Origin of the sequence: Micromonospora palythoicola, assembly GCF_036689795.1 — a bacterium.
In the GTDB taxonomy this organism is placed as follows: Bacteria; Actinomycetota; Actinomycetes; order Mycobacteriales; family Micromonosporaceae; genus Micromonospora; species Micromonospora palythoicola.
The window spans coordinates 1-41,395 of sequence record NZ_JBAGKI010000054.1 but is presented as its reverse complement, the minus strand read 5'-3'; the positions used below and the strand labels follow the sequence as shown (position 1 = coordinate 41,395).

Genomic DNA, 41,395 nt, shown 5'->3' with positions numbered 1-41,395 from the left:
GCCGCCGAGCAGTGTCACACCGCGCCGCGCCGGGGGCCCCGGCGCCCGCCCGGGCGGCTGCCCTAGGCACCCCCCGCGCGCCGCGGGCAGCCGCCCGGCGAGGTCTCCGGCGGCGACGAGCGTCCCGGGATGTCCCGCACGCCGGAGAAGCTCGGCGGAGGCCCGGTCACGCACCCCGATGAAGTTGATCCGGCGGAGCACCTCCAGTAGACGCCGTTCGGCCGAGGCTGAGAGGAACGGCCCAACGGAGACGCCCACGGCCGCCATCGGATGCCCGGAGAGGCGGGAGAAGAGGGAGAACAAGCGCTTCTCGCTGAACGGCCCCATGTCCCGGAAGACCGAACCACCGCCGAAGACGACCATCGAGGAGTCACGCAGCAGCGTCGCTTTGTTGAGCACCCAACCCATCCGGTCCGGGATGCTGCGGGACCGGTACCAGCGCGGGTTCATCCCGGTGCTCTCGGGCGGCAGGTCGACCATGGGCGGGGCCGCGAACACGGGGCGCTCACTTCCCCAGTACGTGCGACTCGCCCAATCGGTCACCAGGCAAAAGGCGTTGTCGCCGACGTTCTCCATGCCGTAGTAGCCGACGACGAGCGGCCGGCGAGCGGCGGGATCGGCTTCAGGACGCACTCGGACTTCCCCTCGTCAGACGTCGGCGCAGATCGTGCCACGACGGCAGGTCCCCGTCGCGCACCACGTGGCGCCGGGCCGTGACCCAGAACAGCACACAGAGCACGCCTTCGGCCACCACAGTGGCGGAAGCTGTACCCCGCACCCCCCACATGGGAGTGGCGACCGCGAGGGCGGCAAGCAGCATCAGGGCGCCGATTCCCTGGTGGACCACCTTGCGGCGGAGCAGCCCGCCGCTGGTCAGCAGCGCGGCTGCGGCCGCTCCGCCGAACCGGAAGGGTACGGCGAGAGCCAGCACGGCCAGTACGGCAGCGGTCTCCCCGTACCCGGGTCCGAGCAGAACCGGCAGCAGTTGACCGCCGAGCGCGACCGGCCCCGCGACCAGGATCCCGAGCACGACCATTCCCGACGTCCCGAACCGGTACGCCAGCAGCACCGCGTCCCGGTCGCCGTGCGCCCACCGGTGCAGCTTGGCCAGAAAGTACTGCTGATAGACGACGCGCGGGACCAGGTACGCCGCGGTGATCACCGCCATTGGTACGGCCAGCAGAGCCGCGGCCTCGGGACCCAGCACCTCGGCTGCGACGATGGTGCCGAGATAGATGCCCATCAGATAGAACACGTTGCCCAGGACGAACGGGGTGGCGGCCGTGACCACCCGACTCACCGGCACGTCGGTGGTCGAAGCGGCTGCGTTGTCCCGATGCCCCTCCAGCGGCATCGTGCCGGCGACGAAGGGTCGCATCACCGCGATGCAGGCGACCACGGTGAGCAGCGCGACGACAGCGTAACCAACTGCGACGGCCACCACAGACAGTCCGACGGCCCAGCTGGCGAGCACCACGAGCACTCGTCCGACGTGCGGTGCGACCTGAAGCACCGACAGCCCACGGTAGTCGCCGCGCAGTTGTTGCGCCGAAGCCACAAGGGTCAGCCCGACCTGGGCGACAATCACGCTGGTGAGCAGCGCGCGGACCGACGTGGCGGCAGGGTCGGACTTCCCGACGAGGCTCCACACGAGCGCCGCGGCGAGCACCCCGACGCAGAGGCCCGCGACGAGCCGCAGCGAAGGTCGTACCCACCGTCTGGCTGCGTGGCCCTCCAGACCGAACCGTTGCAACCACAGCTCGGAGACGCCGAAGACCACAAGCGGCGCGGCCAGCGCCATGACGGCCAGGGCCGCGCTGAACGTGCCGAAAGCGCTCTGCGGAAGGGCGCGAGCCAGCAAGATCTGCGTGCAGAAGGCGGCAACGGTGACGCCGATCTGACTCAGACCGAGCATGCCCAGGTGTCCGAGGATCCGGACGAGCCGGTTCGGGGCGGCACCCGACCGTGGTGGGTCACCGGTCAGTCGATCAACGGCCGAGGGTGACAAGCCACTTGCCCGTCTCGCTCAAAGTCCGCAGCGCCTTGATGGCCAGCCCCACCCCGGGCCACCGCACCGGCCGGTACATCTCGATCAGGCGGAACCAGAAGACCAGACCTGCGAGTCTGCCCCGGGTCACGTTGCCGTCGTGCCTGTGGAACCGGACGATGGGATGGGCCAGGTGACAGGGGTGCACCCCGGACTTCAAGGCTCGCAGCATCAGCTCGATGTCCTCGAAGAGCCGGAAGCTCTCGTCGTACCCACCGATCCGGTCCAGCAGGCGACGATCGATTGTCGTACCTGAGTGCTTGAACGGCAGCCGAGGCCGCGTCAGGACACCGATCAGCATCCGCCGCGCCGAGGCGTACTCGGGTAGCCGGATCAGCCGGCCGGAACCACGGCTGACCTCGGTGTAGTCGGCGTAGACCCAGCTCCCGTCGGTCTCGGCGAGCAGCCGGTGCAGTTGGGCCAGTGCATCAGGGGTCAACTCGTCGTCGGAGTCGAGGACGGTGAGGTACCGTCCCGTCGCGGTGCGCAGACCCAGGTTACGTGCCTCGGCGATGCCGGTGGGGGGCTGCGTCACCACCCGCACCCGGTGGTCCCCGGCGACTTTCGCCTCCGCCAGCACCGTAGTCACCGGGATCCGCGAGCCATCGTCGACGACCACCAGCTCGAAGTCTGCGAAGGTGTTCGCCAGCACGCTGCGTACCGCATTGACAAGCAACACTGCGCGGTCGCGCACCACGATGCAGACCGTGAAGGTGGGTTGCACCACAGCTGCGCCTCGGCTGTCCGGGTCGTCACGTTCCGCCGTCTCGTGCACAACGTCGCGGAGCTGCTGGTCCTGACTGTGCCCGCGCACCTCGGCGGGCGGTGGCGGCCTCACGCCGCCGTCGGCTCGGTCACGGGCGAGGCCTCCCCGGCGTCGTCCTGCTCAACGGGGGCGAGTGCGAGTATCACCATCTGTCCGAAGAAGAAGAGCCACAGGAAGTACGGGTACGCCAGCGGTTTCTGGGTCAGACCGAAGATGACCAGAGCCCCGAACAGCACCATCAGCGCCACCCGGTGCGAGCGGTCCGAGCGGGCACGCACGACGCGGTACACCGTCACGAGGATCGCCACGGTCACGATCACGCCGACGAGTCCCCAGACCACCATCAGTCGCAGCAGGTCGTTGTGCATGTCCCAGGGCTCGTAGCCGAACCCGAACAGCCACACGTCGACCGGGGCGCGGCCGAGAATCTCCATCACGTCGTTCCAGATCGCTCCCCGACCGTGCATGAAGGTGTCGGAACGCACGTCGAGGGAACCGACCTCGGTGACGACGACCTCGGCCCGTCGCCAGATCGCGTCTCCCCAGAGCATGCCGGCCAAGGCGGCGACGGCAGCGAGTCCCCCGCCGACGAACAGCACACCCCGCCGGGTCAGGTCGCCGCGGCGACGCGCCGTGACCAGCGCGCGCACGCGCTGCAGCTCGAACGCCGCGACGATCAGCACGAGGCAGAGAATGGTGAAGCGGTGCAGCGACACGACCCCGGTGGCGACGAAAAGCCCGATCAGTCCGTACCGCACGGTGGCGGGCACGCCCATCCGCTCGCCCAGAACGTAGATCAGGAAGACCGAGAACATCAACAGCCGCCCGAGCGACATCGGGTGGAAGTAGCCACCGGAGGCCCGGCCGATCTTCTGCCATCCGGCCAGCTCGAAGTGGAAGGAGTAGGGAATCACCTCGGCGACCTGCAACCACGCCAGAACGGAGTGCACAAGCGCACCGATCACCACGACTCCCGCGACGATCGCCAGACGGCGTACCGGAAACCAGTCCCGGCGCAGCAACATCAGGCCGATGAGAGCGAGCGGGGCGAACCCGACAAGCAGTCGGACCGCCTCGGCGGGTATCGCAGCCGTCGGCTCCTGGGGCGGCCCGTAGATCGAGTATCGCCGGACGTCGAAGGCCGCCAGCAGATCAGCTCGGGCGTCCACGGCCAGGTAGCTCACCGCCGAGAGGACGAGCAGCAGTCCGATCCCCGCGGCCATGAGCAGCAGCGGTCGGGGGGGCAGCCGCCGGGAGCCGAGTGCGAACACGCCGAGAGCGGCCACCATCAGCACGGCTCCCAGGGCGGTGAGCAGCGCACCGAGGTCGAGGCCGTCTCCCCGGCCCTCGCCGATGTCGAGTAGGGGCTTCACCGCCACGAGCACCAGCGCGGCGGTCGTCAGGTTACGTGCCAGCCGCAGATGCGCGGGTGCCGAACCGTCCTGGCCCGGCTGCCGGGACCAGGGCCTACGGGCCGGAGCGGTCAAGCTTCCCATGCGGGTGCGTCTCCCATCAGTATCCGCCGCGGTGACGACGGGGGACTGGGAGCTCGACATCGACGCCCACTGTGGTCGGCCCCCGCCCGGCCCCGGAAAACACGAGGACGATACCAGCGGGCCAACCGTCCACGGTGTCCCGCAGATTCATCCGGACGGCTGTGATTGGCAGCACAGTCAGGACGCACTCCGGGCAAGACGGATTCACACGGGCAAACCGTCCTACGGCAACGCCCAATGGGGACCTGTCCCGCCGGGACCTGCTTGCGGCGTGACGATCGGCTCCGGCAAGCTTGACGGCCGTGCGTGCCGGCAGGTGACCGGGCACACTGCCACCAAAGGTGATCCACCGACCAATGTGGCCGGTATTCCTGCGTCGACGGTGAGGCTGCTGTGACAAGCCATGAGCGACCCATGATCAGCGTGGTGATCGCCGCGCACAACGAGGCCGCGGTGATCGGCGGTTGTCTGGACGCGTTGCTGGCCGATGCCGTGCCCGACGAGTTGGACATCGTGGTGGTGGCCAACGGCTGCACCGACGACACGGCCGAGATGGCGGCGGCGCGCCCGGGCGTACGTGTGATTGAGGTCGCCGAGCCCGGCAAGGCCAACGCCCTCAACATGGGCGATGCCGCAGCCCGCGGGTTTCCCCGGGTGTACCTCGACGCGGACGTGGTCCTCTCCCGTGGCGCGCTCCGCGCGATGGCGGCGGAGCTCTCCGCCGGTGAGCGGCCACCGTTGGCCGTGACGCCCCGCCGGGCCATGGTGACCGAGGATCGACCGCTCGCGGTGCGGGCCTACTACGCGATCAGCACCCGTCTCCCGATCTTCGCCGACGCGCTCTTCGGCAGGGGTGCGATGGCGGTCTCAGCCGCCGGACGGCAACGCTTCGAACGCTTTCCGGAGCAGATCGCGGACGATCTTTACCTCGACTCGCAGTTCAGCTCGGCGGAGAAACGGGAGGTCAGCGCCGCGACGAGTTTCGTTCAGGCACCCCGGCGCACGGGCGACCTGGTCCGCACCCTCGCGCGGGTCCGTGCCGGCAACACCATGCTGCGCGCCAGCCACGACGGGATCCGAGCCTCCGTGCCGTCATCGTGGCTGCGGGATGTCGTGCTTCCCCGACCGTGGCTCGCGCCCGCGTCGATGGTGTACGTGACGATCACTCTGCTGGCCGCGCTGCGCGCCCGTCGGCACCCGCGGGACGCCTGGGGACGGGACAACTCCACCCGCTGACGATCTCTGGTCGCGACTGCCGCTCAGTACGTGGATCTTCGGCGCATCACCAGTACCGCTGCGCCGCCCAGTCCGACCACCAGAGCACCGCCGAGCCCGGCCAGCAGGATCGGTAACAGGTTGGATGACTCGGACGAATCCCGCTCAAGCCGGCTCCTGTCGATCGCGTTCTGTCGGTACGCCTGGGCGACGAGATTCGCCGGTGACGCCTCGGCCACCGCGTTGAACTGTGCGACCGCATCGTCACTCCGGCCGGCGAAGAAGGCGTCAAGCCCGCTACGGTAGGCCCGGTCGGCATCGGCGAGCTCGTTCCGGACATCCGTCTCGTCGAGCAGCCCGGCAACGGCGGACACCGGTACCAGTGCCCGGTTGGCGCCACCGTTGGCAGCTCGATCGTTGTCGATGACACCGACGACCCGCCCCTGGGTGTCGATGGCGATGCCGCCGTGCGAGTAGATGCCGAGGTCGTCGTTGACCCTCGCCACCTCGACGGTGCCCTGCTTTCCGGTGCTCGACACCTGGACCTGCTTGGCCTCGACGGTGTAGGTCGCCGCCCGGAAGTCGCTGTCGCCCGTCTGGTAGCCGATGAGCAGCAGAGCCGTACCGGGTCCGGGCTTGGCGGACGGATCGAGTTCCGCCGTCGGCAGGTCGGACTGCGCGAGCTTGAGCAGCGCCAGGTTGCCGCCGTCTGCGGCAAGGACATTGACCAGTTGCGCGGGCACCGCCGGGTTGGCGGTCAGGTCGCCTCGTGCGATGTTGAACTGGGCGAACACCTGTACGGCCGGGTCGACGTCCGGCTGATCGCCGGTGAAGGTGGTAGTCCCCATCTTGCTGCGGACGTAGCCGTCCAGTTCGGTGGCGGAGAGCTTGTTCTGCTCGATGAGGATGCGCCCGAGCGTGTACAGGGCGCGTTCACGGGCGATTTCGGCGCTCGGCTGGACGCACTGACCATTTGTCACCACGTGGCCGTCCGGGTTGGCCACGAACCCGCTGCACCGCCGCTTGAACGTCACGGGCGTCGCGCTGAGGGGCACGTTGGACTTGGCTTCCCGCACGAATCCGGTGAACACCGCCTCCACGAAGACGAGCGAGGGCGCCGCGATCGCCAGTGCACGCTCCTCCGGGCTGTACGGCGCGACCTGTGCCCACGGCTTGATGCCCGGGTTGACCTGAGCGGGATTGGGGAAGCTGCTGCCGGAGCCCTCGACCCCGGTCGGCGCCGTCTGCGGTGGCTCGGGGTCATCGTCGCCGGTGAGCGCCCAGACGGCGGCACCGGTACCGACGGCCGCCACGAGTGCGAGCGCTGCGACGGCGGCCCAGAGGCCGGTGCGTCGCTTGGGTCGGGCCGACGGTTGGATCCGCCGCACCGGCGCGGTGAACGGGTCCAAGCCGAAATCGTCGCTGGCCACGCCGGGGCCGGGCGAGATCGGCGCGCCGGAGACCGGACCCGAGGCGGGCGGTTGGATCGGGGCCGGACTCGCGGGTCCGTGCCACGACGTGTGCGGCGGCGTCGCGGCGATCGGCCCGCCCTGGCCGGGGGCAGGAGCACCCGACATCGGCTGGGGCGGGCCGGAGACCGGCTGGGGCGGGCCGGAGATGGGGACCGGGGGGCCGGAGGTCGGCGCAGGCGGACCGGAAACGGACCGCGGGGCACCCGAAACGGGTTGGGGTGGTCCGGAGACCGGTGCGCCAACTGGGGGTACCGGCTGGTAGTCGACGCCGAGGGCCCGGAACAACTTCTCCGCTGCCGGGCCGGCCTCCGCCGCGTACGCGACCCAGGGCGCGGCGGCCGAAAAGTCCGCGTACGTGAAGGGCGAGCCGCCGGGAGCCTGGGCGAGACTGTTGGCGGTGCCGGCGAAGGCTTCCCGCCAGCCCGGAGCAGCGGCGACCGTGGCGTCGAGGACAGCCACCGTGACGAATCGGCCCTGCCCGTCGACGGCGGCCCATGCCTTCCCGACCGGTGACCCACCCAGCATGTGGGTGTACCGGTAGGGACCCTCCGGTTGCATGTCCCACTCCTCTGCTCGACCGCCGACCGGGATCCTATCGGCCCGGCGCTTGCCGCCCGGTCGGCCGGGCCCAGAGCCCGGCGACAGCCGCCATACCTGCAGGCCACGGCGTTCCATTGTGGAACCGAGCGGCAGGCTTGCCGAATGAAAGTTTTCATGCATAGAGTCACGGGATGAATGAGGGAGCTGCCATGGCGTCGACGGAGCGGGTCGTCGGCCTGTTCGACGGCGTCCGGCTCACCCCGACGCAGCGGCGCATCGCGCACTGTCTGGTGCAGCACGCCCCCGCCGTCGGTTACCTCTCCGCCGCCGAGGTCGCCGAGCTGGCCGGGGTCAGCCAGCCCTCGGTCACCCGGTTCGCGGTGGCGCTGGGCCACGACGGATACCCGGCGCTGCGTCGCCGGCTGCGCGAGCTGACCGCCGCCGCGCCCGGCCCGACCACCGTCGGCAACGAACTTCAGCAGGCGGTACGCGCCGAGATCGGCAACCTGGACCGGTTGGCCGGTCAGTTGGCCGACCGGGAGCGGATCGCCGAGACCGGGCGTCTGCTGGCGGCCAGCCGGCCGCTGCCGGTGCTCGGCCTGCGCTCCGCCGCGCCACTGGCCGCGTACTTTGCGTACTTCGCCGCCAAGGTGCATCCCGACGTGCGGGTGCTCGACGACGGCGGCAGCCTGCTCACCGACCGCCTCGAACAGGCCGCCGAGGCGGGGGCGCGGGCGCTGCTGGCGTTCGTGCTGCCGCGCTATCCCCGGGAGACCCTGGAGGCGCTGCGCGAGGCCCGCGAGGCGGAGCTGACGGTGGTGGCGATCACCGACTCACCGGTGAGTCCGGCGACCGAGCACGCCGACGTGGTGCTGCCCGCCGCGGTCGGCGCGCAACTCGTGTTCGACCTGCACACCGCTCCGATGACCCTGGCCATGGTGCTGCTGCAGGCGATCTGCGACGCCGCCCCGGCCGAGACCCAGCGGCGGCTGGAGGCGTTCGAAGCCTCGGCGGCCCGTCGACAGTTGTTCCTCGGTTAGGAGGAGAACCACGATGACGCGATCCGACCAGGCCACGCCCGGCCCGGGAACCAGCATCCACGCCGCACGCGGTACCGAACGCACCGCCCGGGGCTGGCCGCAGGAGGCCGCCCTGCGGATGTTGATGAACAACCTCGACCCCGAGGTCGCCGAGCGCCCGGACGACCTGGTCGTGTACGGCGGCACCGGCCGGGCCGCCCGGGACTGGCCGTCGTACCACGCCCTGGTGCGGACGCTCACCGAGCTGCGCGACGACGAGACGATGCTCGTGCAGTCGGGTCGCCCGGTCGGTGTGCTGCGGACGCACGAGTGGGCGCCCCGGGTGCTGCTGGCCAACTCGAACCTGGTCGGCGACTGGGCGACCTGGCCGGAGTTCCGCCGCCTGGAGCAGCTCGGCCTGACCATGTACGGGCAGATGACCGCCGGCTCGTGGATCTACATCGGCACCCAGGGCATCCTCCAGGGCACCTACGAGACCTTCGCCGCCGTCGCCGCCAAGAAATTCGACGGCACCCTGGCCGGCACGTTGACGCTCACCGCCGGTTGTGGCGGCATGGGCGGGGCGCAGCCGCTCGCGGTCACCATGAACGGTGGTGCCTGTCTGATCGTGGACGTGGACCGCAGCCGGCTGGCCCGCCGGGTGCACGACCGCTACCTGGACGAGATCGCCGACGACCTGGACGACGCGGTGCAGCGGGTGCTCGCCGCCAGGCGGGACCGGCGGGCGTTGAGCGTCGGTGTCGTCGGCAACGCCGCCACGGTCTTCCCGGAGCTGCTGCGCCGGGGCGCGACCGTCGACATCGTCACCGACCAGACCAGCGCGCACGATCCGCTGTCGTACCTGCCGGAGGGGGTCGAGCTGGCCGACGCCCGGGAGTACGCGGCGGCCAAGCCGGCCGAGTTCACCGACCGGGCCCGGGCGTCGATGGCGAAGCACGTCGAGGCGATGGTGGGTTTCCTCGACGCGGGCGCGGAGGTCTTCGACTACGGCAACTCGATCCGGGGCGAGGCCCGCCTCGGCGGGTACGAGCGCGCCTTCGACTTCCCCGGCTTCGTGCCGGCGTACATCCGGCCGTTGTTCTGCGAGGGCAAGGGGCCGTTCCGGTGGGCGGCGCTCTCCGGCGATCCGGCCGACATCGCCGCCACCGACCGGGCGATCCTGGACCTGTTCCCGGAGAACGAGTCCCTCGCGCGGTGGATCCGGCTGGCCGGTGAGCGGGTCGCGTTCCAGGGCCTGCCCGCGCGGATCTGCTGGCTCGGTTACGGCGAGCGGGACAAAGCGGGCGTACGGTTCAACGAGATGGTCGCCTCCGGTGAGCTGAGTGCGCCGGTGGTGATCGGCCGCGACCACCTGGACTGCGGCAGCGTGGCCAGCCCGTACCGGGAGACCGAGGCGATGGCCGACGGCTCGGACGCGATCGCCGACTGGCCGCTGCTCAACGCGCTCGTCAACACCGCCAGCGGGGCGTCCTGGGTCTCCATCCACCACGGCGGCGGCGTCGGCATCGGCCGGTCGATCCACGCCGGCCAGGTCTGCGTGGCCGACGGCAGCGCGCTGGCCGGGCAGAAGATCGAGCGGGTGTTGACGAACGACCCGGCGATGGGCGTCATCCGGCACGTCGACGCCGGCTACGACGCCGCCCGCGAGGTGGCCGAGCGCACCGGCGTCCGCGTCCCGATGGCGGAGTGAGGGAAGCTCTTGTTGACGCATTCGGCAGCCGGCGAGCACCGGCTGGACAGGTTCCGGCAGCTCTGGGACGAGATCGCCCCGATCGGGCGGGACGAGCGCAGCGGCGGCTACCTGCGGTACGCGTTGACCGAGCCGGAGCTGCGGCTGCGGCAGTGGTTCCGGGCGCAGGCCGCCGAGCGGGCCATGCCGGTGACCGACGACGGCAACGGCAACCTGTTCGCCTGGTGGGGTGACCCGGAGGCCGGGGAGGCGGTGCTGACCGGCAGCCACTTCGACTCGGTGCCGCACGGTGGGGCGTACGACGGTCCGCTGGGCATCGTGAGCGCCTTCCTGGCGGTCGACGAGCTGCGCGCCGCGGGTGTCACGCCGGCCCGGCCGCTGGCGGTGGCGGCGTTCGTGGAGGAGGAGGGCGCCCGGTTCGGCGTACCGTGCCTGGGGTCCCGGCTGCTCACCGGCGCGCTCGACGTCGAACGGGCGGCCGGGTTGCGCGACGCCGGCGGGGTGAGCTTCGCCGAGGCGCTGGGTGACCGGCCGGCGGGTGCCCGGCCGGAGCTGCTCGGCCGCTTCGCGGCCTTCGTGGAGTTGCACGTCGAGCAGGGCCGCGCGCTCGTCGAGCAGGACGCGCCGGTGGCCGTCGCGAGCGCCATCTGGCCGCACGGCCGCTGGCGCTTCGACTTCACCGGCGAGGGCAACCACGCCGGTACGACCCGGATGGTCGACCGCCGGGACCCGATGCTCACGTACGCGTTCACGGTGCTCGCGGCGAACAAGGAGGCCCGGCTGCGCGACGCCCACGCCACCGTCGGTCGGGTGGCGGTGGAGCCGAACGCCACGAACGCGATCCCGTCCCGGGTGACGGGTTGGCTGGACGCCCGGGCGGCGGAGCCGGAGACGCTGGCCGGGATGGTGGCGGCCGTGCACGGCAAGGCCACCGAACGGGCCCGGCGCGACGGTACGCGGGTGACGCTGACCGAGGAGTCGGCGACCCCGCTGGTGGCCTTCGACGACGGGATGGCCGACCGGTTGGCCGGGCTGCTGGCCGCGCCGGTGCTGCCCACCGGGGCGGGGCACGACGCCGGGGTGCTCGCCGCCCACGTACCCACCGCGATGCTGTTCGTCCGCAACCCGACCGGGGTGTCGCACTCCCCCGCCGAGTCGGCCACCGACGCCGACTGCGCCGCCGGGGTGACCGCGCTGGCCCGGGTGCTGGAGGAGCTGCTCCGATGACCGCCACCCGTTGGCTCGCGGAGTACGCCTGGCTGCCCGGGGAGGCCGAGCCGACCCCGGACGTGCTGGTCGAGACCGTGCACGACCGGATCACCGGCGTCACCCCGCTCACGCCCGGCGGCCGGCCCGACGCCGGTGTCGAGGTGTTGGCCGACGCGGTGCGGCTGCCGGGGCTGACCCTGCCGGGGCTGGCCAACGCGCACTCCCACGCGTTCCACCGGGCGCTGCGCGGGCGTACCCACGCCGGGCGCGGCGACTTCTGGAGCTGGCGCGACCAGATGTACGCGGTCGCCGGCCGCCTCCACCCCGACTCGTACCTGACGCTGGCCCGGGCGGTGTACGCCGAGATGGCGCTGGCCGGCATCACCTGTGTGGGCGAGTTCCACTACCTGCATCACGGGCCGGGCGGCAGCCGGTACGCCGACCCGAACGCGATGGGCGCGGCGCTGGTCGAGGCGGCGGCGCAGGCCGGGATCCGGCTGACCCTGCTGGACACCTGTTATCTGACCGCCTCGGTGGACGGCCGGCCGCTGGTCGGGCCGCAGCAGCGGTTCGGTGACGGCGACGCACTGCGGTGGGCGGAGCGGCTCGACGCGTTCACTCCCGACGGCGGGCACGCGCGGCTCGGCGCCGCGATCCATTCGGTGCGGGCGGTGCCGGCCGCGCAGCTCGCCACCGTGGCCAATTGGGCGCACCGCCGCGACGCGCCGCTGCACGTGCACCTGTCGGAGCAGCCCGCCGAGAACGACGCCTGCCGGGCGGTGCACGGGTGCACCCCGACGCGGCTGCTCGCCGAGCACGGGGTGCTCGGCCGGGCCACCACGGCGGTGCACGCCACCCATCCGACAAGCGCCGACGTGGGGCTGCTCGGCGACAGCCGGACCGGGGTCTGCCTCTGCCCCACCACCGAACGGGAGCTGGCCGACGGCATCGGTCCGGCCCGCCGGATGGCCGACGCCGGCATTCCGCTGAGCCTGGGCAGTGACAGCCATGCCGTGATCGACCCGTTCGAGGAGGCACGCGCCGTCGAGCTGGACGAGCGGCTGCGCACCCGCAGGCGGGGCCACTTCACCCCGGCGGAGCTGCTCACCGCCGCGAGCAGTGCCGGGCACGCCGCGCTGGGCTGGACCGACGCCGGCCGGATCGCCGTCGGTGACCGCGCCGACCTGGTCACGGTGCGGCTGGACAGCGTACGCACGGCCGGGGTGACCCCGGCGGGCGTCTGGTTCGCGGCGAGCACCGCCGACGTCGCGCAGGTGGTGGTGGACGGTCAGGTGCTGGTCCGCGACGGTCGGCACGTGCGGGTGGACGTGGCGCAGGAACTGGTCACCGCGATCACGGAGGTCACCCGTGCCTAGTCTGCTGGTGGACGACATCGGTGAGCTGGTCACGAATGTGGCCGGTCGCGGCGAGGGCGGGCCGCTGGGGATCCGGCGACGCGCGGCGGTGCTCGTCGAGGACGGCGAGGTGGCCTGGGTGGGCCCGGCGGCCGACGCGCCGCCGGCGGACCGGCGGATCGACGCCGCCGGCGCGGCCGTGCTCCCCGGGTTCGTGGACAGCCACGCCCACCTCGTCTTCGCCGGGGACCGGGCCGCCGAGTTCGCCGCCCGGATGACCGGCGAGCCGTACACCGGCGGCGGTATCCGCACCACGGTCGGCGCCACCCGGGCCGCCTCCGACGGTGAGCTGCGGGCCACCGTGCGCCGGCTGCGCGCGGAGGCACTGCGCCAGGGCACCACCACGATCGAGATCAAGAGTGGGTACGGCCTCACCGTCGCCGACGAGGCCCGCTCGCTGCGGATCGCCGCGGAGGTCACCGGGGAGACCACCTTCCTCGGCGCGCACGTGGTGCCGGCCGAGTACGCCGACCGCCCCGACGAGTACGTGTCGCTGGTCTGCGGGCCGATGCTGGCCGCCGCCCGGCCGTACGCCCGCTGGATCGACGTGTTCTGCGAGCGGGGCGCCTTCGACGCCGACCATGCCCGGGCGATCCTGACCTGCGGGCAGGCGGTCGGCCTGGACGTGCGGGTACACGCCAACCAGCTCGGCCACGGCCCGGGCGTGCGACTCGGGGTGGAGCTGGGGGCGGCCAGCGTGGACCACTGCACCCACCTGACCGACGCCGACGTCGACGCGCTGGCGTCGACCCGGTTCGACTGCATGTGCCACGAAGGCGGGCACACCACGACCGTCGCCACCCTACTGCCCGGTGCCGAGTTCTCCACCCGGTCGCCCTACCCGGACGCGCGCCGGCTGCTCGACGCCGGCGTTACCGTGGCGCTGGCCACCGACTGCAACCCCGGCTCGTCGTACACCTCGTCGATGCCGTTCTGCATCGCGCTGGCCGTCCGCGAGATGGGGATGACCCCGGCGGAGGCGGTCTGGGCCGCGACCGCCGGTGGCGCGCGGGCGCTGCGCCGCGACGACATCGGCGTGCTGCGGCCCGGTGCCCGCGCCGACCTGATCATCCTCGACGCGCCGTCCCACCTGCACCTGGCCTACCGGCCCGGGGTGCCTCTCGTCCGCCAGGTCCTGCACAACGGAGTACCGCGATGACCGTCACCGTCCAGCCCACCGGAATCAACCCAGCCGACGTGCGCGCCGTGGCGCGTGGTGGCGCCAAGGTGGTCCTCGACCCGGCCACCGTCGAGGCGATGGCCACCAGCCGGTCCATCGTGGACGGCATCGAGGCCGCCGGTCGGCCCGTGTACGGCGTGTCGACCGGTTTCGGGGCGCTGGCGAACACCTTCGTCGCTCCCGAGCGGCGCGCCGAGTTGCAGCACGCGCTGATCCGGTCACACGCCGCCGGCGTCGGCGCGCCGATGCCCCGGGAGGTGGTCCGGGCGATGATGCTGCTGCGGGTCCGCTCGCTGGCGCTCGGCCGCTCCGGGGTACGGCCGCTGGTCGCCGAGGCCCTGGTGGACCTGCTCAACCACGAGGTCACTCCCTGGGTGCCCGAGCACGGTTCGTTGGGCGCCTCCGGCGACCTGGCCCCGCTGGCACACTGCGCGCTGGTGCTGCTCGGCGAGGGCTGGGTGCTCGGCCCCGACGGCGGACGGGTGCCCGCCGCCGAGGCGCTGCGCCGGGCCGGCCTCGCCCCGGTCGAGCTGGCCGCCAAGGAGGGGTTGGCGCTGATCAACGGCACCGACGGCATGCTCGGCATGCTGCTGCTGGCCATCGACGACGCCGCCCACCTGTTCACCATGGCCGACGTCACCGCCGCCCTCGCCATCGAGGCGATGCTCGGCTCGGAACGGCCGTTCCGGCCGGAACTGCACGCCATCCGGCCGCATCCCGGGCAAGGTGTCTCGGCCGCCAACATCCACCGGTTGTTGCAGCACTCGGCGGTGATGGACTCGCACCGCGACGACCTGGCGCACGCGGTGCAGGACGCCTACTCGATGCGCTGCGCACCGCAGGTGGCCGGCGCGGCCCGGGACACCCTGGACTTCGTCCGGACCACCGCCGCCCGGGAACTGGTCTCGGTGGTCGACAACCCGGTGGTGCTGCCCGACGGTCGGGTCGAGTCGACCGGGAACTTCCACGGCGCACCCCTGGGCTTCGCGGCGGACTTCCTGGCCATCGCCGCCGCCGAGGTGGGCGCGATCGCCGAGCGTCGGGTGGACCGCCTGCTCGACGTCACCCGCTCCCGGGACCTGCCGGCGTTCCTCTCCCCCGACGCCGGGGTCAACTCCGGGCTGATGATCGCGCAGTACACGGCCGCCGGGATCGTCGCCGAGAACCGCCGGCTGGCCGCGCCGGCCTCGGTGGACTCGCTGCCCACCAGTGGCATGCAGGAGGACCACGTCTCGATGGGCTGGGCGGCGACCAAAAAGCTGCGTACCGTGCTGGACAACCTGGCCAGCCTGCTCGCGGTGGAACTGCTCGCCGCCGTACGCGGGTTGCAGCTGCGGGCGCCGTTGGTTCCGTCGCCGGCCGGGCGGGCGGCGATCGCCGCGCTCGGCGGAGCCGTCGGCGAGCCCGGCCCCGACGTCTTCCTCGCCCCGCTGATGGAGGGCGCCCGCGCCGTGCTGGCCGGCCCCGACCTCCGTGTCGCCATCGAGCAGGAGGTCGGCCCCCTCGGCTGAGGCCGGGTGATGGCGCACGAGACGCCGCAACTCGTGTCGCGGTAGCGGGTCAGAGCACCTTGGCGACCAGCGCGGCCAGCTCGCGCAGCGCCTTGCCGCGGTGGCTGATCGCGTCCTTCTCCTGCGGGGTCAGCTCGGCGTTCGTGCGGTCCTGGCCGTCGCCGAGGAAGATCGGGTCGTAGCCGAATCCGCCGTCGCCGCGCGGAGCACGCAGCAGGCGACCCGCCTGCCGGCCGTCGACCAGGTGTTCCTTGCCACCGGGCAGCACCAGCGCCACGGTGCAGACGAAGGAGGCGCCCCGGTGCTCGTCCGGCACGTCGCCGATCTGGTCGAGCACCAGTTGCAGGTTGGCCTGGTCGTCACCGTGCCGCCCGGCCCAGCGGGCGCTGAACACCCCCGGCATCCCGTTGAGCGCGTCGACGGCCAGCCCGGAATCGTCGGCGATCGTCGGCAGCCCGGTACGCCGGCAGCCCTCCCGGGCCTTGATCAGCGCATTCTCCCCGAAGGTCAGCCCGGTCTCCGGCAGCTCCGGGTACGCCTCGACGTCGTCGAGCCCGATCAGCGCCACCCGGTGCGCACCCAGCGCCCCGTCCAGGATGCGCTGCAACTCGATCAGCTTCTTGCGGTTGCGGGTGGCGAGCAGCACCTTGTTCATGGGAGTAGTGCCTTCCGCTGGGCTTCGGCCAGGTCCAGGCAGCCGACCACGGCCAGGTCGAGCAGGGCGTCGAGCTGGTCGCGGGCGAAGACACCGGCCTCGCCGGTGCCCTGCACCTCGACGAAGTCGCCGGTGCCGGTGCAGACCACGTTCATGTCCACCTCGGCGGCCACGTCCTCGTCGTAGCACAGATCCAGGCGCGGCTCACCGTCGACCACACCGACGCTCACCGCCGCCACCGACCGGTGCATCACCTTCTCCGGCTGACCGCTCAGGGCCTTACGGGCGGCGAGCCAGTTCACCGCGTCGTGCAGCGCCACGTAGGCACCGGTGATCGCGGCGGTCCGGGTCCCGCCGTCGGCCTGCAGCACGTCGCAGTCGAGCACGATCGAGTTCTCACCGAGCGCCTTCAGGTCGATCCCGGCGCGCAGGCTCCGGCCGACCAGCCGGGAGATCTCGTGGGTACGCCCACCCACCCGGCCCTTGACGCTCTCCCGGTCGGATCGGGTGTTCGTGGCCCGGGGCAGCATCGCGTACTCCGCGGTCACCCAGCCCAGCCCGGAGCCACGGCGCCAGCGCGGCACCCCCTCGGTGACGCTCGCGGTGCAGAGCACCCGGGTGCCGCCGAACTCCACGAGCACCGAGCCCTCGGGATGGGTGCTCCAACCGCGGGTCAGGGTCACCGGTCGAAGTTGGTCGGGTCGCCGCCCGTCAGGTCGCGCCATCCCTGCACCCTATGTGGTCCGCCGATCGGACCCGCCCCGGGTGTCGGCCGCTCCCGGCCTACCGCCGCGATCACCGGTCGGCGCGATCACCAGCCGGGTCGGCGCGACCGCCGGTCGGCGTGGGCGCCGTGCGCGCGGAGGAACCCGGCGACCGCCGCCGGCCAGCCGAACCGCTCCGCCCGGTGCCGGGCGGCGGCCCGCCGGGCGGCCTCGGGGCGCGACAGCAGCTGACCGACGGCCGCGGCGAACGCCGCCGGGGTGCCGTCGGCGGCGAGCCCGCCCGGCCCGACCACCTCGGGCAACGCGCTGGTCGCGTTCACCACCACCGGGGTACCGCAGGCCAGCGCCTCCAGCCCGGCCAGACCGAAGGTCTCCACCGGCCCTGGGGCCAGGACCACGTCGGCGCTGGCCAGCACCGCCGCGAGGGCACGACGGTCGGGCAGGAAACCGGTGAAGGTGACGGGGAGGTCGGCCGAGCGCCGTTGCAGCGCGGTGCGGCGCGGACCGTCACCGACCATCACCAGCACCGCCGGCACACCGGCCCGGCGCAGCTGCGCCAACGCGTCGACGGCCAGCTCGGGCCGCTTCTCCACGGACAGCCGCGCGCAGTGCACCAGCAGCACCTCGCCCGCGCCCGCGTACCGGTCCCGGACCGCCGGGGCGGCGCGGTCGGGGTGGAAGGTGTCCAGGTCGACGCCGAGCGGCACCAGGTCGACGTGGGACACGCCGAGGCGGGCGAACTCCTCGGCCGCCCATCGGGTGGTGCAGACGATCCGGTCGTACCGGCGGGCCGTGTCGGCGTTCAGCCGGTCGGCGAGCCGCCGTCCCAGCGGACCGGGTACGCCCCAGGCACCCAGCAGACCGGTGAGGGACTCGTGCGAGACCATCACCGACGGCACGCCGTTCGCCCGCGCCCAGTCGCCGGTCCAGCGCAGCGTCGCGCGGTCGGACACCTCCAGCCGGTCGGGTGCGAGCGTGGTCAGCAGCCGCGCGAGCCGGCGGCGGGCGGTCAGCAGCCGATAGCCGCCACTGTGCGGCAGCGGTGGGCCGGCGAGGGTGACCACCCGGCCCCACGGATGGCGTTCGTCGTCGTCGCGGTGTCCGGGCACCACCAGCACGGGTTCGTGCCCGGCCGCCCGGTAACCCGCGCCGAGCTGCTGCAACGCGGTGCGCAGCCCGCCGGAGGTCCCGGTGACGAAGCTGGCCAGCCGGACGATCCGCAGCGCACCGCCAGGGGTACCCGCGACCTCGGTCGTGGTGGTGGCGCCGGTGCTCGGGGTGGTGCTGGTGCGGTCCGGGTGGCTGCCGGTCACGACGCCGCCGGCAGGTCGACGGCGGGGATGCTGGCGCGGGCGGCCCGGTAGTGCCCGACGAGTTCGTCGCCGACCGCCGCCCAGCTGCGTCCGCTCACCTCGGCGCGCGCCGCGATGCCGTACGCCTGCCGGCGTGCCCCGTCGGCGGCCAGCCCCGCGACCGTCTCGGCGATCGCCACGTCGTCCCCCGGTGGCACCAGTTCGCCGGTCTGCCCCGGGGTGACCAGGTCGACCGGCCCGCCACTGGCCGGCGCGACCACCGGCACCCCGCTGGCCAGCGCCTCCTGGATGGTCTGGCCGAAGGTCTCGTGCGGACCGGTGTGCACGAACAGGTCCAGGCTGGCGTAGAGGCGGGCCAACGCCTCGCCGTGCTGGACACCGAGGAACCGCACGCCGGGCAGGTCCCGTTCGAGCTGGCGGCGAACCGGGCCGTCACCGGCGACCACGACCCGGACGCCGGGTAGTCGGGCGGTGGCGGCGAGCAGGTCGACCCGCTTCTCCGGGGCGAGCCGTCCCACGTAACCGATCAGGAGTTCCCCGTTGGGGGCGAGGGTCCGGCGCAGGCTCGGGCACCGTTTGTCCGGGTGGAAACGCTCCGCGTCGACGCCCCGGCGCCACAGCCAGATCCGCTGCACGCCGTGCGCGGCGAGGTCCTCGGCGGCCCGGGTGGAGGGCGCCAGGGTACGGCGGGCCGAATTGTGGATCTCCCGCAGCCGCCGCCAGGCCGCGGCCTCACCCCACCCGACCCGGTACGCCCGGGCGTAGGCGGCCACGTCGGTCTGGTAGACGGCGACGGTGGGCAGCCCGTGCCGGGCCGCCAGCACCGCCGCCCGGGCGCCGAGGATGAACGGACTGGCCAGGTGCACCACGTCGGGCGAGTGCTCCAGCAGCACCCCGGCCAGCCGGTTGTTCGTCGGCACGCCGAGCCGGAAGCCCTGGTAGCGCGGCAACGGCACGCTCGGGATGCGGACCACCGGGTACGGGTACCGGTCGGTGGCGCGGCGCAGCGTCCCCGGCGGGGCGGGTGCGATCACCAACGGCTCGTGGCCGCGGGCGACGAGGTGCTCGGCGGCCCGCACGACCGAGTGGGCGACTCCGTTGACGTCGGGCGGGAACGACTCGGTCACGATGGCGATCCGCATGTCTTCACCGTCGTGGTGACAGCGAAGGTCCAGGAGACGTCCACTTGACCACCCGGCGAACAGTGCGGCACGAACCCGCGCCCGGCGGGTCAGACCTCGTAGCAGGCGCCGGGACGGACCACTTCCAGCGGACCGGCGTACGCGGCGGAGGCGGCCGCCACGGTGAGCGCCTCGCTGCCCCAGGCGGGCACCAGGTGGGTCAGCAGCAGCCGCCCGACGTTGGCCTTGGCGGCCGCCTCGCCCGCCTCACCGCCGGTGAGGTGCAGGTCCGGCGGGTTGTCGACGCCGTCGAGATAGCTGGCCTCGCAGAGGAAGACGTCGGCGTTCTGGGCCAGGCGCAGCAGCGCCTCGCAGGGGGCGGTGTCCGAGGAGTAGCAGAGCACCCGGCCGGCGTGCTCCAGCCGTACGCCGTAGGTCTCCACCGGGTGCAGCACCCGGTCGACGGTGACGGTGAACGGGCCGATCGGGAAGGTGCCGGGTTGCAACGCGTAGAACTGGTAGACGTCCTCGACGGTGCTGTCCTCCTGCCCGTACGCGGTGGCGAGCCGGTCCGGGGCGCCGGCCGGCGCGTAGACCGGCAACGGCGGGTACGGCCCGTCCGGGGCGTACCGCCGCACCACCACGTAGGTGGCGGCGTCGAGGATGTGGTCGCAGTGCAGGTGGGTCAGCAGGATGGCGTCCGGGGCGTGCAGCCCGGCATAGCGTTGCAGGGTGGACAGCGAGCCCGAGCCGAAGTCGACCAGGAGCCGGAAGTCCTCGGCCTCGACCAGGTAGGCCGAACAGGGGGACTCGGGTCCGGGGAAGCTGCCCGCACAGCCCAGGACGGTCAGTCGCATCGAGTTGTCTCGCTGTCACGGTAGGTAGTGAACGTGCCGGCCGCCGCTCCGGCGGTGATCACTACCGACGCGTACGCCACGCTGCGCAGCCTACGCCCGCGCGTGCAAGGGCAAGAATGATCTGCTGGAAGTTGTCATCAACGTGACACCGGTTTCGCCCGTCCGATCGACCACCCGTCACCGAAGTGGTCGGTCCGGGTGGACCGACGCGACGAGGGCCGCCGGCAGCCCGCCGGTGGCCCTCGTCACATGTCGATCGCGCCGCAGGTCAGGCCCAGAGCTGACCGTCCAGCGCCTCCTCCGCGTCGGCGAGCGTCCCGCCGTACGCCCCGGTGCTCAGATATTTCCAACCGCCGTCACTGACCACGAACGCCACATCGGCCCGGCGGCCGGCCCGCGCGGCCTCGTGTGCCACCGACAGCGCCGCGTGCAGGACCGCGCCGGTGGAGAAGCCGACGAACAGCCCCTCGACCTCCACCAGTTGCCGGGTACGCAGCACCGCGTCCCGGGTGCCGACGGAGAAGCGGCGGGTCAGCACCGACGCGTCGTACAGCTCCGGGACGTACCCCTCGTCGATGTTGCGCAGCCCGTAGACCAGCTCGCCGTAGCGGGGCTCGGCGGCGATGATCTGGATGCCCTCGACCTTCTCGCGCAGGTAGCGCCCGGTGCCCATCAGGGTGCCGGTGGTGCCGAGCCCGGCCACGAAGTGGGTGATGGTCGGCAGGTCGTGCAGCAGCTCGGGCCCGGTGGTCTCGTAGTGCGCCCGGGCGTTCGCCTCGTTGCCGTACTGGAAGAGCATCACCCAGTCGGGGTGCTCGGTGGCGATCTGCTTGGCCGTCGCCACCGCCTGGTTGGAGCCGCCCGCCGCCGGCGAGAAGATGATCTCCGCGCCGTACATCCGCAGCAGCTGCACCCGCTCGGTGGAGACGTTCTCGGGCATCACACAGACCAGGCGGTAACCCCGCAGCTTGGCCACCATGGCCAGGGAGATGCCGGTGTTACCACTGGTCGGCTCCAGGATGGTGTCACCGGGCCGGAGTCGGCCGGCCGCCTCCGCGGCGCGGACCATGAACAGGGCGGCCCGGTCCTTGACGCTGCCGGTGGGGTTGCGGTCCTCGAGCTTCGCCCACAGCCGCACCGGCGGGGCGCCCTCGGGCACCGTGGGTGACAGTCGGGGCAGCCCCACCAGGGGCGTTCCGCCGCAGGCGTCCAGCAGGCTGTCGTACCGCGTCATCGCGGCCGCCTCAGCTCGCGGTGACGCGCGCCCGGCGCTCGGCCGGCGCGGCCCCGACATGCTGCGCCATCGCCGCCGCCGCGGCGAAGCCGAACGCGCCACCGGCCACCGCGGGCAGGATGGTGACGCTGTCGCCGTCGTTGAGCTTGGCGTCCAACGCGCCGAGGAAGCGCACGTCCTCGTCGTTGACGTAGACGTTGACGAAGCGGTGCAGCGCGCCGGCCTCGGTGACCAGCCGGCCACGCAGCCCGGAGTGCCGCGAGTCCAGGTCGGTGAGCAGGTCGTTCAGCGTGTCACCGCTGCCCTCGACGACCTTCGCGCCGCCGGTGTAGCTGCGCAGGATGGTGGGGATGCGAACCTCGATGGCCATGGTGTCGTACTCCTCGATCGGGTAGGTGCTCGGTGACGGGAAAGGGCGTGCGGGGGCTGAGGTGGTCAGCGGCCCGAACACTCGTAGTCGACCGTCGCCGGGCTCTGCCCGAACATGTATGACTGCACGGCGTGTGGATCCACGCCGGCGTCGAGGATCCGCACCGGCTCCTCGGTCACCACGCCGTCCACGATGCGGAAGGAGCGGATCTCCTCCGTGTCGGGCTCGCGCGTGGAGACGAGGAGGTAGTGGGCGTCGGGCTCACCGGCGAAGGAGATGTCCGTCCGTGACGGGTACGCCTCGGTGGCGGTGTGCGAGTGGTAGATGACCACCGGCTCCTCGTCCCGGTCGTCCATCTCACGCCACACCCGCAGGTGCTCCATCGAGTCGAACTCGTAGAAGGTCATCGACCGGGCGGCGTTCTCCATGGGGATGTGCCGGGTCGGCGTGTCACTGCCGACGGGACCAGCGACCACACCGCAGGCCTCGTCGGGGTGATCCCGACGGGCGTGGGCGACGATCGCGTCGACGATCGACCGGTCGATGCTCAGCACGCCGCCAAGGGTAACGCCCGATGCCGGCCGACCGCGAGGCGGCGCCGGTCACAGTCAGTCGATCAGGGCGTTGAGCAGGGACTCCTGCAGGTACCCGAGGTACGCGTAGACCGAAAGCTGGAACACCCGGCTGGAACTCGGGTCGTCGGCGACCGCGTCGTCGAGTTCCGCGCCCAGGTCCGTCCCGTCCTTGATCTCCAGCCGTACGCCCATCGCCAGCCGGGCGTCGTTGAGCGCCCGCAACCACGCCTCGGCCGCCTCGGCGTCCAGGCGTACCTCCCCGCCGTCGTCGCCGGGCAGGGCGGCCAGGATCGCGCCGGCCTGATCGATCTTCGCGGTCTTCAGGTCACCTTCGGTGTACCTGCGGAACTCCGCGGTACCCGTCGCGTCTTCCGGGTAGACCTCCGGAAACAGCCGGCAGACAACCGGGTCGGAGTGGTCGAAACCGTCGGTGAGCAGGCCGACCACCTCGGAGGCGACCTTACGGAGCACACGCACCTCGTCCACCGCGAAGGTGGCGATGTACCGGTCACCCCGGCGGCGGAACATGCTCACGGTGCCATCCCTGTTCGCGACTGCGGGGCTCGCAAACCCGGCTCACTCCTCGCGCTCACGGTGCCATCCCTGTTCGCGACTGCGGGGCTCGCAAACCCGGCTCACTCCTCGCGCTCACGACCGGTCCACCGTCGCCCAGAGACCGTACGCGTGCAGCTGGGAGGCGTCGTGCTCCATGCGTTCCCGGGCCCCGCTGGAGACCACCGCCTTGCCCTTGTGGTGCACGTCCAGCATGAGCTGCTCGGCCTTCTCCCGGCTGTACCCGAAAAGCTTCTGGAACACCCAGGTCACGTAGGTCATCAGGTTGACCGGGTCGTCCCACACGATCGTCACCCACGGTCGGTCGGCTGCCGGCACCTCATCGGTGTCCGGGGTCTCGACCGGTGCAACCTGCGGAGCCGCCATGCCCCCCATCGTGCCACCGGATCCGGGGAATCGAGGAACCGGAACGCCGGACCAGCCCGGATCACCACCCACGGCCGCACCCCCGCCCCGGTCGACCCCGTCCCGGGCGTGCGCGGACCCCCCGCCGGCACCGCCGGCAGGGTGGACGGCCGCCCGGTCAGGCGAGCAGGAGGCCGTGTTCGGCAGCATCGGACAGCACCGCGCCGAGCGAGAGCCGGACCGCCTCGAAGCGGCGGGCGACCTCCCGGGACAGCTCCAACTCGATTTCCCGCAACGCCCGCTGCGCCCAGGCCCGCGCCGCGCTCGGGTCGTTGTTGCCGGGCGAACGCCAGTGCTGCCAGCAGCCTCCGGACAGCGCCACGGCCATCGGTGGGAGCACCGCCGTACGGGGCGACGTGGGATAGGCGGACAGCATGTCGACAGCCGCCGGACCGGTCAGCGACGTCACGCCCGCCGTGCTGGTGACGAGCAACGCCCGCTCCAGCTCCTGCCCGGCGGGGTCGTCGACCAGACCCCAGCGCACCGCCTTGTCGATGCGCCGGCGAACGGCCTCGGGCAGGGGCGCACCGAAAAGCCGGCCGGCGGCGTCCTCGACGAGTTCGCCGGCATGGTGGTCGCACTGCGCGGTGGCCAGCAGCGACAGCGCCGCCATCTCCTGGTCGAGCAGGTGCGGCAGGCCGGCGCAGCCGACGCCGAAGACGATCTGCTGCACCAGGCGCAGGTGCATGTTGGCCAGTTCCAGGGCAAGGTGCTGGCGGATCCGCCGGGCCGCCGTGCGGACCTGCCGGTCGAGCTGCTCCGACCATTCGCCCGGCTCGGCGAGGACCGGCACCCGGCCGCGCTCGCCGGGCAACTCGGGCGGTTCCAGGCTGCCCCGCCGTAGTTCCTCGACGGACGCCCAGTCCACAAGTGCCCGCCGCAGGTCGGCCGCGCCGCCGGTGACCAGCGGAAACCAGCGGGCGTCGGCCAGCCCGGGCACGGCGGCGAGCAGCGCGGCCCGGTGCGCCTCGACGGTGACCGTGACCGGATCGACCGCCGGGCCGCCGGACTCCCCCGACTCCCGCACCGCCGCCGTACCCTCGCCGGCCGCCCAGCCGGCGGCGCCCGGCGTGACCGCGAAGAAGACCCGCACCGGTGTCCCGGCGAGGTCGGACAGCAGATTCAGCTCGGTGGCGCCGAACGACTGATCCGCCGCGATCACGAACAGCAGCGCCCCGGCCCGCCCCACCGCGTCGAGCAGGACGCCGCAACCGGCCGCACCCAGCGTGGCGATGTCCGGCGTGTCGACCACCACGAAACGTCTCACCAGCGGCTGGGGCAGGCTCAACTCGACCCGGCGCGGCGGCCGGGCCAGCGCCGGACCCGCAGCCGGCAGCTCGGGCCGGTAGGCGTGCGGCGTGCGGTAGCCGGGCACGTAGGCGGCCCGGGTGGGTTCGGCGCTGTGCCGGATCACCAGCCAGCCGCCGCTCGGCACGGCGAGCAGCCCGGAGTCGAGTTCCAGCAGCGCGGCGAGGACTCCGGTGCGCCCGGCGTCGGCGGGCCCGGCCGCGACCACCGCGACCGGTTCCCGGGCGTTGGTGCTGGACACGCCGAGTCGCTCCGGAAAGGGCCGACGGCCAGGCGGTCCCGCCGGGTCGTCGGGGGTGCCGAGATGGTGGAGCGGGCCCGGCTTCATCAGGCGTCGGCCTCCGAGGCAGGGCGACCGGCGGGCCGGCCGCGGTGAGCATCCGGTGTCGACACTCGGATTCCGGAAGGGTACGGGGGCGAGCGTCGGGAACGGGACAATTGCGATACTCACCGGTAACTCTACAACTACTCAAGTTCGCCCTCGCGCGCTGCCGTACGGGTCACAGTTCCGTCGATATGCTGCGCGAATGAGTCGGTGGAGCTTCGTGGGCCGGGCTGAGCAACTCGACCGTCTCCGGATGGCGGTGGCCGGCGTCCGAGGCCGGGGAATCCTCTTCACCGGCAGTGCCGGCATCGGTAAGAGCCGCCTGCTGCACGAGGGTGTCGACGCGTTGCCCGGCGACAAGTACGCCGTCTGGCGGATCGCGGCCAGCGCCACCACCTCCGCGATGGCCTTCGGTGGCCTGGTCCAGGTGCTGCCGGAGCAGCCGCAGGGTCTGTCACCGGCCGGCATCCTGCGCTGGGCCGTCGACGTGTTGCAGCAGCAGGCCGCCGGCCGGCGGATCGTCCTCGCGGTCGACGACGCGCACCTGCTCGATCCACCGTCGGCCGCCCTGGTGCACCTGGTGGCCCGGGCGGAGAACGCCTCCGTGGTCGGCACTCTGCGCGACGGGGAGCAGATCCCACTGCCGATCCGGGCACTGTGGACCGACGGTCTGGTGGAGCGGGCCGAGCTGGGCCCGCTGCCGCCGGACGAGACGGCGGCGATGCTGACCGCCATCGTCGGCGGTCAGGTGGACAGCGGCTCCACCGACCGCCTGGGTCGGCTCAGCGCCGGCAACCCGCTGCTGCTGCGCGAGCTGGTGCACGCGGCCACCAACAGCGGTGAGCTCGTCGAGCGGTACGGCGTGTGGACCTGGACGGGCCGGCTGGAGCTGGCGCCCAGCCTGACCGAACTGATCGACATCCGGATCGGCCAGCTCACTCCCGGGGTACGGGCGGTGGTCGAGCTGGTCGCGTTCGGCGAGCCGCTCGGCCTGCGGCTGCTGCACCAGGCCGTGGAACAGCACGACGTGGAGTACGCCGAGGAACGCGGCCTCATCACCATGGTGGAGTCCGACCGGCGCCTCGACGTCCGCCTGGCGCACCCGCTCTACGGCGAGGTGGTCCGCCGACAGTGCCCGGTGAGCCGGACCCGCCGGTTGCAGGCGCACCTGGCCGACCTGTTGGAGAAGGTCGGCAAGCGACGGCGGGAGGATCTGCTGCGGGTGGCGAGATGGCGGCTGGCCTCCGGCACCGCGCAGGACCCGGCGATGCTGATCGCCGCGGCCGGAGAGGCGTTCGCCCGTTACGACGTGCCGCTGGCGACCCGGCTGGCCCGCGCGGCGCTCGACGCCGGTGGCGGGTTCGACGCGGCCGAACTGCTGGCGACCATCCTGATGTTCGCCGACCGGCCGGCCGAGGCGCTCGGCGTGCTCGACGCCGTCGCCACCGACGCGGGTCAGGAGGAACGGCTCAGTCGGTGGCTCACCGTACGCGGCATGGTCAGCTACTGGGGGCTGAGCCAGGCGTCCACCGTCGAGGAGATCGCCGCCGAGGGCACCAAGCTGACCGACGCCGCCGCGCAGGCCCGGGTCCGCGCCTTCGAGGCGATCATGCGGCTGCACCGGCTGGACGCGCCGGCCGCGCTCCGGCTCGCCCAGGGCGTGCTGGACCGCCCGGCGGCCAGTGTCGCCGCCCGCGAGCTGGCCCGCTGCACGATCGCACACCTTCAGGCCGTGCAGGGGCAGTTGTACCGCAGCGCCTCCGCGGTGGATCTGGTGCAGGCGAAGGTGGCCAGCTGGCGGGCCGACATGCCGTACCTGCAACTGGCGGTGGAGCTGGCCCGCGGCACCCGGCTGGCCCTATCCGGCGATCTCGCCGGCATCGACGCGCTGGTGGCCGACGAGTTCGCCGACCTCGCCGACGCCGGTGACTTCCGGCTCGGCACCGGCTACCTGGCGATCCTGCGGGCGTACGCGGCACGGCTGCGCGGGCGCAGCGACACCGCGTTGCAGGCCGCGCTCAGCGCCTGCGCGGTCCTGGCGACCAGCCGGGTCTACGCGGGGCTGGCCCAGTCGGAACGTGCCCAGGCCGCCGCGTTGCGGGGCGACGCCCGGCAGGCCGCCGAGGCGATGGCCGAGGCCGACCGCCTCCACTCGCCGACCATGGTGGTGCTGTACCCGTGGCTGGAGCAGGCCCGGGCGGCGACGCTGGCCGCCGGTGGTGAGTCGGCTACCGCGGTGAAACGGCTGCACGACCTGGTGGACCGGCTGCGTGCTGACGGCTTCGCCGGGCACGAGGCCCTGGTGCTGCACGATCTGGTGCGGCTGGGGCAGGCCGCGACGCAGACCGGTCCGCGATGTTCCGACGGGGACCGCCGCACCGTGGCGCAGCGGTTGACCGAGCTGTCCGAGCAGGTCGACGGGGAGCTGCCACCGCTGCTGGCCCGGCATGCCCGGGCGTCGGCCGACGGCCTGCCGGAGGGGTTGCTCGGTGCCGCCGACGGCTTCGCGGAGCGGGGGCTCGACCTGCTTGCCGCCGAGGCCGTGGCGGAGGCCGTGCACCTGCTGCGGCAGCGTCGCTCGCCCGAGCTCGGGTACGCCCGGCAACGGCTCGGCGCGCTACTCGCCGGATGTGACATGGTGCACACTCCGGCGCTCCAGGCGGCCACCCCGACGCTGACCGACCGGGAGTGGCAGGTGGCGCGGCTCGCGGCGGTCGGCGGGACCAGCCGCGCCATCGCCGAGCAGCTCTTTCTCTCCGCCCGCACGGTGGAGAACCACCTGCAGCGGGTGTACACCAAGCTCGGCGTGACCAGCCGGGCGGAGCTGCGGGTGGCGCTCGGCACGATCCCAGGGCACGACGGCACGGCGGCGATGTGAACCCTAGTCTGAGGGGGTGCACACCCTTCGTCCCGCGCTGCTGACCGACCACTACGAGCTGACCATGGTCAGCGCCGCCCTGCGGGACGGCACGGCTGACCGCCGGTGCGTGTTCGAGGTGTTCAGCCGGCGGCTTCCCGCCGGCCGCCGGTACGGCGTGGTCGCCGGCACCGCACGACTCGTCGAGCTGATCCGCGCGTTCCGCTTCGACCCGGCCGAGATCGAGTTCCTGCGCCGCACCGGCGTGGTGGACGAGCCGGGTGCCGAATGGCTGTCGCGGTACCGGTTCACCGGCGAGATCGACGGGTACGCCGAGGGCGAGCTCTTCTTCCCCGGCTCGCCGATCCTGACCGTCACCGGCAGCTTCGCCGAGTGCGTGGTGCTGGAGACGCTCGTGCTGTCGGTGCTCAACCACGACTGTGCGGTGGCTGCCGCGGCGGCGCGGATGGTCACCGCCGCCCGCGGCCGGGCGCTCATCGAGATGGGCTCGCGGCGGGCGCACGAGGAGGCGGCGGTCGCGGCGGCCCGGGCGGCCTATCTGGCCGGCTTCCGGTTCACCTCGAATCTGGCCGCCGGCCAGCGCTACGGCATTCCCACCGCCGGCACCGCCGCGCACGCCTTCACCCTGCTGCACGACGACGAGCGGGCCGCGTTCGCTTCGCAGGTCGCCACGCTGGGCAAGGACACCACGCTGCTGGTCGACACGTACGACATCAGCCAGGGCATCCGGAACGCCATCGAGGTGGCCGGGCCGGAGCTGCGGGCGGTCCGCATCGATTCCGGCGACCTGGCCGTGATCGCCCAGCAGTCGCGGCAGTTGCTGGACTCCCTCGGCGCCACCGAAACGAAGATCATCGTTTCGGGTGACCTCGACGAGTACGCCATCGCGGCGTTGGCCGCCGAGCCGGTGGACATGTACGGCGCCGGCACCGCCGTGGTGACCGGCTCCGGCGCACCCACCGCCGGGCTGGTGTACAAGTTGGTCGAGGTCGAGGGCCGTCCGGTGGTCAAACGGTCCGAGCAGAAGGCGACCATCGGCGGCCGCAAGGTCGCGGTCCGCCGGCACAAGCCGACCGGGACCGCCACCGAGGAGATCGTCGTACCCCAGGGGGTGCCGGACCACCGCCCCAACGACCGGCTGCTGCAACGGTCGTACGTCGTGGACGGGGAGCCGATGGCCCTGCCGACGCTCGACGAGTCGCGGGAGCACCTGAGGCAGTGCCTGATCTCGATCCCGTGGGAGGGCCTCAAGCTCTCCGCGGGCGATCCGGCCATCCCGGTCACCGTGGTACCCGCCGAGTGAGAGGAGTGGAGTCGGTGAGCAACGCGCTGATCATCGTGGACGTGCAGAAGGACTTCTGCGAGGGCGGCTCGCTGGCCGTCGCCGGCGGAGCGGGAGTCGCGGCCGGGATCTCCCGGTTGCTGGCCGCCGAGCCGGACCGCTGGGATCACGTAGTCGCGACCAAGGACTACCACATCGACCCCGGCACGCACTTCGCCGACGCGCCGGACTACGTGAGCACCTGGCCCCGGCACTGCGTGGTCGGCACCCCCGGCTCCGAGTTCCACCCGGAACTGGCCACCGACCGGATCGAGGCGATCTTTCACAAGGGCGAGTACGCCGCCGCGTACTCCGGGTTCGAGGGGCAGGCCGACGACGGCGAAGGGCTGGCCGACTGGCTGCGGCGACGCGGCGTGGCGCGGGTGGACGTGGTCGGCATCGCCACCGACCACTGCGTACGGGCCACCGCGCTGGACGCCGCCCGGGAGGGTTTCGCCACCACCGTGCTGCTGGACCTGACGGCGGCGGTCGCGCCGGACACCACCGATGTCGCGTTACGCGCGTTCGAGGGGGCCGGGATCACCACAATCGGTGCCCCTGTGATCAAAGCCGCATGAGCCGTTAAATCGTTGGCAGCCCTCGCGCCGGCGGTCGAGGATGTCCGACGGAGGTACGGACCGACGTGAACATGAAGCCTTACCGGGAGGCGCTCGCCCTGCCCGGTCTGCGGTCGCTGCTGCTCGTCGCGGTGCTGGCCCGGGTCCCGCTGACCGCCACCGGCGTCACGCTGACGTTCTACGTCGTACAGGATCTCGGGCGCGGCTACGGTGCGGCGGGCCTGGTCGGCGCGGCGATCACCGTCGGCGCGGCGGTCGGCGGCCCGCTGCTCGGCCGCCTGGTGGACCGTCGTGGCCTGCGGCCCGTGCTGGTTCTCACCACCGTGGCCGAGGCCGCCTTCTGGTCGACCGCACCGGTGCTGTCGTACTACCTGCTGCTGCCGGCGGCGTTCCTGGCCGGCCTGCTGGCGCTGCCGATCTTCTCGGTGATCCGGCAGTCCGTCGCCGCGCTGGTGCCGCCGGAGCAGCGCCGGCCGGCGTACGCCCTGGACTCGATGTCGGTCGAGCTGTCGTTCATGATCGGTCCGGCCCTGGCCACGGTGGGTGTCACCACCATCTCCGCCCGCCTCACGCTCTACCTCGTCGGCGCCGGCATCGTCGCCGCCGGGCTGGTGCTGTGGCTGCTCAATCCGCCGGTACGCAGCGCGGCCGAGGTGTCGACCGGCCCGCAGCCAAGGGTGGCGCGGCGACAGTGGCTCACCTCGCGCCTGGTCGCCGTGTTCGCGGTCAGCGCCGCGGCGACCCTGGTGCTGGGCGGCACCGACGTGGCGGTCATCGCGGTGCTGCGGGAGAGCGGCGACGCCGGTTTCACCGGCGCGGTGCTCTCGGTCTGGGCGGTGGCGTCACTGCTGGGCGGATTCGCCTACGGCGCGGTCCGCCGCTCGTTCTCGCCGGTGGCACTGATGGGCCTGTTGAGCCTCTGCACCATCCCCGTCGGCCTGGGCGGTGCCCACTGGTGGCTGCTCTGCCTGGCGTTGATCCCGGCGGGAGCGCTCTGCGCGCCGACCATCGCGGCGACCTCCGACACCGTCAGCCGGCTCGCACCGGCCGACGTCCGCGGTGAGGCGATGGGCCTGCACGGCTCGGCGGTCACCGTCGGCATCGCGGTGGGTGCCCCGCTGGCCGGCGCGGTCATCGACATGTCCGCGCCGCTGTGGGGCTTCGTGGTCACCGGCGCGGTCGGTGCCCTGGTCGCCCTCGCGGTGCTCCCGATCGAGCTACGCCACCGCCGCGCGGACGTCACAGTCGCCACCCGGGCCGGCGACGAGCCCTCCGCGACCACCCTCACCCCGACCGCCCCCTGACCCACTCCCGACGCGGCAAGGCACAGCACCGCACGGCCGGACAGAGACCCGTAGGACCGGACAGAGCACCGCAAAGCTGGCGGATCGCCGCCGCTGGCACCATGTGGCCAACCCAGAGCTGGTGACGTTACGCGACCACCCTCGCCACCCCACCCTTCCCCATCCGCCGCCTTGCTCTGCTTCAACCCACGCAACGAATTACGGACCGTGTCATAGCGTCCGGCACGCCCCTACCGGGTCGCCCCATAAGGGCAGCTTAACCGCTATTGCGTGGGTTGAAGCAGAGCAAAGGACGGAAGGTGACAGATGGGTTCCAACAGAGGCATCACGCAGAGTGAAGCTCTGCGCCAATGATCGCTCGTCATGGAGAGCGACACCCGATGGGGCAGCGGTAGTGGTGCGGATGGGGTCCCCGGCCTGATACGAGCCCCAGGCGCCAGCCGGCTAGCGGGCATGGGGGAGGCGGTGGGCAGAGGCTAGCGGGGTGGCGCTGTCGTGCGCGGGGTTCCCTGGTGGCAGGGGCAGTACGAGAAGGGCGCCGACCCCGTTGCGGGGATCGGCGCCCGTCGTGCGAGGCGATGGGGTCAGCGACGGTCGGTGTCGCTGGCGACGTCCTCGGTGTAGCTGGCACCACCGTCGGACTCGCTGGTCAGCGGCTTGGAACCACCCTCGGGCGGACCGGCCAGGGTCTGTCCGGCGGCCAGCTCGGGGAACTTGTGGTCGAAGGCCGGCCGCTCGGAGCGGATCCGCGGCATCCGGTCGAAGTTGCGCAGCGGTGGCGGCGAGCTGGTCGCCCATTCGAGCGAGTTGCCGTGACCCCAGGGGTCGTCGACCTCGACCACCGGGCCCGCCTTGTACGACTTCCAGCAGTTGTAGATGAACGGCAACGTCGAGATACCGGTGATGAACGCGCCGATCGTGGAGATCATGTTCAGCGTGGTGAAGCCGTCGTCGGGCAGGTAGTCGGCGTACCGCCGGGGCATGCCCTCGCTGCCCAACCAGTGCTGGATCAGGAACGTGGTGTGGAAGCCGATCATGGTGAGCCAGAAGTGAATCTTGGCGAGTCGCTCGTCGAGCATCCGACCGAACATCTTCGGGAACCAGAAGTAGATCCCGGCGAAGACCGCGAAGACGATCGTGCCGAAGAGCACGTAGTGGAAGTGCGCCACCACGAAGTAGGAGTCGTGCAGGTGGAAGTCAAGCGGCGGGGCGGCCAGCAGCACGCCGGTCAGCCCACCGAAGAGGAAGGTGACCAGGAAGCCGAGGGAGAACAGCATCGGCGACTCGAAGCTGATCTGCCCCCGCCACATGGTGCCGATCCAGTTGAAGAACTTCATGCCGGTCGGTACGGCGATCAGGTAGCTCAGGAAGCTGAAGAACGGCAGCAGCACCTGACCGGTGGCGAACATGTGGTGTGCCCAGACGCTCATCGACAGGCCGGCGATGGCGATGGTGGCGGCGACCAGGCCCTTGTAGCCGAAGATCGGCTTACGGGAGAAGACCGGGATGATCTCGCTGATGATGCCGAAGAACGGCAGCGCGATGATGTAGACCTCGGGGTGGCCGAAGAACCAGAACAGGTGCTGCCACAGCATCGGTCCGCCGGTCTCCGGGCTGTACACGTGTGCACCGAGCAACCGGTCGGCGGCCAGCGCGAACAGCGCGGCGGCCAGCAGCGGGAAGACCAGGATCACCAGGAGGCTGGTGACCAGCATGTTCCAGGTGAAGATCGGCATCCGGAACATGGTCATGCCCGGCGCGCGCAGGGTCAGGATCGTGGTGATCAGGTTGACCGCGCCGAGGATGGTGCCCAGACCGGAGATGGCCAGACCGACCACCCACATGTTGGCGCCGACGCCCGGGGCGTGCTCGCTGGTGCTCAGCGGGGTGTAGGCGGTCCAGCCGAAGTCCGCCGCGCCCCCGGGGGTGAGGAAGCCGGCGGTGGCCATGGTGCCGCCGAACAGGTACAGCCAGTAGGCGAAGCTGTTCAGCCGCGGGAAGGAGACGTCGGGAGCACCGATCTGGATGGGCACCACGTAGTTGCCGAACGCGAACACGATGGGCGTCGCGAAGAACAGCAGCATGATCGTGCCGTGCATCGTGAACAGCTGGTTGTACTGCTCAGGCGACAGGAACTGCAGCCCGGGGCGGGCCAGCTCGGCCCGCATGATCAGGGCCATCAGGCCACCGATCATGAAGAACACGAACGCGGTGACCATGTACATGATCCCGATCTGCTTCGCGTCCGTGGTCCGCAGCAGCCGCGCGATGGCCGACCCCTTGACCGGCTCCCGGACCGGCCAGGGCCGGGTCACGACCGGCTTGGGTGCGACGGTGGTCACGAGTGGCCTCCGGTTCTGGGTTGTCCCGCTCGGCACGCGCTCACTCGGCGGGCCGTCATCCGCAAGGAGGATAGTCCCCGGCAGGTGACAGCACCGCGTGGGGTCGGCCGGGGGTGATCACAGCGGGCCGAGAAGCAGCCGGTAGTGCTCCCCGAAGATCCGCTCGCCGCGTCCGCGCAGCAGCGGGTCGCGTAGCGCCGGCGGCACGTCGCGGGTGCGGTTGCGGTCCCGGGTCCGGTCCTGCACCCATCGGGTACGCGGCCGGCGACGACTCTCGTACGCGGTGAGCGCCGCCTCGACGCTGCCCGCCGCGCGCAGTGACTCGGCGAGTACCACCGCGTCCTCCAGGGCCATCGCGGCCCCCTGGGACAGGGTCGGCGCGGTGGCGTGGGCGGCGTCGCCGACCAGCAGCACCCGGCCCCGGTACCAGCGCCCGAGCTCGACCTCGTCGGTGGTGGTCGCGTACACCCCGTCGAGCGCGGCGAGCACCTCCGGCACCGGCCCGCCGTACTCGCCGAACAGGTCGCGCAGCCGGGCCAGCGGGTCGTCCGGCAGCTCGGTGCCGGCCTCGTCGGCGTAACAGTGCAGCCGACCGGCGCCGATCGGCACCACGAGAAAGCCGCAGCGGCGCCCGAGCAGGGCCGTCCACTCGTCGATCGGCGGACCGTCCCGGACGACACCGCGGTAGACCACCTGCCCGGCCGGGCGGGGTGGGCCGCCGAGCGCGGCCAGCGCCCGGATCGAGGAACGCGGTCCGTCGGCACCGATCACCAGGTCGTACTCGGTCTGGGTGCCGTCGACGAAGGTGACGCCGACGGCGGCCGGCAGCAGCTCGATGGTGCGTACCTCCGCGCCGTGCCGCACCGCGCCACCGGCGCCGCTGAGCAGCACCCGGTGCAGGTCGGATCGGGCGAGCGCGCGGCACTCGCCGACCCCGGCCCAGAGGGCGTCGAGGTCGACCTCGCACAGCGGCGCACCGGTCGAGTCGAGGAACCGCTGACGGTGGATGACCTTCCCGTACGGGCGGACGGGGCCGTCGAGATCCAGCCGGCGCAGCGCGCGGGCCGCGTTGCCGGGCAGGTACAGGCCGGCGTCGGTGAGGTCGTGCGGCGGCGCCTTGTCGGTGAGGTCCGGCCGAAAGCCCGCCAGGCGCAGCGCCCGGGCCACGGCCAGCCCGGCGATGCCCGCGCCGACGACGAGGATGCGCAGGGGGGAGCCACGCATGGGGGTGTACGCCTCCGGAGGGGTTCGGCACGCGTTGAAGGCAAGAGACTACTCGGCGCAATCGGTACACACCAGAGGCAACCGGCTCACCTCCGGCACCCCTCGGCAGCAGCGGATCCACCCGTCGGCGCTGGTCACCAGCCAGCCGGAGACGGCGGATGTCCGATCGTGCGCCCACGACACACGTCGCAATTGACATCAATCACCCTCAGCGGTTGCGCCCAATGTTTCAAGGATGTAAATGTGACGATGAGCATGGGAGCGCTCCCGGACCCGTCGGGGCGCGTTGCCGAACGCTCCGTCCGCATCCGTCCCGGCGTCCGGGCGACGCCGCAGCGCTAGGAGCATCATGAGACGTACCGTGCGGGCCATCATGGCCGTCGGGCTGGCCGCCGCCGGCTCGATCGTCGCCGTGGCCCTCGGCGGGACCGCCTCCGCCGACACCCAGATCTGCGAGCAGTACGGCTCGACCGTGATCCAGAACCGTTACGTGGTGCAGAACAACCGCTGGGGCACCACCGCCCAGCAGTGCATCAACGTCACGAACAACGGCTTCGAGATCATCACCCAGAACGGCAGCAGCCCGACCAACGGCGCTCCGACGGCGTACCCGTCGGTCTTCCTCGGCTGCCACTACACCAACTGCTCGCCCGGCACCAACCTGCCGATCCAGGTCAGCCAGATCAGCAGCGCGACCAGCAGCATCAACTACCGGTACGTGAGCAACGGCATCTACAACGCCTCGTACGACATCTGGCTCGACCCGTCGCCCAAGCGCGACGGCGTGAACCAGATGGAGATCATGATCTGGTTCAACCGGCAGGGCCCCATCCAGCCCATCGGTTCCCCGGTCGGCAACGCCAACATCGACGGCCGCAACTGGGAGGTCTGGCGGGGCAGCAACGGCTCCAACAACGTCATCTCCTACGTCGCCCCGTCGGCGATCAGCAGCGCGAACCTGAACCTGCTGGCGTTCATCAACGACACCCGCAACCGGGGCGCGATCACCAACTCCTGGTACCTGACCAGCATCCAGGCCGGCTTCGAGCCCTGGCAGGGCGGCGTCGGGCTGGCCGTGACGAACTTCTCGGCCGCGGTCAACGGCGGCGGCAACAACAACCCGCCGCCCACCACCACCCCGCCGCCCTCCGGCAGCGGCGCCTGCGCGGTCAAGTACACGGCCAACGCGTGGAACAACGGCTTCACCGCCGACGTGCAGATCACCAACACCGGTTCCAGCACGATCAACGGCTGGACGCTGGCCTACTCGCTGCCGTCCGGGCAGCAGGTGACCAACTCGTGGAACGCCACGGTGAGCCAGAGCGGCTCGTCGGTGACCGCCCGCAACGTCGGCCACAACGGCACGATCTCACCCGGCGGCACGGCCAGCTTCGGCTACCAGGGCACGCTGAGCGGGTCGTACAGCAACCCCACCAGCTTCACCCTCAACGGCACCGCCTGTTCGCGCTCCTGACGAGCGGGTGCCGGGGTGCGGCAACTCGGGCTCTCCGCGCTACGGGAGAGCCCGAGTTGCCGCATGTCGCGACGGCTCCGCCTCGCGGCGGCGTCCGCAGCGGGCGCCGTCTGGCCCCAGGTCAGGAGTTGCCGAGGGCGTCGATGTCGCGCATCTCCTCGGCGTTCAGCGAGAAGCCGAAGATGTCCGCGTTGGCGCGGATCCGCTCCGGCGTCACCGACTTGGGGATCGCCACGATCTCGTGGTCGAGGTGCCAGCGCAGCACCACCTGGGCCGGCGAGACGTTGTGCGCCCCGGCGATCCGGGTCAGCACCGGGTCGGAGAGGTCGGTGGTCTTGAACGGGCTGTAGCCCTCCAGCACCACCCCCCGGTCCCGGTGCTCGGCGTGCCGCTGCCGGTCGTAGAGCCGGGGCCCCCACTTGATCTGGTTGACCGCCGGGTTCTCCTCGGTCGCCTGGATCAGCGCGTCGATCTGGGCGGTGCTGTAGTTGCTGACCCCGACCGCCCGGGCCAGGTTCGCGTCGCGGGCGGCGAGCATCTCCCGCCAGACCGGGATCAGGGCACCGGAGTCGTTCGGTGGCCAGTGCACCAGCCACAGGTCGACGTAGTCGACGCCGAGCGCACGCAGGCTCTCCTCGATGGTCTCCCGTTCCCGGCCGACCCGCTCGGGCGGGAGCTTGGTGGTGATGAAGACGTCCTCCCGGCGCAGCCCGCTCTCCCGGATCGCCCGGCCGACCTCCTCCTCGTTGCCGTACATGGTGGCGGTGTCGATGTGCCGGTAACCGGCGTCGAGCGCGGCGAGTACGGCCTTGTAGCCCTCCTCGCCGGTCGCCTGCCAGGTGCCGAAGCCGAGCAGCGGGATCCGGACGTCACCGGGGAGAACTGCGGTGGGGTGGTCACTGTGGTCCATGTCGACCGTTCTACCCCCGATGACGCTCGGCATGCCCGAGATCGGACGCGTCGACCCGCTGCACGGGCGCGTCGGCGCGATTTGCCGGAGAATCGGTGCGTGGCTGACCGGCTGGAGGAGTACCGGCGCAAGCGGGACGCCGCGCGTACCCCCGAGCCGGTGCCGGCCGAGCGTCCCCGGCGGGCCCGGTCCGGCGACCGGGCCCGGTTCGTCATCCAGCAGCACCACGCCCGCAGCCTGCACTGGGACCTGCGGCTGGAGCGCGACGGGGTGCTGGTCTCCTGGGCGGTGCCGCGCGGCCTGCCCCGCGAACCGGGGCGCAACCATCTGGCCGTGCACACCGAGGACCACCCCATGGAGTATCTCCACTTCTCCGGTGAGATCCCGGCCGGTGAGTACGGCGGCGGGCGGATGCACATCCACGACCAGGGCACCTACCGCTGCGAGAAGTGGCAGGACCGCGAGGTGGTGGTCGAGCTGCGGGGTACCCGGACCACCGGGCGGTACGTGCTGTTCGCCACCGGTGGCCGCGACGGCCGGGACTGGATGGTGCGCCGCACCGATCCGCCGCCGCCGGGCTGGACCACCATGCCCGACCTGGTCGCGCCGATGCGTCCCACCCCGGCCGGCCGGCTGCCCACCGATCAGGCCGCCTGGGGGTACGAGCTGCGGTGGGACGGGGTCCGCGCGGTCGCGTACGTCTCCGGCGGGCGGCTGCGGCTGCTCTCCGACAGCGGTGCCGAGATCACCGGCGGGTACCCGTGGTTGCGGCCGATGGCCGAGGCCCTGGCGCCGACGGAGGTCGTGCTGGACGGCGTGCTGGTCCGCATCGACCGGGCCGGTCAGGTCCGGCCGGCGCGGGGTGGGCGCGGCAGCGCCGATGCCCAGTACCTGCTCGTCGACCTGCTCTGGTTGGAGGGGGTGAGCAGCCTGGAGTTGCCGTACCCGCAGCGCCGCGAGTTGCTCGACTCGCTGGCGCTGGCCGGGCCGCACTGGCAGACTCCGCCGTGGTTTCCCGGCGCCGGTGCCGAGACCATGCGCGCGGCGCGCGACCAGGGCCTGCCCGGGGTGGTGGCGAAGCGGCTGGACTCCGGCTACGAGCCGGGCCGCCGCAGCCGCGCGTGGCGCAGCGTGGACGCGGGCTGAGACGGCGAGGAGCGGCGTGTATCTGACCCACCTTGAGTGCCCGCGCTGCGGCCGGGAACACGACGCCGACGTACCGCAGAACCTCTGCGAGTGCGGTTCGCCGCTGCTGGCGCGCTACGACCTCGCGGCGGCGGCGCGGGCGATCGAGCCGGAACGGTTCGGGTTGCGCGCGGCCGACCTGTGGCGCTACCGGGAGCTGCTGCCGGTCGCCGACCCACGGAACGTCACCACCCTCGGCGAGGGGTGGACGCCGATGCTGCGCGCACCGGCGTACGGCGCGGACATCGGCGTCGACGACCTGCTGGTCAAGGACGAGGGGCTGACTCCGACCGGCTCGTTCAAGGCGCGTGGTGCCGCCGTCGGCGTCAGCCGGGCCCGCGAGCTGGGCATCCGGCGGATCGCCATGCCCACCAACGGCAACGCGGGCGCGGCGTGGGCCACCTACGCGACCCGGGCGGGGCTGGGCGCCACCATCGTGATGCCGCTGTCCGCACCGACCATCTGCCGCCGGGAGTGCGTGGCCGCCGGCGCCGACCTGCGCCTGGTCGACGGCCTGATCGGTGACGCCGGGCGGCAGGTGGCCGCGCTCGTCGCGGCCGCCGAGGGCACCGTCTTCGACGCCGGCACGCTGCGCGAGCCGTACCGCCTCGAAGGCAAGAAGACGATGGGGTACGAGATCGTCGAGCAGCTGAGTTGGCAGGTGCCGGACGTCATCATCTATCCGACCGGCGGCGGCGTGGGGCTGATCGGCATCCACAAGGCGCTCGGCGAGCTGCGGGAGCTGGGCTGGGTCGAGGACAAGCTGCCCCGGCTGGTGGCGGTGCAGGCCACCGGCTGCGCGCCGATCGTACGGGCGTTCGCCGCCGGGGACGACCGCGCACAACCGTGGGAGGACGCCCACACGGTGGCGTTCGGCATCACCGTTCCGGCACCGTTGGGCGACGAGCTGATCCTCGCCGCGCTGCGGGCCACCGCCGGCACCGCTGTCGCGGTGGAGGACGCCGAGATCCTCACCGATCTGCGCGACTTCGCCGCCCGGGAGGGGCTGCTGCTCTGCCCCGAGGGTGCCGCCTGCCTGACGGCCGCCCGCCGGCTGCGGGCCGGCGGCTGGATCCGGGCGGGCGAGCGGGTCGTCGTGCTGAACACCGGCGCGGGGGTGAAGTATCCGGAGACGATCGACGTCTCCGGCGTACCGGTGCTGCCCCGCTGACCCGCGCGACGGGGGCCGCCGGTCAGTCGAGCAGCGGGTCGGTCAGCCGCCACGCGGCGTTGACCTGACCGATGTGGGACAGCGCCTGCGGCGTGTTGCCCAGGTGCGTCCCGGTGGCCGGGTCGATCTGCTCGCTGAACAACCCGACGTCGTTGGCGTGCCCACTGACCCGCTCGAACAGCCGGGCCGCCCGCTCCCGTTCGCCCGCCAGCACCAGGCACTCGACCAGCCAGAACGAGCAGAGCACGAAGCTCGCCGGGTCGCCATCCCAGCGGTGGATCAGGCCGTCGGCACCGCCGAGTTCCCGCTCGATCGCCTCGATGGTCGCCCGCATCCGTGGATCGGTGGCCGGCAGGAAGCCCACCACCGGCAGGTACAGGGCCGCCGCGTCCAGTTCCGGCGACCCGAGGGCACCGGTGAAGACGCCGCGACGCTCGTCGAAGCCGTCCCGGAGGACCGTCGTCCGGATCTCGTCCCGGATGCCCGCCCAGCGCCGCACGTCCGCCCGCTCACCAAGCTGTGGGGCCAACCGCACGGCCCGGTCCATCGCCACCCAGCAGAGCGCCTTCGACGACAGGTAGTGCCGCTCCCGGTCGCGCTGCTCCCAGATGCCCCGGTCGGGCAGTCGCCAGGTCGCCGCCACCTGTTCGGTGAGACCGACCACCATGTCACGCAGGTCCTCGGCGAGCTGGTCGCCGAGGTAGTCGTGCAACCGCCACACCGCCGAGATGACCTCGCCCGGCACGTCGAGCTGCCGCTGCCGCCAGGCGTCGTTTCCGACGCGCACCGGCCCGCTTCCGGCATATCCGATGACGTGCGGGCAGTCATGTTCGGAAACGTCCCGCTCCCCCTCCAGCCCCAACAGCACGGGCACCGGATCCGAGCCGACCCGACCGATCGAGCGGGCCGCCCACTCGAACAGGCGGGACGCCTCGGTCGGGCAGGCCGCCACCCACAGCGCCCGAAGGGTCATCGCGAAGTCCCGCAGCCAGCAGAAACGGTAGTCGTAGTTGCGGTCGCCGCCGATGCGTTCCGGCAGGGAGGTGGTCGCCGCCGCGGCGACCGCGCCGCTGCGGGCATACGTGAGGCCGGTGAGGACCGTGGCGCTGTGCCGCACCACCTCGGGATAGCGGCCCTCGTACCGGTGGCTCTCGCGGAACGCCTCCCAGGCCAGCACGGTGTCCGCCAGGGCCCGGACCGGGTCCAGCCGGGCTGGTGGTTCGCCGTACGCCGGTGCGTAGGCCAGGTCGAAGCCGAGCACCTGCCCTTCGTCGACAGTGAAGGTGTTCCTCACTCCGTCGCGCTCGGCGCGTAGGGGGAAACCGGAGCCGCGCAGCACCAGATCCACCGAACCGGCCACGGCCGCCACCGCGCCATCCGGCAGTTCCCGCAGGTACGGGTTGATCAGGCCGTACTCCGGTCGCGGACGGTAGTCCAGCACCATCGGTACCCGGCCGGACAGTCCCTCGACGACGCGCAGCAACACGGCCGGCGAGCGCATGCCGAAGTCATGGGCGCGGGCACCCACCTCGGCGGCCAGGGCGTCGGTGACCGCGACACTTCCCTCGGCGGTGTGGTGCACGGTGCGCAGGACCAGCGTGTCCGAGTGATACGAGCGTTGCACCCGGTGCCCCGACTGCCCCACGGCCACCGGCGCCAGTTGCCAGTAACCACCCCTCGGGTCGAGCAGTCGACCGAAGACCGACGGTGAGTCGAACCGGTGCGGACACCACCAGTCGATCGAACCGGCCCGGCTGACCCGCGCGCCCGATCGGCAGTCGGAGAGGTATCCGTAGTCGGAGATCGCCGGCTGCTCCATGCGCTCGGCGTACCCGCGATCGCGGGGCTCATCCGGCGTCCGCGGAGGTCCGCCCGGCCGGGGGGGGCGGGGCGGCGGGGGCGGTGAGGTGGGGGGCGGCGGGGCCGCGCCCCCCGCCCCCCCGGCGGCGGCCCCCGCCGAGGGGGG

34 protein-coding genes are annotated in these 41,395 nt (G+C 72.3%); 14 read left to right on the top strand and 20 right to left on the bottom strand.

Features of this window, described 5'->3' with window-relative positions; translation table 11 throughout:
• The 4 genes from V5O40_RS21175 to V5O40_RS21160 form a co-directional block, all read right to left on the bottom strand.
• Positions 1–633, bottom strand: a 633-nt coding sequence (locus tag V5O40_RS21175) for a polysaccharide pyruvyl transferase family protein (RefSeq protein WP_332907075.1), incomplete at its 3' end; no start/stop codon positions are given.
• On the bottom strand, positions 623–1,915 hold the full coding sequence (locus V5O40_RS21170) for a lipopolysaccharide biosynthesis protein (protein WP_332907074.1): 1,293 nt from the start codon (positions 1,913–1,915) through the stop codon (positions 623–625). The genes V5O40_RS21175 and V5O40_RS21170, both read right to left, overlap by 11 nt.
• A gap of 73 nt (positions 1,916–1,988) precedes the next feature.
• Complete coding sequence (locus tag V5O40_RS21165; protein ID WP_332907073.1) at positions 1,989–2,774, bottom strand: glycosyltransferase family 2 protein; 786 nt, start codon at positions 2,772–2,774, stop codon at positions 1,989–1,991.
• Positions 2,775–2,881: 107 nt separating this feature from the next.
• Positions 2,882–4,309, bottom strand: coding sequence for a hypothetical protein (locus tag V5O40_RS21160; protein ID WP_332907072.1), 1,428 nt, complete (start codon positions 4,307–4,309; stop codon positions 2,882–2,884).
• A 414-nt stretch (positions 4,310–4,723) separates the two neighbouring features.
• On the opposite strand from V5O40_RS21160, the gene V5O40_RS21155 reads away from it, so the two are divergent.
• The gene (locus V5O40_RS21155; protein ID WP_332907071.1) at positions 4,724–5,545 is read left to right on the top strand and encodes a glycosyltransferase; all 822 of its coding nucleotides are present in this window, start codon (positions 4,724–4,726) and stop codon (positions 5,543–5,545) included.
• 23 nt (positions 5,546–5,568) lie between these two features.
• On the opposite strand, the gene V5O40_RS21150 is transcribed toward V5O40_RS21155, so the two are convergent.
• Positions 5,569–7,554 carry a trypsin-like peptidase domain-containing protein gene (locus V5O40_RS21150; protein WP_332907070.1) on the bottom strand — a complete coding sequence of 662 codons (1,986 nt, stop codon included), beginning with the start codon at positions 7,552–7,554 and terminating at the stop codon, positions 5,569–5,571.
• 173 nt (positions 7,555–7,727) lie between these two features.
• Here V5O40_RS21150 and V5O40_RS21145 point away from each other — a divergent pair, with 173 nt between their 5' ends.
• Genes V5O40_RS21145 through hutH form a run of 6 tightly spaced genes read left to right on the top strand, consistent with a single transcriptional unit; the run spans position 7,728 to position 15,581 of the window.
• On the top strand, positions 7,728–8,576 hold the full coding sequence (locus V5O40_RS21145) for a MurR/RpiR family transcriptional regulator (RefSeq protein WP_332907069.1): 849 nt from the start codon (positions 7,728–7,730) through the stop codon (positions 8,574–8,576).
• Between the two features lie 13 nt (positions 8,577–8,589).
• Positions 8,590–10,266 carry a urocanate hydratase gene (gene hutU / locus V5O40_RS21140; RefSeq protein WP_332907068.1) on the top strand — a complete coding sequence of 559 codons (1,677 nt, stop codon included), beginning with the start codon at positions 8,590–8,592 and terminating at the stop codon, positions 10,264–10,266.
• A gap of 12 nt (positions 10,267–10,278) precedes the next feature.
• Positions 10,279–11,493, top strand: a complete 1,215-nt coding sequence (locus tag V5O40_RS21135) for an allantoate amidohydrolase (RefSeq protein WP_332907067.1) — start codon at positions 10,279–10,281, stop codon at positions 11,491–11,493.
• Complete coding sequence (locus V5O40_RS21130; protein WP_332907066.1) at positions 11,490–12,851, top strand: formimidoylglutamate deiminase; 1,362 nt, start codon at positions 11,490–11,492, stop codon at positions 12,849–12,851. Before V5O40_RS21135 ends, V5O40_RS21130 begins: the two co-directional genes overlap by 4 nt.
• On the top strand, positions 12,844–14,049 hold the full coding sequence (hutI, locus tag V5O40_RS21125; RefSeq protein ID WP_332907065.1) for an imidazolonepropionase: 1,206 nt from the start codon (positions 12,844–12,846) through the stop codon (positions 14,047–14,049). The genes V5O40_RS21130 and hutI overlap by 8 nt, the downstream gene beginning before the upstream one ends.
• On the top strand, positions 14,046–15,581 hold the full coding sequence (gene hutH, locus V5O40_RS21120) for a histidine ammonia-lyase (RefSeq protein WP_332907064.1): 1,536 nt from the start codon (positions 14,046–14,048) through the stop codon (positions 15,579–15,581). Before hutI ends, hutH begins: the two co-directional genes overlap by 4 nt.
• Before the next feature lie 49 nt (positions 15,582–15,630).
• Here the strand turns inward: hutH and rdgB are convergent, their stop codons facing one another.
• The 11 genes from rdgB to V5O40_RS21065 all read right to left on the bottom strand — a co-directional run bounded on the left by rdgB (position 15,631) and on the right by V5O40_RS21065 (position 24,958).
• Positions 15,631–16,236 (bottom strand): RdgB/HAM1 family non-canonical purine NTP pyrophosphatase, encoded by a 606-nt coding sequence (gene rdgB / locus V5O40_RS21115; protein ID WP_281602010.1) that lies wholly within the window; start codon positions 16,234–16,236, stop codon positions 15,631–15,633.
• Positions 16,233–16,961, bottom strand: a complete 729-nt coding sequence (rph, locus tag V5O40_RS21110; protein ID WP_332907063.1) for a ribonuclease PH — start codon at positions 16,959–16,961, stop codon at positions 16,233–16,235. The genes rdgB and rph overlap by 4 nt, the downstream gene beginning before the upstream one ends.
• Positions 16,962–17,047: 86 nt before the next feature.
• The gene (locus V5O40_RS21105) at positions 17,048–18,184 is read right to left on the bottom strand and encodes a glycosyltransferase (protein WP_332907078.1); all 1,137 of its coding nucleotides are present in this window, start codon (positions 18,182–18,184) and stop codon (positions 17,048–17,050) included.
• Between the two features lie 86 nt (positions 18,185–18,270).
• Positions 18,271–19,416, bottom strand: a complete 1,146-nt coding sequence (locus tag V5O40_RS21100) for a glycosyltransferase family 4 protein (RefSeq protein WP_332907062.1) — start codon at positions 19,414–19,416, stop codon at positions 18,271–18,273.
• Positions 19,417–19,505: 89 nt separating this feature from the next.
• Complete coding sequence (locus V5O40_RS21095; protein ID WP_164445898.1) at positions 19,506–20,252, bottom strand: MBL fold metallo-hydrolase; 747 nt, start codon at positions 20,250–20,252, stop codon at positions 19,506–19,508.
• 268 nt (positions 20,253–20,520) lie between these two features.
• Positions 20,521–21,486: a PLP-dependent cysteine synthase family protein gene (locus V5O40_RS21090; RefSeq protein ID WP_269739598.1), complete on the bottom strand. Its 966-nt coding sequence runs from the start codon at positions 21,484–21,486 to the stop codon at positions 20,521–20,523.
• Between the two features lie 10 nt (positions 21,487–21,496).
• Positions 21,497–21,856, bottom strand: coding sequence for a MoaD family protein (locus V5O40_RS21085; RefSeq protein ID WP_164445900.1), 360 nt, complete (start codon positions 21,854–21,856; stop codon positions 21,497–21,499).
• A 65-nt stretch (positions 21,857–21,921) separates the two neighbouring features.
• The gene (locus tag V5O40_RS21080) at positions 21,922–22,410 is read right to left on the bottom strand and encodes a Mov34/MPN/PAD-1 family protein (protein ID WP_164445901.1); all 489 of its coding nucleotides are present in this window, start codon (positions 22,408–22,410) and stop codon (positions 21,922–21,924) included.
• A gap of 54 nt (positions 22,411–22,464) precedes the next feature.
• Positions 22,465–22,959, bottom strand: coding sequence for a DUF2017 domain-containing protein (locus tag V5O40_RS21075; RefSeq protein WP_332907077.1), 495 nt, complete (start codon positions 22,957–22,959; stop codon positions 22,465–22,467).
• A gap of 120 nt (positions 22,960–23,079) precedes the next feature.
• Positions 23,080–23,370, bottom strand: a complete 291-nt coding sequence (clpS, locus tag V5O40_RS21070) for an ATP-dependent Clp protease adapter ClpS (protein WP_093401920.1) — start codon at positions 23,368–23,370, stop codon at positions 23,080–23,082.
• Between the two features lie 157 nt (positions 23,371–23,527).
• Positions 23,528–24,958, bottom strand: a complete 1,431-nt coding sequence (locus V5O40_RS21065) for a hypothetical protein (protein ID WP_332907061.1) — start codon at positions 24,956–24,958, stop codon at positions 23,528–23,530.
• Between the two features lie 286 nt (positions 24,959–25,244).
• Between V5O40_RS21065 and V5O40_RS21060 the strand changes: the two genes are divergently transcribed.
• From V5O40_RS21060 to V5O40_RS21045, 4 genes are all read left to right on the top strand, one after another.
• Positions 25,245–27,920, top strand: a complete 2,676-nt coding sequence (locus V5O40_RS21060; RefSeq protein WP_332907060.1) for a LuxR C-terminal-related transcriptional regulator — start codon at positions 25,245–25,247, stop codon at positions 27,918–27,920.
• Positions 27,921–27,936: 16 nt separating this feature from the next.
• Complete coding sequence (locus tag V5O40_RS21055) at positions 27,937–29,223, top strand: nicotinate phosphoribosyltransferase (protein ID WP_332907059.1); 1,287 nt, start codon at positions 27,937–27,939, stop codon at positions 29,221–29,223.
• 14 nt (positions 29,224–29,237) lie between these two features.
• Complete coding sequence (locus V5O40_RS21050) at positions 29,238–29,819, top strand: isochorismatase family protein (RefSeq protein WP_332907058.1); 582 nt, start codon at positions 29,238–29,240, stop codon at positions 29,817–29,819.
• Positions 29,820–29,890: 71 nt separating this feature from the next.
• Positions 29,891–31,123: an MFS transporter gene (locus tag V5O40_RS21045; RefSeq protein ID WP_332907076.1), complete on the top strand. Its 1,233-nt coding sequence runs from the start codon at positions 29,891–29,893 to the stop codon at positions 31,121–31,123.
• Between the two features lie 584 nt (positions 31,124–31,707).
• Here the strand turns inward: V5O40_RS21045 and ctaD are convergent.
• Together ctaD and V5O40_RS21035 are read right to left on the bottom strand one after the other, a co-directional pair.
• Positions 31,708–33,465 (bottom strand): aa3-type cytochrome oxidase subunit I, encoded by a 1,758-nt coding sequence (ctaD, locus tag V5O40_RS21040; protein ID WP_269739603.1) that lies wholly within the window; start codon positions 33,463–33,465, stop codon positions 31,708–31,710.
• A 117-nt stretch (positions 33,466–33,582) separates the two neighbouring features.
• Positions 33,583–34,689, bottom strand: a complete 1,107-nt coding sequence (locus V5O40_RS21035; RefSeq protein WP_332907057.1) for an FAD-dependent monooxygenase — start codon at positions 34,687–34,689, stop codon at positions 33,583–33,585.
• Positions 34,690–35,038: 349 nt separating this feature from the next.
• On the opposite strand from V5O40_RS21035, the gene V5O40_RS21030 reads away from it, so the two are divergent.
• The gene (locus V5O40_RS21030) at positions 35,039–36,163 is read left to right on the top strand and encodes a GH12 family glycosyl hydrolase domain-containing protein (RefSeq protein WP_332907056.1); all 1,125 of its coding nucleotides are present in this window, start codon (positions 35,039–35,041) and stop codon (positions 36,161–36,163) included.
• 121 nt (positions 36,164–36,284) lie between these two features.
• On the opposite strand, the gene V5O40_RS21025 is transcribed toward V5O40_RS21030, so the two are convergent.
• Entirely contained in the window at positions 36,285–37,073 is a 789-nt protein-coding gene (locus tag V5O40_RS21025) for an aldo/keto reductase (RefSeq protein WP_332907055.1), read from the bottom strand.
• 99 nt (positions 37,074–37,172) lie between these two features.
• Here V5O40_RS21025 and V5O40_RS21020 point away from each other — a divergent pair, with 99 nt between their 5' ends.
• The gene (locus tag V5O40_RS21020) at positions 37,173–38,219 is read left to right on the top strand and encodes a DNA polymerase ligase N-terminal domain-containing protein (protein ID WP_332907054.1); all 1,047 of its coding nucleotides are present in this window, start codon (positions 37,173–37,175) and stop codon (positions 38,217–38,219) included.
• Between the two features lie 16 nt (positions 38,220–38,235).
• Positions 38,236–39,429, top strand: a complete 1,194-nt coding sequence (locus V5O40_RS21015; protein ID WP_332907053.1) for a threonine synthase — start codon at positions 38,236–38,238, stop codon at positions 39,427–39,429.
• 22 nt (positions 39,430–39,451) lie between these two features.
• Here V5O40_RS21015 and V5O40_RS21010 read toward each other — a convergent pair whose 3' ends face one another.
• Positions 39,452–41,248: a glycoside hydrolase family 15 protein gene (locus V5O40_RS21010; RefSeq protein ID WP_332907052.1), complete on the bottom strand. Its 1,797-nt coding sequence runs from the start codon at positions 41,246–41,248 to the stop codon at positions 39,452–39,454.
• Positions 41,249–41,395 lie beyond the last annotated feature (147 nt).

What these genes read in the sequence shown, in the direction of transcription:
- V5O40_RS21145 (WP_332907069.1), top strand. Translation starts at nt 7,728, where the DNA reads ATGAATGAGGGAGCTGCCATGGCGTCGACGGAGCGGGTCGTCGGCCTG.
- V5O40_RS21010 (WP_332907052.1), bottom strand. Translation starts at nt 41,248, where the DNA reads ATGGAGCAGCCGGCGATCTCCGACTACGGATACCTCTCCGACTGCCGA.
- hutU (WP_332907068.1), top strand. Translation starts at nt 8,590, where the DNA reads ATGACGCGATCCGACCAGGCCACGCCCGGCCCGGGAACCAGCATCCAC.
- V5O40_RS21100 (WP_332907062.1), bottom strand. Translation starts at nt 19,416, where the DNA reads ATGCGGATCGCCATCGTGACCGAGTCGTTCCCGCCCGACGTCAACGGA.
- V5O40_RS21155 (WP_332907071.1), top strand. Translation starts at nt 4,724, where the DNA reads ATGATCAGCGTGGTGATCGCCGCGCACAACGAGGCCGCGGTGATCGGC.
- V5O40_RS21045 (WP_332907076.1), top strand. Translation starts at nt 29,891, where the DNA reads ATGAAGCCTTACCGGGAGGCGCTCGCCCTGCCCGGTCTGCGGTCGCTG.
- hutH (WP_332907064.1), top strand. Translation starts at nt 14,046, where the DNA reads ATGACCGTCACCGTCCAGCCCACCGGAATCAACCCAGCCGACGTGCGC.
- V5O40_RS21150 (WP_332907070.1), bottom strand. Translation starts at nt 7,554, where the DNA reads ATGCAACCGGAGGGTCCCTACCGGTACACCCACATGCTGGGTGGGTCA.
- clpS (WP_093401920.1), bottom strand. Translation starts at nt 23,370, where the DNA reads ATGGCGGCTCCGCAGGTTGCACCGGTCGAGACCCCGGACACCGATGAG.
- V5O40_RS21060 (WP_332907060.1), top strand. Translation starts at nt 25,245, where the DNA reads ATGAGTCGGTGGAGCTTCGTGGGCCGGGCTGAGCAACTCGACCGTCTC.
- V5O40_RS21085 (WP_164445900.1), bottom strand. Translation starts at nt 21,856, where the DNA reads ATGGCCATCGAGGTTCGCATCCCCACCATCCTGCGCAGCTACACCGGC.
- V5O40_RS21025 (WP_332907055.1), bottom strand. Translation starts at nt 37,073, where the DNA reads ATGGACCACAGTGACCACCCCACCGCAGTTCTCCCCGGTGACGTCCGG.
- V5O40_RS21035 (WP_332907057.1), bottom strand. Translation starts at nt 34,689, where the DNA reads ATGCGTGGCTCCCCCCTGCGCATCCTCGTCGTCGGCGCGGGCATCGCC.
- V5O40_RS21160 (WP_332907072.1), bottom strand. Translation starts at nt 4,309, where the DNA reads ATGGGAAGCTTGACCGCTCCGGCCCGTAGGCCCTGGTCCCGGCAGCCG.
- rph (WP_332907063.1), bottom strand. Translation starts at nt 16,961, where the DNA reads ATGGCGCGACCTGACGGGCGGCGACCCGACCAACTTCGACCGGTGACC.
- V5O40_RS21095 (WP_164445898.1), bottom strand. Translation starts at nt 20,252, where the DNA reads ATGCGACTGACCGTCCTGGGCTGTGCGGGCAGCTTCCCCGGACCCGAG.
- V5O40_RS21030 (WP_332907056.1), top strand. Translation starts at nt 35,039, where the DNA reads ATGAGACGTACCGTGCGGGCCATCATGGCCGTCGGGCTGGCCGCCGCC.
- V5O40_RS21075 (WP_332907077.1), bottom strand. Translation starts at nt 22,959, where the DNA reads ATGTTCCGCCGCCGGGGTGACCGGTACATCGCCACCTTCGCGGTGGAC.
- V5O40_RS21170 (WP_332907074.1), bottom strand. Translation starts at nt 1,915, where the DNA reads ATGCTCGGTCTGAGTCAGATCGGCGTCACCGTTGCCGCCTTCTGCACG.
- V5O40_RS21090 (WP_269739598.1), bottom strand. Translation starts at nt 21,486, where the DNA reads ATGACGCGGTACGACAGCCTGCTGGACGCCTGCGGCGGAACGCCCCTG.
- V5O40_RS21130 (WP_332907066.1), top strand. Translation starts at nt 11,490, where the DNA reads ATGACCGCCACCCGTTGGCTCGCGGAGTACGCCTGGCTGCCCGGGGAG.
- rdgB (WP_281602010.1), bottom strand. Translation starts at nt 16,236, where the DNA reads ATGAACAAGGTGCTGCTCGCCACCCGCAACCGCAAGAAGCTGATCGAG.